At 46.2% G+C, this 43,376-nt stretch carries 49 protein-coding genes, 2 tRNA genes and 1 rRNA gene; 30 read left to right on the top strand and 22 right to left on the bottom strand.

Annotated features, from left to right (window positions below):
- Positions 1-127: 127 nt before the first annotated feature.
- Positions 128-598, top strand: coding sequence for a hypothetical protein (locus H0Z19_RS06215; RefSeq protein WP_290724893.1), 471 nt, complete (start codon positions 128-130; stop codon positions 596-598).
- Between the two features lie 24 nt (positions 599-622).
- Positions 623-743, top strand: a 5S ribosomal RNA gene (gene rrf, locus H0Z19_RS06210).
- 292 nt (positions 744-1,035) lie between these two features.
- On the opposite strand, the gene H0Z19_RS06205 is transcribed toward rrf, so the two are convergent.
- Together H0Z19_RS06205 and H0Z19_RS06200 are read right to left on the bottom strand one after the other, a co-directional pair.
- Complete coding sequence (locus H0Z19_RS06205; protein WP_290724891.1) at positions 1,036-2,175, bottom strand: aspartate aminotransferase family protein; 1,140 nt, start codon at positions 2,173-2,175, stop codon at positions 1,036-1,038.
- Positions 2,176-2,201: 26 nt separating this feature from the next.
- Complete coding sequence (locus tag H0Z19_RS06200) at positions 2,202-3,497, bottom strand: DUF22 domain-containing protein (protein WP_290724889.1); 1,296 nt, start codon at positions 3,495-3,497, stop codon at positions 2,202-2,204.
- A 69-nt stretch (positions 3,498-3,566) separates the two neighbouring features.
- Between H0Z19_RS06200 and H0Z19_RS06195 the strand changes: the two genes are divergently transcribed.
- Positions 3,567-4,313, top strand: a complete 747-nt coding sequence (locus H0Z19_RS06195) for a transglutaminase domain-containing protein (RefSeq protein ID WP_290724887.1) — start codon at positions 3,567-3,569, stop codon at positions 4,311-4,313.
- Here the strand turns inward: H0Z19_RS06195 and H0Z19_RS06190 are convergent.
- From H0Z19_RS06190 to H0Z19_RS06175, 4 genes are read right to left on the bottom strand one after another with little or no spacing between them, the layout of a single operon-like run.
- Entirely contained in the window at positions 4,310-6,046 is a 1,737-nt protein-coding gene (locus H0Z19_RS06190) for an aldehyde ferredoxin oxidoreductase family protein (protein ID WP_290724885.1), read from the bottom strand. The genes H0Z19_RS06195 and H0Z19_RS06190 overlap by 4 nt on opposite strands.
- Entirely contained in the window at positions 6,043-6,453 is a 411-nt protein-coding gene (locus H0Z19_RS06185) for a 4Fe-4S binding protein (protein WP_290724883.1), read from the bottom strand. Before H0Z19_RS06185 ends, H0Z19_RS06190 begins: the two co-directional genes overlap by 4 nt.
- The gene (locus H0Z19_RS06180) at positions 6,434-7,666 is read right to left on the bottom strand and encodes a DHH family phosphoesterase (protein ID WP_290724881.1); all 1,233 of its coding nucleotides are present in this window, start codon (positions 7,664-7,666) and stop codon (positions 6,434-6,436) included. Before H0Z19_RS06180 ends, H0Z19_RS06185 begins: the two co-directional genes overlap by 20 nt.
- Before the next feature lie 36 nt (positions 7,667-7,702).
- Positions 7,703-8,602, bottom strand: coding sequence for a biotin--[acetyl-CoA-carboxylase] ligase (locus H0Z19_RS06175; protein ID WP_290724879.1), 900 nt, complete (start codon positions 8,600-8,602; stop codon positions 7,703-7,705).
- 52 nt (positions 8,603-8,654) lie between these two features.
- On the opposite strand from H0Z19_RS06175, the gene H0Z19_RS06170 reads away from it, so the two are divergent.
- A tRNA-Ile gene (locus H0Z19_RS06170) sits at positions 8,655-8,729 on the top strand.
- A 334-nt stretch (positions 8,730-9,063) separates the two neighbouring features.
- Here H0Z19_RS06170 and H0Z19_RS06165 read toward each other — a convergent pair.
- The 3 genes from H0Z19_RS06165 to H0Z19_RS06155 form a co-directional block, all read right to left on the bottom strand.
- Positions 9,064-9,136, bottom strand: a tRNA-Val gene (locus H0Z19_RS06165).
- Between the two features lie 369 nt (positions 9,137-9,505).
- The gene (locus tag H0Z19_RS06160) at positions 9,506-11,182 is read right to left on the bottom strand and encodes an AMP-binding protein (protein ID WP_290724878.1); all 1,677 of its coding nucleotides are present in this window, start codon (positions 11,180-11,182) and stop codon (positions 9,506-9,508) included.
- Positions 11,166-11,300 carry a hypothetical protein gene (locus H0Z19_RS06155; RefSeq protein ID WP_290724875.1) on the bottom strand — a complete coding sequence of 45 codons (135 nt, stop codon included), beginning with the start codon at positions 11,298-11,300 and terminating at the stop codon, positions 11,166-11,168. Before H0Z19_RS06155 ends, H0Z19_RS06160 begins: the two co-directional genes overlap by 17 nt.
- Positions 11,301-11,509: 209 nt before the next feature.
- Here H0Z19_RS06155 and H0Z19_RS06150 point away from each other — a divergent pair, with 209 nt between their 5' ends.
- The 4 genes from H0Z19_RS06150 to H0Z19_RS06135 are packed head-to-tail and all read left to right on the top strand — an operon-like array spanning position 11,510 to position 14,751.
- Positions 11,510-12,199 (top strand): helix-turn-helix domain-containing protein, encoded by a 690-nt coding sequence (locus H0Z19_RS06150; RefSeq protein WP_290724873.1) that lies wholly within the window; start codon positions 11,510-11,512, stop codon positions 12,197-12,199.
- Positions 12,196-13,227 carry a hydroxymethylglutaryl-CoA synthase gene (locus tag H0Z19_RS06145; protein WP_290724872.1) on the top strand — a complete coding sequence of 344 codons (1,032 nt, stop codon included), beginning with the start codon at positions 12,196-12,198 and terminating at the stop codon, positions 13,225-13,227. Before H0Z19_RS06150 ends, H0Z19_RS06145 begins: the two co-directional genes overlap by 4 nt.
- Positions 13,224-14,378: a thiolase domain-containing protein gene (locus tag H0Z19_RS06140; protein WP_290724871.1), complete on the top strand. Its 1,155-nt coding sequence runs from the start codon at positions 13,224-13,226 to the stop codon at positions 14,376-14,378. Before H0Z19_RS06145 ends, H0Z19_RS06140 begins: the two co-directional genes overlap by 4 nt.
- Positions 14,379-14,382: 4 nt before the next feature.
- A complete protein-coding gene (locus tag H0Z19_RS06135; protein WP_290724870.1) occupies positions 14,383-14,751 on the top strand; it encodes a Zn-ribbon domain-containing OB-fold protein in 369 nt (122 codons plus the stop codon).
- On the opposite strand, the gene H0Z19_RS06130 is transcribed toward H0Z19_RS06135, so the two are convergent.
- From H0Z19_RS06130 to H0Z19_RS06095, 8 genes are all read right to left on the bottom strand, one after another.
- On the bottom strand, positions 14,748-15,374 hold the full coding sequence (locus tag H0Z19_RS06130) for an ERCC4 domain-containing protein (RefSeq protein WP_290724868.1): 627 nt from the start codon (positions 15,372-15,374) through the stop codon (positions 14,748-14,750). The two genes, H0Z19_RS06135 and H0Z19_RS06130, sit on opposite strands and share 4 nt — an antisense overlap.
- Complete coding sequence (locus tag H0Z19_RS06125; protein WP_290724867.1) at positions 15,371-15,715, bottom strand: response regulator; 345 nt, start codon at positions 15,713-15,715, stop codon at positions 15,371-15,373. Before H0Z19_RS06125 ends, H0Z19_RS06130 begins: the two co-directional genes overlap by 4 nt.
- Positions 15,687-17,339, bottom strand: a complete 1,653-nt coding sequence (locus tag H0Z19_RS06120) for a PAS domain S-box protein (protein WP_290724865.1) — start codon at positions 17,337-17,339, stop codon at positions 15,687-15,689. The genes H0Z19_RS06125 and H0Z19_RS06120 overlap by 29 nt, the downstream gene beginning before the upstream one ends.
- Positions 17,340-17,378: 39 nt before the next feature.
- Entirely contained in the window at positions 17,379-20,177 is a 2,799-nt protein-coding gene (leuS, locus tag H0Z19_RS06115) for a leucine--tRNA ligase (RefSeq protein ID WP_290724863.1), read from the bottom strand.
- Positions 20,178-20,241: 64 nt separating this feature from the next.
- Positions 20,242-20,733 (bottom strand): adenosine-specific kinase, encoded by a 492-nt coding sequence (locus H0Z19_RS06110; protein WP_365892468.1) that lies wholly within the window; start codon positions 20,731-20,733, stop codon positions 20,242-20,244.
- A 5-nt stretch (positions 20,734-20,738) separates the two neighbouring features.
- Positions 20,739-21,368: a hypothetical protein gene (locus tag H0Z19_RS06105; protein WP_290724859.1), complete on the bottom strand. Its 630-nt coding sequence runs from the start codon at positions 21,366-21,368 to the stop codon at positions 20,739-20,741.
- Positions 21,365-22,582, bottom strand: a complete 1,218-nt coding sequence (locus H0Z19_RS06100) for a DUF58 domain-containing protein (protein ID WP_290724857.1) — start codon at positions 22,580-22,582, stop codon at positions 21,365-21,367. Before H0Z19_RS06100 ends, H0Z19_RS06105 begins: the two co-directional genes overlap by 4 nt.
- Positions 22,563-23,522, bottom strand: coding sequence for a MoxR family ATPase (locus H0Z19_RS06095; protein WP_290724855.1), 960 nt, complete (start codon positions 23,520-23,522; stop codon positions 22,563-22,565). The genes H0Z19_RS06100 and H0Z19_RS06095 overlap by 20 nt, the downstream gene beginning before the upstream one ends.
- A 78-nt stretch (positions 23,523-23,600) precedes the next feature.
- Here H0Z19_RS06095 and H0Z19_RS06090 point away from each other — a divergent pair, with 78 nt between their 5' ends.
- The 5 genes from H0Z19_RS06090 (at position 23,601) to H0Z19_RS06070 (ending at position 29,091) form a co-directional block, all read left to right on the top strand.
- Positions 23,601-24,449 carry a serine/threonine-protein kinase RIO2 gene (locus H0Z19_RS06090; RefSeq protein ID WP_290724853.1) on the top strand — a complete coding sequence of 283 codons (849 nt, stop codon included), beginning with the start codon at positions 23,601-23,603 and terminating at the stop codon, positions 24,447-24,449.
- On the top strand, positions 24,446-26,329 hold the full coding sequence (locus H0Z19_RS06085; protein WP_290724851.1) for a DUF460 domain-containing protein: 1,884 nt from the start codon (positions 24,446-24,448) through the stop codon (positions 26,327-26,329). The genes H0Z19_RS06090 and H0Z19_RS06085 overlap by 4 nt, the downstream gene beginning before the upstream one ends.
- Positions 26,329-27,117: a sugar phosphate isomerase/epimerase gene (locus H0Z19_RS06080; RefSeq protein ID WP_290724849.1), complete on the top strand. Its 789-nt coding sequence runs from the start codon at positions 26,329-26,331 to the stop codon at positions 27,115-27,117. The genes H0Z19_RS06085 and H0Z19_RS06080 overlap by 1 nt, the downstream gene beginning before the upstream one ends.
- A gap of 30 nt (positions 27,118-27,147) precedes the next feature.
- Entirely contained in the window at positions 27,148-27,876 is a 729-nt protein-coding gene (locus tag H0Z19_RS06075) for an enoyl-CoA hydratase/isomerase family protein (protein WP_290724847.1), read from the top strand.
- Positions 27,877-27,972: 96 nt separating this feature from the next.
- On the top strand, positions 27,973-29,091 hold the full coding sequence (locus tag H0Z19_RS06070) for a metallophosphoesterase (RefSeq protein WP_290724845.1): 1,119 nt from the start codon (positions 27,973-27,975) through the stop codon (positions 29,089-29,091).
- On the opposite strand, the gene H0Z19_RS06065 is transcribed toward H0Z19_RS06070, so the two are convergent.
- A complete protein-coding gene (locus H0Z19_RS06065) occupies positions 29,088-29,561 on the bottom strand; it encodes an arginine decarboxylase, pyruvoyl-dependent (RefSeq protein WP_290724842.1) in 474 nt (157 codons plus the stop codon). The two genes, H0Z19_RS06070 and H0Z19_RS06065, sit on opposite strands and share 4 nt — an antisense overlap.
- Before the next feature lie 82 nt (positions 29,562-29,643).
- On the opposite strand from H0Z19_RS06065, the gene H0Z19_RS06060 reads away from it, so the two are divergent.
- Positions 29,644-30,483, top strand: coding sequence for a CBS domain-containing protein (locus H0Z19_RS06060; protein ID WP_290724840.1), 840 nt, complete (start codon positions 29,644-29,646; stop codon positions 30,481-30,483).
- Here the strand turns inward: H0Z19_RS06060 and tmk are convergent.
- Both tmk and H0Z19_RS06050 read right to left on the bottom strand, forming a co-directional pair.
- Entirely contained in the window at positions 30,457-31,041 is a 585-nt protein-coding gene (gene tmk, locus H0Z19_RS06055; protein ID WP_290724838.1) for a dTMP kinase, read from the bottom strand. The two genes, H0Z19_RS06060 and tmk, sit on opposite strands and share 27 nt — an antisense overlap.
- 30 nt (positions 31,042-31,071) lie before the next feature.
- Positions 31,072-31,329 (bottom strand): MazG nucleotide pyrophosphohydrolase domain-containing protein, encoded by a 258-nt coding sequence (locus tag H0Z19_RS06050; protein ID WP_290724835.1) that lies wholly within the window; start codon positions 31,327-31,329, stop codon positions 31,072-31,074.
- A gap of 97 nt (positions 31,330-31,426) precedes the next feature.
- Here H0Z19_RS06050 and H0Z19_RS06045 point away from each other — a divergent pair, with 97 nt between their 5' ends.
- The 6 genes from H0Z19_RS06045 to H0Z19_RS06020 are packed head-to-tail and all read left to right on the top strand — an operon-like array spanning position 31,427 to position 34,192.
- The gene (locus tag H0Z19_RS06045; RefSeq protein ID WP_290724832.1) at positions 31,427-31,831 is read left to right on the top strand and encodes a hypothetical protein; all 405 of its coding nucleotides are present in this window, start codon (positions 31,427-31,429) and stop codon (positions 31,829-31,831) included.
- On the top strand, positions 31,798-32,322 hold the full coding sequence (locus H0Z19_RS06040; RefSeq protein WP_290724829.1) for an NIP7 N-terminal domain-related protein: 525 nt from the start codon (positions 31,798-31,800) through the stop codon (positions 32,320-32,322). Before H0Z19_RS06045 ends, H0Z19_RS06040 begins: the two co-directional genes overlap by 34 nt.
- Before the next feature lie 39 nt (positions 32,323-32,361).
- A complete protein-coding gene (gene rpl37A / locus H0Z19_RS06035) occupies positions 32,362-32,613 on the top strand; it encodes a 50S ribosomal protein L37Ae (RefSeq protein WP_290724826.1) in 252 nt (83 codons plus the stop codon).
- A 3-nt stretch (positions 32,614-32,616) separates the two neighbouring features.
- Positions 32,617-32,757, top strand: a complete 141-nt coding sequence (locus H0Z19_RS06030; protein ID WP_290724824.1) for a DNA-directed RNA polymerase subunit P — start codon at positions 32,617-32,619, stop codon at positions 32,755-32,757.
- An 11-nt stretch (positions 32,758-32,768) separates the two neighbouring features.
- The gene (locus tag H0Z19_RS06025) at positions 32,769-33,176 is read left to right on the top strand and encodes a DUF126 domain-containing protein (RefSeq protein WP_365892467.1); all 408 of its coding nucleotides are present in this window, start codon (positions 32,769-32,771) and stop codon (positions 33,174-33,176) included.
- Positions 33,173-34,192, top strand: coding sequence for a site-2 protease family protein (locus H0Z19_RS06020; protein WP_290724820.1), 1,020 nt, complete (start codon positions 33,173-33,175; stop codon positions 34,190-34,192). Before H0Z19_RS06025 ends, H0Z19_RS06020 begins: the two co-directional genes overlap by 4 nt.
- On the opposite strand, the gene H0Z19_RS06015 is transcribed toward H0Z19_RS06020, so the two are convergent.
- Complete coding sequence (locus tag H0Z19_RS06015) at positions 34,185-34,661, bottom strand: hypothetical protein (protein WP_290724817.1); 477 nt, start codon at positions 34,659-34,661, stop codon at positions 34,185-34,187. The two genes, H0Z19_RS06020 and H0Z19_RS06015, sit on opposite strands and share 8 nt — an antisense overlap.
- 122 nt (positions 34,662-34,783) lie before the next feature.
- On the opposite strand from H0Z19_RS06015, the gene H0Z19_RS06010 reads away from it, so the two are divergent.
- Complete coding sequence (locus tag H0Z19_RS06010) at positions 34,784-35,893, top strand: M20 family metallopeptidase (protein WP_290724815.1); 1,110 nt, start codon at positions 34,784-34,786, stop codon at positions 35,891-35,893.
- On the opposite strand, the gene H0Z19_RS06005 is transcribed toward H0Z19_RS06010, so the two are convergent.
- Positions 35,880-37,079 carry a methionine adenosyltransferase gene (locus H0Z19_RS06005; protein ID WP_290724813.1) on the bottom strand — a complete coding sequence of 400 codons (1,200 nt, stop codon included), beginning with the start codon at positions 37,077-37,079 and terminating at the stop codon, positions 35,880-35,882. The two genes, H0Z19_RS06010 and H0Z19_RS06005, sit on opposite strands and share 14 nt — an antisense overlap.
- A 256-nt stretch (positions 37,080-37,335) precedes the next feature.
- On the opposite strand from H0Z19_RS06005, the gene H0Z19_RS12025 reads away from it, so the two are divergent.
- The 9 genes from H0Z19_RS12025 (at position 37,336) to H0Z19_RS05965 (ending at position 43,318) form a co-directional block, all read left to right on the top strand.
- Positions 37,336-37,503, top strand: a complete 168-nt coding sequence (locus H0Z19_RS12025) for a helix-turn-helix domain-containing protein (RefSeq protein ID WP_365892456.1) — start codon at positions 37,336-37,338, stop codon at positions 37,501-37,503.
- A 382-nt stretch (positions 37,504-37,885) separates the two neighbouring features.
- Positions 37,886-38,404 (top strand): hypothetical protein, encoded by a 519-nt coding sequence (locus H0Z19_RS06000; protein ID WP_290724812.1) that lies wholly within the window; start codon positions 37,886-37,888, stop codon positions 38,402-38,404.
- Between the two features lie 28 nt (positions 38,405-38,432).
- Positions 38,433-39,284, top strand: coding sequence for a CARDB domain-containing protein (locus tag H0Z19_RS05995; RefSeq protein WP_290724811.1), 852 nt, complete (start codon positions 38,433-38,435; stop codon positions 39,282-39,284).
- Positions 39,281-39,796: an ATP-binding cassette domain-containing protein gene (locus tag H0Z19_RS05990; protein WP_290724810.1), complete on the top strand. Its 516-nt coding sequence runs from the start codon at positions 39,281-39,283 to the stop codon at positions 39,794-39,796. Before H0Z19_RS05995 ends, H0Z19_RS05990 begins: the two co-directional genes overlap by 4 nt.
- Positions 39,797-39,812: 16 nt before the next feature.
- Entirely contained in the window at positions 39,813-40,058 is a 246-nt protein-coding gene (locus H0Z19_RS05985; protein ID WP_290724808.1) for a hypothetical protein, read from the top strand.
- A gap of 187 nt (positions 40,059-40,245) precedes the next feature.
- Entirely contained in the window at positions 40,246-40,659 is a 414-nt protein-coding gene (locus H0Z19_RS05980) for a hypothetical protein (RefSeq protein ID WP_290724806.1), read from the top strand.
- Positions 40,617-41,285, top strand: a complete 669-nt coding sequence (locus tag H0Z19_RS05975) for a transposase (protein ID WP_290724804.1) — start codon at positions 40,617-40,619, stop codon at positions 41,283-41,285. The genes H0Z19_RS05980 and H0Z19_RS05975 overlap by 43 nt, the downstream gene beginning before the upstream one ends.
- Positions 41,286-41,426: 141 nt before the next feature.
- Complete coding sequence (locus tag H0Z19_RS05970; protein WP_290724802.1) at positions 41,427-41,951, top strand: FtsX-like permease family protein; 525 nt, start codon at positions 41,427-41,429, stop codon at positions 41,949-41,951.
- 128 nt (positions 41,952-42,079) lie between these two features.
- Positions 42,080-43,318 carry a nickel-dependent lactate racemase gene (locus H0Z19_RS05965; protein ID WP_290724800.1) on the top strand — a complete coding sequence of 413 codons (1,239 nt, stop codon included), beginning with the start codon at positions 42,080-42,082 and terminating at the stop codon, positions 43,316-43,318.
- The last annotated feature ends 58 nt before the right edge of the window (positions 43,319-43,376 follow it).

The following is a 43,376-nucleotide window of genomic DNA, read 5'->3' as shown; positions in this document are numbered from 1 at the left end:
TGGGAAGTTGGTTGGTAAGGGTTAAATGGTGGAGGTGAAATTCCAAGTATGATGAGACAGGACCAAAATTTTGGTTCTTGGATTTGTGAACAGCAAACGATATATATTTTTACCATTTAAAAGCTACATGCGTCCCCTTGGCGTCACAATACTCTCGATCGCCCTTCTTGCCATCGGCTCTCTTGCCCTTGTTACGGGTGTTGTACTCATTTCCACAAAAGAGGAGTCTTATCCAGTTTTCGTTGAAGAATATGGAAAGCTGGTAAACCAATCCTTTGGCAACATTACAATCAGCGAGGAAGACCTGAAAACGATTTATGAAATGGCGTCATACATAGCAGCATTGTTTGGCTTTGTTTACTTAATAACAGGTTTTGGCCTTTTTACGCTTAAGGAATGGGGAAGAATCCTCGCAGTACTTGTAGCAGGATTCAACGTAATTTACAGCATATTTCTATTCTTTGTCCAGCCTTTGGCTGCTGTTGAGATTGCGGTCAATCTTCTCATCATATGGTACCTCATGAAACCAGATGTAAGAGAGAAATTCTCCCGAAAAATTACAATAGAGGAGCGCATTCTCGGCGACCAAAATCCTTAAATAACTCAGAGCTTAACAATTGATGCCGACGGTCATAGGACGGGGGAAACACCCGGACTCATTCCGAACCCGGAAGTTAAGCCCCGTTCCGTTCCGCGTAGTACTGTGTTCCGAGAGGGCACGGGAATCGCGGAAACCGTCGGCATTTTTATATACCTCCAGCAAAGGTTAGATCATCTTAATGGAAGTAAGGATAATTATTATGTCGATCGGCCTTCCAAGAGTGGGTTGAAACAGACAGCTTTACGTTCTCGAAAATGGTTGTAAGCAGTACTATGCCAGCTTAGCACGACTTGTCCATAAAATCTATTGGATTGCACTTCTCTACTGGTTGTAATTCCCCTCCTCTATAGCTACTGCAAGCCCAGCCTAAAAATTATTCAAGAGGGAGATGATGGCCCCCATTTTCTTTCTTTTTCCATCCCTCTTTTTGCTCTTTATTTCGCAGAGGTTGACTTCATGAGCTCCACAGCTTTCTCGACCTCTTCCTTTGTAATTATCAGCGGGGGAACGAGTCTGATTGTTTTCTCTGAAGTGTTGTTCACTATAACACCTCTTTCGAGACAATTTTGAACAAATGCGGGAGCATCATCAACATCGAAGCCTATCATCAGGCCAAATCCCCTGACATTTTCAAAGTGTTCATCAAGAAGCTTTTTGAAATGCCTTCCAACTTTGGCTGAATTTTCCACTAAGTTTTCCTTCTCAATAACCTCAATCGTGGCAAGTGCAGCGGTGCAGGCAAGAGGATTTCCACCGAACGTTGAACCGTGGTCTCCAGCCTGTATTTTTTCTGCGACCTCCTCCCTCAGAGCGCAGCACCCTATTGGCACTCCTGAACCCATTGCCTTGGCCATGGTCATCATATCCGGCTCAAGCTCGTAGATTTCCTTTGCGAACCACTTACCAGTTCTGCCGAATCCTGTCTGGACTTCATCGACGATAAGCAGGAACCCATGCTCCTCTCTCAGGTCATTTAAAGCTCTCACAAACTCTTTTTCAGCAGGATAGACACCTGCCTCACCCTGTATTAGTTCAACAATAACTGCTGCGGTCTCGTCATCGACCTTCTTCTCCAAATCTTCAATGCTGTTGAACTCAGCAAACTCAACCGGACTTATTAGCGGTTCAAACGGTTTTCTGAACTTCTCTTTGTGTGTAACAGACAGAGACCCCATCGTTCTGCCGTGAAAGTCACCGGTGAAGGACACGAACTTCTTTCTTCCAGTAGCTCTCCTTGCGAACTTTAGGGCAGCCTCTACAGCCTCAGTTCCGCTGTTGCAGAAAAAGAACTTGTCCATTCCCGTGATTTCATGCAGCCTCTCTGCAAGCTCTATCTGAGGGGTGGTGTAGTAGAGATTAGAAACGTGTATGAGTTTTTCAAGCTGTTCCTTCAACCTGTTAACAAGCTGGCGGTTGCAGTGACCTATGCTTACGCTCGCAATCCCTGACACTAAGTCGAGGTACCTCTTTCCATTTACGTCGTAAACGTAACACCCCTCACCTCTTTCAATAACCAGTTTCTGCCTGCTGTATGTTTGCAGGATACGCTTTTTCTCTCTCTCCACCCAGTCCATGAAAAAAATTTTGCTGAGTAATTAAGTTATTGCTCTGCCCTTATCATCAACTCCCTGTACTTTGAAATAAGGAACTCCGGCTCTCTGAGAACGGAGATGTTGTAAACCGCTATGGCCCCAAGCAGGTCCCCTTTCTCAATTCTTCCACCTTTTGGAGATATTACCACTGCGTGTGTTACCACCCTGTCTTCTTCCACCATTTTTGGTGGAGAGAAGGCTGCAAGATCAACAACGCTTCCGAAAGCGTGATTGAATGATGTTAATGGCTGAGTTATTGTTCCTGATGGGAATTCGAGGTCTCTGACTTTTACAACCCCCACATCTCCTTCATCCAGCTCAACGCTCTCCTCAGCAATTACCGGCTCGAACTTTCCTATACTGCTCCTCTTGAAGCTGAAGGGTGTAACGACGATTCTCCTTCTCATGAGCTTTCCGTTCTTCCAGTAAACGTGGTTGGCTTCAGCCCTTCCTGTCAGATGCTGGAAAATTCTTGCTGCCCTCTCTCCAGCGGAGATGTAGTAAACGTTCAGGATCCCTATAAGGTCTCCTCTCTCAATTTTACCGTCAAAAGCCGGAGTAAACAAAGCATGGGTTATCAGCTTCCTCTCCTCAACGGCCCTCGGCCTCCCCATGTGAGCAATGTCAATTACTGTCCCCAGGGCATGGGTCATAATGGCCATCGGAACTGGAATTGTATTCTCTGGCAGCTCGAGGTTCTCAATTCTCACCTTTGTAACTTCTCCTTTCCTCACCTCTACGTTTTCCCTTGCTATCACCGGATACCACTCACCAATGTGCCACCTGCGGTACCAGTACTCTTTCAGCTTCCTTCTCTCTCTTGCAACTTCTTCGTCTCTTTTAAAAACGAGATTTGCTTCCTGCTCTTTGAGTGAAATCGCTACTTCAGGGGCCGTTATAACTCCTACATTCTCCGCAGGAGCCACATTCATTGGATAGACCTTAACCACACCAAGGAGATCGTCTATCTCAACTGTACCATCTTCAACTGGTAGGAAGACCACGGAGGAAATGTTCTTCTGCTCCTCCACTTTGAAAAGCCTGTCTCCGTATACATCAACAACCGTTCCCAGTGCATGTCTTTGAATCGAAAGCGGGGAAACTGCCGTCTCGGGAGGTAATTGTATCTTCCTGACTTTTATTATAGCTGGTTTTCTCTTTTTAACTTCAACTTCCTGTTTGGATACAAGCAGCTTCCAGTAAGCGGTGCTTGCAGTTTTGAAGTATGCAGATGATATCTCAGCGAACCTCTCTTCAGGTCCGGAATCTCCATCAAACTTCCAGTAAACTGTCCTGACTTTCATAATAATTAATTAACTTAAACCTTAAAATTTTTTACGGTAACTTTTTTGACAGCCAGCCCTACTAAGCTCATGCAAAAGAGCTTGTCGATAGCCTTAATCCTATTGGTTGTCGCATCAACAGCCTCCATGTATCTCTACGATAAGTGGATTCAGGCTGAAACAAAGTACAGTCTTTTGAGAGTGGAGTATCTGAGCCTGCTGGAAGAAAGAGGAAAGTATGTTGAGGAACAGAGAGGTCTTGCTGAAGAGCTTGAAAATTGCACAAACATGCTGGAAAAAACGATTGAAAAAAACAGGAATGCAGAGAGAGACGTGGAGGAGCTTAAAGAGCTGTTATCAGTAAATCCTGAAAGATGGATCATCAAGCTTGAAGGTTCCACTGAGGAGAAGCTCGAAAAAGCAAAGCAGGCTGTTTTGGATTCTCTGAATTCACAAATCATATCCCGCTATGCAGAGATGATTGTCGTATCGGATGCTGTTTATCTGAATGGAAAAAAGTTCTCATTCGACTATGTTGAGGATGAAAACATGTTTGAGGAGAGGGATGCGGTTGTCAATCCTGAGTGGTTCCTTTTGCATAGAGTGGGTGATTGCGATGACGTGGCTGCTGCCATGGCGGCTGTGATGAAGGTCAAGGGTTATGACGTGAAGTTCTGTGTAGGGCAGAGGGAAGGTGAAGAAACCGAGGGGTCCAAGCATGCCTGGGTGAGGTTGGAAAATGGAGAGGACATTGACTACCGGTACTGCTACAACAAAGTCTGCGAAATCGAAGTCGGGTATTTCGGCAATGTTGCAGAAAAATGTGTAGGTATCTAAAGCATTTCCATCAATTTCTTTCTGTAGTACTCCAGCGCTTTATTCACGAAATTCTCGCTGAGCTTTCCGTGGAGTGATGGCGTCTCGAATATCCGCTTCGGAATGGAAAGCTCATCCAGACTGAATCCCAAATCCACCTTCAGCCTCGCCTTCTCCCTGTAAATCTCTCTGCCGAGTTTTTTGAGCTCATCAGGCGAGATGGAGTAGCCGAGCGGCTCAAAGGCTTTGGAAATAACCTCCGGTGTGTAAATTCCCCTTGCAAAGAAGCACACGACAAGGCTGGAAAGTGTCTGCCTCCAGCTTTCCTCCTCAATCAGCCTGTCAATTGTTTCTTCAGGCGACAAATCCTTTGCTTTCTGGTCGAGGCTGTAGCCCGCTGAATCGAGATGTGAGTGCCTCATTCCGGTCAGGTAGTTAAGGACTGCTGCATATCCTGTGTGGTAGCCGGGCATCTCGTTGCCGCCAAATGCAAGAGCGAACTCCTTTCCACCGTAAACCTCCGCTGCATGGCTGACACCCATTGCGAGGTGTCTGTAGAAGTCGGTTGGCTGCTCGTAAATGAAGTCTATCGCCTTCAAATAGCATTCAACATCCCCGAAAGCCAGCTTCACGAGAGTGTCCTTCTCGCTAACAATTCCCCTCTCAAGCGCCTCAGTCGCCCATGCAAGGCAGACACCGGTGCTCATCGCATCCAATCCGTAGGTTTCAACTCTGTGAATGAGCCTGAGCAAATCGTCCCTGTTTCCGATTCCGAGCATCGAGCCGAGGGAGTAAATCAGCTCATAGTCGTAGGAAATCATTATGGTTCTGAAGAAGTACGGCTCGTTCTCGTAAGGAAGCCTTAAGGCCGCAAGATGAATGCACGCCACCGGACAGTGGCTGCAGGCTATTCTTCTTCCGAGGTTGTACTCTGCAAGAGCTTCCCCGCTTATCTCCTCCGCCCTCTCAAACCTTGCAACTTTAAGGTTTCTTGTGGGAAGGGCTTTTAACTCGTTAAGGGGTATCACGTTGGCCGCTGTGCCCAGAAGGTGATACTTCTTCATTGCATCCGATTCAATGGCCATCCTGTATATTTCATCGTAAACCTCCCTGTATTTTTTGGCGTCGGCCGGCAGATACTTCTTCCTCCCCCTGACAATCAGAGCCTTGAGCTTCTTGCTGCCGAAAACAGCCCCAAGCCCAAGCCTTCCGTAATGTCTGTAGGTCTCGGTTGTCACACAGGAGTATCTGACAAGCTTCTCTCCCGCTCCTCCAATGCGCATCATTGTTCTCGTTCCCCTGCCCGGCTCATTTTCAGCGATGATTCTCCCAACAATTAGCGAATCTGGAATTCCCCACAGAACTCTGCCGTCCCTGAAGTATACCTTATCATTCTCGACAACGAGGTAAACTGGCTTTTTGCTGGCTCCCTTTATCACTATAGCCCCATAGCCAGCAGCGGCTATTGAGGTGGCTGTTCTACCTCCAGCATGGCTCTCTCCCAGATTGCCTGTAAGGGGGCTTTTGAACATCGCAACGGTCTTTGATGCAAGCGGATATGCGGGCGTTAGAGGACCGGTAGCAAAGACGATAACATTTTCAGGGGAGAGTGGGTCGGCCTTCGGGTTCATGTGCTCTCTCATCAACTGAACAGCCACACCTGTTCCACCGAGCCATTTCTCGAAAAGGTCTGGACGATGCTCGACCTCGTACGTGTAGTTGTCGAGGTCTATGATTAGGACTGCATCCCTCACGCTTCCACCTCCTTATAAGCTATCACTCCATGCGGGCAGTAGTCGGCACAGTAACCGCAGTGTATGCAAACCGCTATCTTTCCATCCTCCCTGACAAAAATGGCGTTGAGAGTACAGGCTTCAACGCAGTAATGGCATCCGAGGCAGAGGCTTTCCACATAAACAACTCCACCGCCCTTCTTTGGTTTTAACGCACCGCTTGGGCAAACCTGTGCACACGGCGGCTCTTCACATGCTCTGCAGAATATGACTGTTGCTCCTCTCTCAAAACCGCTTAAACTTACGGGAAGAATTGCAGAACTGCTGTTGCCGATTTCAGGTCTTTTTGCAAACTTTCTTGAGCATGCGAACATGCACAACCCGCATCCAACGCACTTCTCAATGTCCTCAACCACAAGACGCTTCATAATTCCTCACCTCTTTTTCAAAGGCTTCAATGAACTCCTCCTCCTTGCCCCTGTCTATGACGGTGGCAGCAGCAACTCTGTGGGTTGCATCTGCAAAACCTCCTACAGCCTCACTGGCCTTGGGTATTAAGTAATCGAGACCAGGCATTTTTCCTCTCAGAATGAGCCTTTCGAGTGGTGTTGGTGTTCTCGAGCTTACTTTTACAGCATCCCACTCAATCTCACCAAGGTCCGGAATGAACTTTGGTTGGTTCTGAAAACCTACGAGGTAGAGGTTATCTTTCAAAAAGGTCATGTCTTTTATGAGCTGACAGAACTCTCCAACCATTTTTACGCCCATTGGATAGAAGAAGTCTCTGACGTGGAACCACTGTGTGTACTCTCCGATTTTAAGCTCTCCATTCCTGAGCCTTTCCATCATCTGGTTGAATTTTTCATCCTTAAGCTTCTCAAGCCGCTCGACTTTTTTTAGGGTCTCCTCATCGAATCCTTCGAAACATGCTTTGATTCCAACTCTGTATGCTCTCTCCTCATATCCCACAGCTCCCAATGTTGTGAGGCGTGGGGCAATGACGTCAGCATATTCCCCAAATTTGGTGATGAGGTATCTCTCCCTTGCCCCCTCAAATCTCACCCTCACTTGTCCAGCATCAATGGCCTCTTCGAGGGCAAATCTGTCAAATCCCAGCACACCTCCACTCCTGTCGTGGTAGTCACCAACACTCCCCAAAACAGCGATGTAGGCATGATTTATGGCTTCCTCTTTTGCAATGGCCCTGAAAAATATGTAGTTCAGGCTTGATGCAGAAACGAAGACGTCTCCAGAAATTCCTGCGAGTTCTGGATCGAGGACGTGAACGTAATCACTGTCTATGTCCTTAGCAGGGTGGTGGTCTATTATTAGAACCATATTCCTTCCAGCGTTGATCTTGTCTATCATGTCTGCTGCAAGTCCGCCAAGATCCGTATAGATGACCATTCCATCTCTCGAAGAGTGTATCTTTTCAACGACTGCGGGGTAGACCTTCTCAATGCAAATCAGCTCTGCTTCAAAACCGCAGTATTCACAGAGTTTTTTCAAGAGTGCGGCAGAGCAAAGTCCATCAGCATCGTTGTGGTGGACAACGGTAACTCCATCACCGCCATAGCCTCTGATACAATCAGCCGCTATCTCAACCCAATCAAAAAACTCCTGATGAAGAAATTCTTCCATGTTAGATATTGTTATAAGGCTACAATAAAAAATTTTTCATCTGAGATGGATGCAGTCTCCCGCGTAGATTTTTCTACCATTGACTACAAGAGAACCATCTTCAGATAATGATTCTGCAACACCTTCAACCACTCCTGAAGAGGTGACTACCCTCACTTTTTTCCCGATGGTTGAACACATCTGTTCAATCCCAGTCCTGAGTTCATCCCACGAACCGCTCAGAAGCATTCGATAGTTCTTCGAGAAATTTTTAAGGACCAGCTCAAAAACCTCTTTTCGGGACATATCGAACAGCTCAGAAACGGAAATCCCGTTTTCAGGAGCGGAATTTTCCACATTGATTCCGATACCTATTATGACAAGAGGTCTTTCAACTTCACCGTGCAGCTCGGAAAGAATTCCGCACACCTTTCTGCCATGAATCAAAACGTCATTCGGCCACTTTACCTCTGCATCGGGAATTGATTCCGCAACGCTCAATCCTGCGATGAGTGTAAGCTTGGGCAAATCGGAGTAATCGAGAGGTGGTGAGAGTGTCATTGAGAAATAAAGCCCACCTTCCTCGCTTAACCACCTTCTCCCGTACCTCCCCCTGCCCGCTGTTTGCTTGTTTGCGAAGAAGAGAACGTTCGGTTTTCCATACTCCCTTGCCCTCGTGTTCGTGGAGTCTGTCTCGTTATAGAAGTGAACTTCTTTGAAGCCATTTTCAAAAGCTATCCTTGCAATCTTGTATGGGTTAAGCTCTATTTCCCCGATTATTCTGTAGCCGCTTGCTCCGGATTCAAGATGGACACCGCTCTCCTTTAACTTCTGTACAGCCTTCCAAACAGCAGTCCTTGTAATCCCTAGCTCATTCGCAAGCTTTTCTCCAGAGACTGGCTTGTCAGATAAAATTCTGTAAATTCTGTAATCTGTTGATTCACTTGAAATTCGCATGTAATGACGACACCATAATCTTAATAAACCCTTTTCTCCCTTAGCTCACTGGGGGCCCGTGGCTCAGCCTGGTTAGAGCGCTCGCCTGATAAGCGAGAGGTCCGGGGTTCGAACCCCCGCGGGCCCATTCTTGTGAGGGGCTATACTTTGGAACAAAGTAATAGGAGTTGCTTTTGTTGAAGAACCGAAGAATGATGACTAAACTCGTGGTTATTCCTATGGTTATACATACCTCTATGTTCCATGTGGAACAATCTGGAACATATTTTGAATCAACCTTAAAAGAACGCCAAATGCCAAAAAACAGCCAGGAAAGGGTTGATTTGCACATCAGAATTTCAAAAGAGAACTATATATCTCTCATAGAAAACTTCAGAAATCGTTTTTCAGAGACCATAAACAAACTATTAGACTTTCTGAGGACTGAACAACCCTTTGAAATCTTAGTTTTTGGAAAAAAGTGGGCTCGGGGGGAGTCGAACCCCCGACCTCCTGCGTGTGAGGCAGGCGTCATAACCACTAGACCACGAGCCCTTGTAAGCTTAGAGTGAAGAATGTTTATAATATTTATCGTGTTTCCCCGACGGCCTATCATTGCGTGCAACTGCACCCTCCGGCCGCAACGGCGGGTGTATAAATATTGGTTTTTGTGGATTTAAAACTACCGGTTTCATCCATTAATGGGAGAAGGACTCAGAAGGAAAGATTCAAACCAAATAATTGAAAATGAAAAAATTTGAATACGTTAACAACAACTGGCTACTCTCACTTTCCCTCCAGCCCATCCCTTTTCCTGCAAAACTCTCCACAGAATCTTACCCGCCCCACTTTTTGGCATCTCATCCACAAATTCGACTTTTCTCGGCTATTTGTATTTTTTAGGAGGATGTGTTGACTTAGGGCTCAACTTGTGCTCATGCGTTCGTATTCTTTAATTAGCTCTTCTCGTATAACCTTGCCTGTAGCCGTGAGTGGAAGCTCCTTTTTGATTATTATCCTCTTAGGAACGTTGTAAGGCGCCATGTTTTTCCTGCACCACTCAAGGAGATCATCCTCTGTTACTTCCCCCTCATACTCATCTTTTAATTTAACGAAAGCTATCGGTACCTGCCCTTTTTCCGGATCGCTAGCGCCAATTACGCCAACCATCTCTATTGCGGGATGCCTAAGCATGAAGAACTCTATCTGGGTTGGATAGACGCTAACTCCTGAGACCTTCAGCATGTACTTCTTCCGGGATATGTAGTAGAAGAATCCATCTTCATCGTACATTCCAATGTCTCCCGTAAGCAGCCAATCATCCTTGAACGCTTTTGCTGTTTCTTCGGGTCTACCCACATATCCACTAACCACAGAGGGAGATTTTATAGCAGCCTCTCCATGCTCACCCAGCGGGGCTAAGTTGCCATTTTCGTCGATGATCTTTATTAAAGTGCCCGGACACGGAATGCCGCAAAATGTTCCGCCATACTTCTCTGCTCTCTCTATATCCATATCATTCCTATGAAAACCAGCTGTGAATGTGTCGAAAGTATGAGTCTCCGTTAGTCCGTATGCAGCTTCTCTAAGGATTGTTCCGGTAAGCTCTCTCCACTTCTTCCTGAGCTCCTTCGTTAGGCCTTTGATGAAGCTAGAGCCCGTACAAGTCCTTAAAGAGGTTAAATCATAGTTCCCAACTTCAGGATGAATTAAAATTTCCCAGTAAAGGTCAAACGGAGCATACGTCGTTGTCACTTTGTACTTGTGAATCGCTTCCATTGCTGCTTTAGCATCCCATCTGGTGAATAACACTACAGTATAGCCAGAGACGGTTGGGCCTACAACACCCATGTCGTTGCCTGCAACCCAGAATATCGGCATAGCTGCCAGCCCAACTTCAGTCTGTGCAAGCTCTGCCGCAAATTTTTCGAAGTCAACTTCCTGCTCCGGATACCTTTCCACTAAAAGATGTGCGTTATTATAGGTGTACGTGCAAGCACCGGTATACACGATGTTCTGATGCCTGTGGTACACCCCTTTCGGCAAACCGGTGGTGCCACCGGTAAAGTTCATTGTCGCGTTATCGTCAATTGCGGCTCTCATATTAGGTTTCTTTGAAGAAGCGTTTTCTAATATGTCAGTGAGATACAGATTTTCTTCCATTTTCTGAGTAAACGCATTCATCGAGGGGTGGATTGGAATTTCAGGACTTTCTGGCAGAAAATCTTTGAAAGACGTTGCTATAATGTTGATACCATCTGAAACTTTTTTAGCTGCTTTTTCGACCGCGGGATAAATTAGGTCCAAGGTCAGTACAAATTTTGGCTTGGATTCCTGGAAGAAGTATTCCAACTCCATCTCCCTGAGCATTGGATTTAGCAAAACACAAATCCCACCAGCCTTTAAAGTGCCAAAGTATCCAATGTAGAACTCCGGAACATTGGGAAGAACCAGTGCCAGTCGATCGTCTTTTTCAAAACCGTTTTCGATGAGGTAATTCGCAAATTTGGTGCTCAATTCATCCATTTCTTTGTATGATATTCTTTTTCCGTAGTAAATTATGTAATCCTTTGACGGCTGCTTTTCAGCATACCTCTCCAAGTATTCCTGTATCGGGAATCTTTCCGAGCGGATATACAGGCTCTTTTGGCAGTGACGGATGTGGCCAGATATTAGACCACCTGTTTTCTAACATCTTGAAGTACTTTTCTTCCCTCATAAGTTACACCTTTCAAAGCGAATATGAATTTTTTACACAATAATCCATTTAAAAATTTTTTGATTATGGATGTGGCATAATACAAGCGTTCAAACAATGTACGGGGCTTGTTTGCTAGCATTTTTACACCATTCAATCTAATTAAACAAATGTCGAATGAACTTTCGACTATCCGTTAACTTTATAAATGATAGGCTAACTTATTATTTGTGGAGTTTCGAAGCGTTGCGGAGAGGATATGTGGAGATATAGTTCTTTCGGAAGATACGGGTGAAGCTCTGAGAAAGTGGAGGGGCATATTCAACGCAACACAGAGTGAACTGGCAAAAAAGATCGGGATATCACCTTCCGTGATAAGCGACTACGAGTCGGGTAGAAGGAGGCCAGGCACAGTGTTTCTGAAAAAATTCATAACTGCCTTAATTGAGCTTGATGGTGAGAGGGGGTATCAGGTTCTTTCGAAGTATCGCTACTTCATTGAGAGCGACCAGAGCGCAATCCTTGACATTGCAGAATATCAGAAAAGTGCCGAAGTACGGGAGTTCTGCGAAGTTGTAGAAGGAAAAATGCTTACAGATTTCGAAAGAGTCATACATGGTCATACGGCGATAGACAGCATAAACGCAATCCTGTCTTTAAATGCCTTCGACTTTTACCGGCTTTACGGACTCACGAGCGAGAGGGCTCTGATATTCACAAGAGTCTCAACCGGCAGATCACCCATGGTTGCTGTGAGAGTTTCAAATCTCAAGCCTTCTGCAATAGTGCTTCACGGTCTGGATGCGAATGATGTTGACGGGATGGCCGTTAAAATTGCTGAGATTGAGAGAATTCCTCTCATCGTTACTGGAATGGAGGTTAAGGAGATGATAAAAAGGTTGAGGAGGAAGTTTGCATGATAGGTATCGTATCGTACGGCAGTTACATTCCCAAGTTCAGGATAAAGGTTGAGGAGATCGCAAGAGTCTGGGGGGAGGATGCCAAGAAGATAAAAGGTGGACTCGGAGTTCACGAAAAGTCCGTTCCTGATGTGGATGAAGACACGGCAACCATTGGTGTTGAAGCTGCTAGGGAAGCCGTCAAGAGAGCAGGGATAGATCCTGAAGAAATAGGCGCAGTTTTTGTTGGGTCTGAAAGCCATCCATACGCGGTAAAGCCCACGGCAACGATAGTTGGAGAGGCTCTGGGTGTTGGCAACGACTACTACGCCGCAGACCTTGAATTTGCATGCAAGGCCGGCACTGCAGGAATGCAAATCTGCTTTTCAATGGTCAAAGCGGGAATGATAAAGTACGGTCTGGCCATAGGTGCAGACACAAGTCAGGCAAGACCGGGAGATGCACTTGAGTATGCTGCAGCAGCCGGAGGCGCGGCGTTCATCATCGGAAAAGACCCAATTGCTGAAATTGAGGCCACATACTCGTTCACCTCCGACACTCCAGATTTCTGGAGGAGAGATCTGCAGCCCTATCCCAGTCACGGTGGGAGGTTTACCGGACAGCCTGCATATTTCAGGCACGTCATTTCGGCAGCGAGAGGCCTGATGGAGAGGTACAGCTACAAAACCGAAGACTTCGACTATGCGGTTTTCCACATGCCCAACGCTAAGTTCCCTGTCAGAGCTGCAAGAATGCTTGGTTTTAGTGATGAGCACATAGGTCAGGGGCTGGTTGTGAGGGCTATAGGTAATGCCTACTCAGGTTCATCCCTGCTGGGCCTAGCAGCAACCCTCGACGTAGCGGAGCCGGATGAGAGGGTTCTTCTGGTTTCCTTCGGTTCAGGTGCTGGAAGCGATGCCTTTGCCTTGAGAGTCACAGATAAGATAAAAGAGTTTGAGAGAGAGCCAAAGGTCTGGGATAAGATTGAGAGGAAAGTGTATGTGGATTATGCGATTTATCTGAAACACAGGAGGAAGATAAAGGCATGAGGAGAGTTGCGGTTGTTGGTGTGGGGCAGAGCAAATTCGGCGAACTCTGGGATAAGGGGTTCAGGGATATTGTACTTGAGGCAGGAAGGGAGGCTTTGGAGGACGCTGACCTTGAGGGCAAGGAGATAGAGGCTATCTTCGTCGGAAACATGAGTGGTGGGAGATATTTGGGGCAAGAACACATCGCTGCACTTATCGCTGACTACGCAGGGCTTGCTGAGTTTGGAATTCCAGCAACGAGGGTTGAGGCTGCAGATGCGAGTGGTGGACTGGCAGTGAGGCAGGCTTACATGGCCGTAGCTTCTGGCATGCACGATATCGTAATTGCAGCGGGGGCGGAGAAGGTTACTGACGTCGGAGATCCAATGGAGATACTTTCTGCCTCTGTCGACATTGAGTGGGAGAGGTTCGTTGGCGGGAATTTACCAGCTCTTTACGCGATCATTGCCAGACTGCACATGGAAACCTTTGGAACCACAGAGGAAGACCTAGCCCTCGTTAGCGTTAAGAACCACAGAAATGGAGCTTTAAATCCCAAAGCTCAGTTCCGGAGGGAGATAAGAGTGGAAGACATCCTCAACTCCCCGTACGTTGCTGAGCCTCTAAAGCTTCTCGACTGTGCCTCTGTCAGTGATGGTGCCGCTGCCGTGATTCTTGCCAGCGAGGATGTTGCGAAGAAAATCACCGACACCCCTGTTTTCATTGAAGCCTGCACGCAGTCAAGTGATTATTTGGCTTTACAGAGCAGAAAAGATATTCTATCAATGAAGTCGGTTGTTAAGGCTGCGAGAGATGCATACAGGCTTGCAGATGTTGGGCCAGAGGATATCCAGGTTGCAGAGGTTCACGACTCCTTCACCATAGCAGAAATCCTCGCATACGAGGATCTGGGATTTGCTGAGAAGGGAAAGGGTGTGGAGTTGATAAGAGAAGGAGTGACGGAAATTGGTGGCAAAATTCCGGTGAATCCCTCTGGAGGGCTTAAAGCTTGCGGTCATGCAGTTGGAGCAACGGGTGTGAGGCAGATAGTTGAGCTAACACTTCAGCTCCGCGGCGAAGCAGGGAATAGGCAGGTGGATGCTGAAAAAGGACTTGCCTTGAACATTGGAGGGACGGGAGCTACAGCGGTTGTATCAGTTCTGGGGAGGTGATAAAATGGTTCCGAGGTCCTGGAGGAAGATTAGATATAGATACGACGTCAGGGGAAGCTACTGCGAGAACTGCGGGAATTATCACTACCCGCCAAGAAACTTCTGCCCGACATGCAGAAGGAAGGGAAAGCTTGTTGAAACTCTTTTCCCGGAAGAGGGTAGGGTTGTTAGCTACACGGTGGTGAGGGAAAAGGAACCGTACATCATTGCACTGATTGAACTCGATAACGGTGCAAGAGTCCTTTCTCAGCTTTCCTGTGAGCCTGGCGAGGTGAAAATCGGAATGAGAGTGAAAAAGGCCTTCAGAAGATACGGAGAGGATGGAGAGGACGGGATAATCCACTATGGAACGAAGTTTGTTCCGGTGGATTAGCGAAAGAACCTGTATATTTCCCTTGCTTTTTTCTCACCAATCCCCTCAACCCTCTTCAGCTCGCTAATGCTGGCGTTTGCTATTCTCTGAATGCTTCCAAAGTGTTCGAGGAGCTTTTCGGCCTTTTTCTCCCCAATTCCCGGAATAGCTGTCAGCATGGCAACTTTTGGATTCTCATGGCTTTTCAGCCTCGGAAGAATTTTCAGGTCGCCCTCAGAAACTCTCGCGTCGATGGACTTTAAAGCCAGGCAAAAGTCCTCCTCATTTTTGAATATGAGCGGCACAACCTGACCCTGTACGTTTTTAATCGCTATGCTCACCATTGCCCCTATAACGGCACTTCTGCTGATATCTCTGTTTTCGAGAGCTTCGTCAAGGTCACCGACAACAGCCAGAATCGATAGAGGATATCTGGCTGAGAGGAAGTGACACTGACGAAAAAGCCTCCCGTCAACTATCGAGCTAATGAAGTCGTTGGCGTCTTTCCTCTCAACAAGAACTTCATAAAGCGAATGTTTTACCAGATAATCTCCCAATTCCAGATGCTTAACGTAAACGTCAAGGCCAAAAGACTTTAGCTTTTGTACAATTCTTTCCGGCTCTCTGAAGTCGACAAAAATCATAAATACTTCTTGATTGTTTCGAGTAGTTTCTGCATTCTGAAGGGCTTTTTCAGCACCTCCACCGCTCCAGCCTCGAGCATCTCCTTCCCTCTCCTGCTGGCGAAGGCTGTGATGGCAATTACTTTTGTGTCGGGCTTGTACTCAAGAATTCTTCTCGTCGCCTCCACACCGTCAATGCCAGGAAGCTCAACATCCATTAACACTATATCTGGCATGTGCTCTTTGAAAAGCTCAATAGCGTCTTTCCCGTCGCTGGCCTTAATTACCTCATAATCTGAAAGCATATATCCAAAAATTTCAAGCAAGTCCGGCTCATCTTCCACTAACAATATCTTCTTCATAATCTCTAAACCCCCTCAAAAGCCTTCTAACATCCTCAGACTCGAGCCAACCAACCTCAAGCTGCTCTATTATTTCTTCAATTTTTCTAACCTGTTCAAGGATTTTATCCTTTTCCCTGCTTGCGAAAAGGTCAGCGTAGCCAGTTATAACGGCAAGAGGATTCCTTATTTTGTCAATAAGTATGGCAAACTGCTCTATGTTCTTTTCAATTTGCCTTAGAGATTCTTCTCTTGCCCTCTCAAGCCTTATGGCATCAATAGCAAAGGCGACATCATCTGCGAGCATCTGCAGAAGTCTAACCTCCTCCTCAGAAATTTTGAAATCCGAATATATCACGAGAACCCCGAGAACTCTGTTTAAGTGTGTTAATGGAAAAACGTAGGCGTTCAGATTTTTGTGCCCAGAAAAGTTGACACAGCCTTCTGGATGCTCCCCGCTCAATTTTATGACCGTCCTCTTATCTCTAATCGCTTCAGCCACGCATAAACCTTCCAAAAGCTTCTCGTCAAAGCTTTCCATCCCGTAGCTCTTCACTATTCTCCCCTTTTCCTCGTCAATAAGTGCAATCCACGCAAACTTGCAGTAGGATGAAACCTCCTTGATTACAGTTGTCAGCAGCTCATCCATGCTTTTCTCTCTTACTATAACTTCATTAATCGTGTTAATGGTTTTCAGGAGCCTGTTTGTTCGCAGCAACTCATCCTCAAGTCTTTTTCTCTCAGTAACATCTTTGAAGTTGGCGATAAATCCTGTTACTTTTCCATCTTCAATCAACGGCCTGACATTACCTTCAACCAGCTTTTCAACACCATACTTGGTTTTAAACCTGAACTCAAGCCCGTATAGGGGTCTTCTTTCTCTGAAGGCTTTGTTATACATTCTGAATACATGTTCAGCTTCATCTTCAGAAAAGAACTCCCTGAAATTTCTTCCAATTACCTCCTCCTTTCTGTACCCACTGACCTTCTCAAACTCCCTGTTCACCTCAAAAAAGTTTCCTTCCAAGTCAGTTACGATTATTATGTCAAGTGTGTTTTCAAAGAACTCCTTGTATCTTTTTTCCATTTCTATTTTTTCCGTTACGTCTCTGATAATTAGAAGAATAGCCGGTTTGTTTTTGAAGACGATATGGCTTGCGCTTACCTCAACATAAATTTCTCTACCATCTAGCAAAACAAACTTCTCAAGAGCTGGAGGAACCGGCTTCTTTTCACGGAGCATTTTCTTCATTCTATCTATAACAAAATCCACGTATTCTGGATGAATGAAATCCAAAACTGGCATTCCTATGAGTTTTTCAAGCGGTATTCCCGTCACTTCTGCAGCCCTCCTGTTGGCAAATAGGATTTTTTGCCCGTCGTGAACGATAATTGAGTCCGGGAGCAGCTCGATTAATGTTCTGTAAAAATCACTCTCCTTCACGTTTATCAGCACTGCAATCTTCCCATCATTCAGCTCATTGAATCTAACACTGTAAACTTCTCCACAAATTACAATCTCGTTAGAAACTTCAAAATCCATTCCCAATTCAAAACCGAGTTCTCTTGCTTTGTTATTCATCCCAATAATTTTATTATCTTGATTTATTATTATAACGGGATCAGGTAGTTTGTTGATGTCCATTATAACTATAAGGAAATTCAAAAATAAAAAACTTTTTGATTAAGCAACATAAATTGCAGGCTTGCCCGGAATTGCCTGCTTTCTCTTGTCTTCAGGAACTTTCTGCGTGTCGAGAATAACTTTAAGGCCGGTCTCGTTCTCAATGAATTTCAGATTATCTCTGATTACATCCCACTCGTCGATTACTGCAAGCTTCTTTCTGTCTTTAAAGACCCTCTTCGCGAAATTGGACACCTCTTTACCCATCTTTCTAAGCTCCTCATCCTGCATCAGAATCTTCATCGCCTGACCTACATCTTTACTCTCCGCTATTACTTTCGCAGCCTTGACCTTCCACTCCTCTGCTGGAGCGATGTAAATCTCCTTTGCATCGCTCACGAACTTCTTGATTTCGTGAATGTCCTCCACAAGGTTTCTCAGGTATTCTTCAATCATCTCTGCCTCCTCGTCAACCTTGCTTTCGTCGTATTCGGGGTATCTCTCAAGGCTGACGTAGCTGTCGTGCTTGAGGTGCCACAACTCCTCGCAAATGTGCGGGGCGAAGGGTGCGAGAAGCTTAATCCAGTCGTCAAGGATAATAACGAGGTTCTCTCCACCCCTCCTCAGATACCACCTCACGTCGTTCATCAGCTCGAAGAAAGCTGCGTTGACAGCTCTTCTCGTCTGCAGGTTGTCCATAGCTTCTCTGACGTTCTTAATCGCCCTCTGCATCCTGCTGATGAGCCAGCGGTCGAGAGTTGTCAGCTCCTTCTCCTTTTTCAGGTAGCTCTCCCTAACAAGGTTGTAGAACCTTCTGAGGTGGCCGGCAAGCCCCTCAACCTCCCTGCTCTTCCAGTCCGCATCGCTGTCGTACTCTGCAGCATGCAGGATGTAGAGCCTTGTGACGTCAGCACCGTACTGCTTTACCGCCCTTTTCATTGTTAAAAGCGGCCCCTTGCTCTTGCTCATCTTTTTGCCCTCAAGACTTACGTATCCGTTTACGGCAATTGCTCTCGGCCATTTGTCGGGAGGGAAAATGGCAACGTGGTGGAAGAGGAAGAAGAGGAGGTGGTTTGCCACTAAGTCCTTGCCGCTGCTTCGCAGGTCAACGGGATACCAGTACTCGAACTCATACCTTATCTTTTCAATCAGCTCTGCCTCGAGCTTCGATGATTCAGCAATTTTCCCCAATTCTCCCTTTCCGAGAAGGACGTAATCGAGGAACTCCTGCGTCATGTTCTCGGCCTTCAGCAAACCGGCGTTGATGTATTTGGCGAGGATGTAGTACGCCATGTATATTGTCGAGTCTGAGAGGCTCTCAATGAGCCACTCCTTATCCCAGGGAATTCTTGTCCCCAGCCCCTTTCTTCTGGCGCATGCCTTGTCTTTCAACCACTCAATCTTGTTCCTGAACTCCTCTTTGTAGTAGTCCGGGATTATCCGCATGTTTTCAAGGTGTCTCAGCACCTTATCCTTCCACTCTCTGTTTGAGTAGTTCAAAAACCACTGATCCCTGACGACCTTAACGACGCATTTCGTCCCGCACCTGCAGATTACTGGCTTCTCGCTGAACTCGTAAAAAACATCCCCAAGCCCAAGTTTTATCAGATCCTCGTGAATCCTGTCCTTAGCCTCTGCGACCTTCATTCCTGCATAATCCATCGTGTTGTCCAGCATGACTCCCATGTGGTACTCTTTCTTGTAGAGTGTCTTGGTGGCCTTCTCCAGCAACTCCTCGTCCTTCTGGCTTGTCACTCCAAGCTCCTCTATCAGCTTCTCAGCCGGTACTCCATCGATGTCAGTTTTTATCAGTACGATTGGCTTTATGTTCTCGACAATGCTTTTATCGATTCCATACTTCGCTAAGGTTGCATCATCTTTCTTAAGGTCTTCAATTGCAGCAAGGTCGTAGGGAGCGTGGGCAGGAACGCTCATCACAACTCCCGTTGCGTTATCAGTATCGACAAACTCTGCCGGCAGAATCGGAACTTTTCTGTTGACGAGTGGAACAATGACGTATTTTCCAAAGTAATCAGATGCGTCAACCTCCTCAAGCAGTCTGACCTTTTTCTCGGTATAGGTTAGCTTCTCGTACGCTTCTCTGCTCACAAACCACTTCTCCCCATCAACCTCTGCGATGACGTAGGTTGTGGGCTTCAACCAGATGTTCGTAACTCCAAATACAGTTTCAGGTCTGAGAGTGGCACATGGGAAGATTATGTCTCCATCTTCAAGCTTGAATTTAATAACCGTGAATTCGACAATCGTCGCCTCCTCTCCAGCAAGAAGGTCGTGATCCTCAACGGGATTCTGGTCGTTGGGGCAGTACCTCACCGGATGCGTCCCCTTCACCACCAGTCCCATGTCCTTGAGCTTCCAGTACTGCCACTCGATGAACTTCTGGTATTCTTCGTCAGTGGTCGTGAAAACTCTTCTCCAGTCTATTGAATAGCCAATGCTCTTCAAAGCCTGCAGCGCCTCCTTTGAGAAGTATTCCACGATTTTTTCGGGAGTAGTTAGCTGAAGAAGGTCTTCGAGGGGCACATCGTGGTACTTCGTGTAAACTTCGATCGTTCTCTCGTCCCTCTTTGCTATAAGCTCCGCCAGCCCTATGATGGGTGTGCCTGTAACGTGAAAGCCAAGAGGGAAAAGCACGTTGTAGCCCTTCATTCGCATATATCTGGCGAACGCATCCCCAATTGTGAAGGTTCTCGTATGTCCGGCATGGAGATTTCCATTAAGGTAAGGATAGGGAATTGTGAGGAAAAACTTCTCCCTGCTGTCGGGGTCAGACTCAAATATTCTGTCCTTCTCCCAGGCCTTTTGCCACTTTTCCTCAATTTCCCTGAAATCGCTCATGGGAAGTAGCTAATAAATGGGATTAAAAATTTTGGTGTTCCGATAGGTTTTGAGAATCGAACAGTCAATCCAGTTTGTAACCAAGCTTCTCGCAGAGCTCCCTTCTCTGCTTTTTCTCCTCTTCGTTTTCAATTCTTGTGACCGCTGTTCCATCAACTGCTCCCAAAACTGCCCTTCCCAGATCCGTCTCAGCCACAATGATCTCTATGGGGTTTGCTGATGCAACAAAAACGTTGCATACTGCTGGATGCAGCTTGATAGTGTTTAGGATATTTATCGGGAAGGCGTTTGATGTTACAACGACAAAAACGTGGCTCGCAGCAATCCTCAGCGCATTCTCAGCGGCAATCTTTTTAAGTTCTTCATCGTTGCCGGTAACTCTCACGAGCTTCGGTGCTGCCTCGTTCATCGCCACCGCAACCTTTATTCCCGGCACCGCTGTAAGCAGAGCCCTGTAAAGGTCATCCACGGTAAAAACTGAAAAGTTCGCCTGGCCAACCACAACCTGATATTTCAGATCGGGATTCAGAATTTCGACCTTTTCCAGCTTCATGATTGAAGTTACTTTTCTGGATTTATATCTTCCTCCTCAACACCTTTTGAAAGCAAATATATGCCAGCAAAGAAGGCTGCAATGCCAAGAGTCGCTGCAACAACTCTGTCAAGTCCGAGCTCAAATCCGCTCACCACAAACGGGTAGATTAGATAGACAAGGAGAGCAAAGAATAATGCGGGAACGAGGACGAAGTAAGCTCCTTTAATCTTAACCCCCATATCCATTGCCCTTCTCATCGACTCCCAGTTTCCCTGAAAAATCTCTGCAACAACGTAGAGCCACGTGACAGCTAAAAGCCCGTCTATGCCGCCTGCTTGGCCAATAAAGGCGGCCTTCAGACTTTCCGCTATGACAGCAGTTCCAGTACCAAACTGAACGTCGAGTGCGTTGAGGGAGTCTATGATCCCCTCAAAGGTCTCGGAGTGAGAGAGGATGGGGGAGATGTTGAAGAAAATGAGAACTGCATAGTAGTAAAAGCTGAAAGGCCTTCTGACGACAAGTCCTACAACGGGTATGGCGAAGAGCAACAGCTCTGCTGGGTAGGGGATAAAGTAGCGAAGAGGTGAAGTTATGAAGTGCTGGTAGGTTATTATTCCGGCTATTTCGGCAAGTATTAGGTTTAGAATGTAGATCATTTCACAACACCTGCCAGCACTTCTACAGCTTTCCCCGCCTCAACTTCAGTAACAGCAACTCCAGCAGCCCTCAGCTTTCTGATCGTGTTCTCCCTCACCGCATCCTCCACACTGCCACCTATGCTGTCATCACCCTTGAATGCAATTGCGATAACCGATACCGGAAGGTTTTTCCTTCCCATGGCCTTCATCACGGCTTTCAGCGGGTTACTTAGCTCCACCCTCGTTACGAAAATCGATGCAGGCTTCACAGCTTCAATGTACTTTCTCGTCTTCTCCACTGATGACAGTAAGCTCTCTTCCTTGTCCGAAACGTCGAGCTTGACGAGGGTTGAGTAAATTTTGCTGAACTGCCTCCTGCCCGATTCTGGATAGATCAGCAGCTCATGACCTACTGTGTAAAAACCAACCTTGTGCCCCCTGACTGCAAAGTAGTAGGCGAGCGAAGCTGCAACCTCCACAGCAGTTTCGAAGCAGTTCTTCCTTAAATCACCGTGAAGCATATAGGGATTCGCATCAAGAAATATCCAGACCGTCTTTTTACCCTCTCTCTCGAACTCGTTGACCATCAGCTCTCCAATTTTTGCAGTAGCTTTCCAGTTTATGAACTTAACCGGGTCACCGTAGGAGTACTTTCTGATTTCCCTGAAGTCCGTTCCCGGAACTCCGACTTTTGACACATCAATCTCAGGCACAGGTTTTCTCGCTATCCCCCTTCTCTGCTCGACTCTCCTTACTCTGTAAACTCTGCTTTTGACCTCTTTTTCAGCCTCAAACTCGATTTTCGCCCTCACCCTTCTGGTTGCGAAAATGTTCTCAGCTTCAACAAACAAAATGCCCAGATTGTAAACGCCTCTTTTCAGGGGCACGCATTTGTAGCTGAGCCTTATGACTCCTCTACCTGCTATGAACCTCCCTCCCGCGTTGCTCCCCTCTACAAGCTCGAATGTGTCGGGCAGGAAATGCATGGCTTTAATCAGGCCAAATCCAGCAATCCTGAGTTCAATGTTAACCTCAAGAGTTTCACCTACTCTGTCTCCTCCCTCAAACCTAACCGCACCCAGCTCAGCCTTGAATGGAAGATTGGGGAACACCAGCAGGAGTAATGGTAAGACGGAGAGTTCCAGAAGCTCGACTGAGTTCAGAATTACTGCGAGTTCTACGAGGAAAATGGATGTGAAGAGTAAGGATTTGCTAACCCTCCTGAGTTTCATACTTTGGAACCCTCACGTTTCCGAGAATTTCCTCTACCACCTCTTCTGCTCTCAACCCCTCAACGGCATACTCAAACTTGAGGATTATTCTGTGTGCTAAAGCCTCTACAGCCACCCTTTTGACGTCATCCGGAATTACGAAGTCCCTTCCGTCCATAACCGCCAAAGCTCTTGAGAGCTTCAGCAAAGCAAGCCCACCTCTCGGACTTGACCCAAGCTCTACGAGTTCGTGCTCTCTCGTCGCCCTTACAAGCTCGGAGATGTACTTTAAAATAGACTTATCAACGTAAATGGTTTCCACAACCTCCTGAATCCTTCTGAAAGTATCGAGGTTCACAACAGGCTCGACATCCTCTGTCGGGTCATCTTTCTTCCACGATATCCTTCTTCTGAGTATCTCCATCTCCTCTTCAATACTTTCTGGATATCCAGGTCTCATCCTGAGCATGAACCTGTCCATCTGAGCTTCGGGGAGTGGATATGTACCTTCTTGCTCGATCGGATTCTGGGTTGCGAGGACGAAGAAGGGCAGGCTGAGCGGAAAAGTCTCACCCTCAACCGTAACCTGCCTCTCCTCCATGGCCTCAAGCAGTGCCGCCTGAGTTTTCGGTGGACTGCGGTTAATCTCATCCGCCAGCAGGACGTTGGTGAATATTGGCCCCTTGACAAACTCAAACCTGTCCCCACGCCAGATTTTAACCCCTATTATGTCAGAAGGGAGCAGATCAGGTGTGAACTGAACTCTTCTGTAATCCGCACCGATAACTTTCGCAAAAACCTTTGCAAGCAAGGTTTTCCCCAGACCGGGATAATCTTCAAAGAGGATGTTGCCGTTGGTCAGTGCTGCAGCGAGCATCTTCTCAACGAGGTCTTTATCGCCAACGTAAACATCGCAAACAGCATTTACGATGCTGGAGCAAATGCCTGAAATTTCTCTCATACACAATCTGACACACACCAATATATCTGCGTTTTGATTAATGAGAAACGTCAAATAGCAGATTGCCTAAATAATGCCGTGAACCTTGCTGAGCTTTACAAAGAAATGGGAAAGCACTCGTGGAGAATTCTTGATGCAATCTTCAGGAACCTGTGGGATTATGAGTACGTCCCAATTCAAATTATCTCCTCTCAGGCCCGAATTGGAGAGGAGAAGGCGAGAAACATTCTCAGATATTTATCCGATTTAAGGATAGTTCAGAACAGGCAGAAGGATTATGAGGGTTCAACTTTCACGTTTCTCGGGCTGAGCCTCTACTCGCTCCACCGTCTGGTTAGAAGTGGAAAGGTCAACGCGATTGGAAAGCTGATGGGGGAAGGAAAGGAGAGTGCGGTTTTCAACTGCTACTCAGAGAAGTACGGAGAGTGCGTGGTGAAATTCCACAAGGTGGGACACACGAGCTTCAAGAAGGTTAAGGAAAAGAGAGATTACGGGGACCTTCACTTCTCCGTTCTTGCGATCAGATCTGCGAGAAATGAGTTTAAGGCTTTGCAGAAGCTTCAGGGACTCGCCGTGCCTAAAGCTTACGCTTGGGAAGGAAATGCAGTTCTGATGGAGCTCATAGACGCAAAGGAGCTTTACAGAGTTAGGGTAGAGAACCCTGAAGACGTTCTTGAGATGATTCTTGAGGAGGTTGCCAAATTTTACCGCAGGGGAATTGTCCACGGTGACCTCAGCCAGTACAACGTTCTCGTCAGTGAAGAGGGAATCTGGATCATCGACTTTCCGCAAAGCGTGGAGGTTGGAGAGGAGGGGTGGAGGGAGATTCTTGAGAGGGATGTTAAGAACATAATTACATACTTCAACAGAGCCTACCGCATAGAAAAGGATATTAATTCTGCAATCGATAGAATTCTGCAAGAATGAGTGTGGTGTTTGGAGTCGATATAGTAGGTGGTTCCGTCCACGGGAAGATCAAGCCGAAATATGCGGTCGTTGTTCTTGAAAACGGCAACGAGTTTGAAAAGATTGTTTCGAGGAGCAAGCTCTTCAGAATGATTAAAAAGGAGAAGCCGGACATAATAGCGGTTGACAACATTTACGAGGTCTTTAAGGACAAGAAAGACCTGATATTCTTCCTCAAAAACGCCCCGTCCAAAACCAAGCTCGTGCAGGTGACGGACAGGGAAAACTCCCTCCCAAGCCTCTCAAAGAGGTTCGGACTGAAAATAAACATCAGAAATCCGGTGGATGAGGCTAAGGCTTGTGCATACCTTGCGAGCTTTGGGATGGGGAGCGAAATTTCGGTCTTTACAGACAAAACGAGGATAACGGTTTCCAGAAACAGAAGCCTCGGAAAGGGTGGCTGGAGGCAGAAGAAGTATGGGAGGAAGATACACAACGCCGTAAGGGAGGTTTACAGAGAAATCCGGGACAGGATTGCCGAAGCAGGATTTGAATTCGTGGAGGAGGTAAAAAAGGGGTACGGCGGGATTTCGAGAGGGGTTATGATCGTCAACGCCCGAAGAGATAAAGTGCCAATCAACTCATTCAAAACGAGGGATGTGCAGGTTGTTGTTGAAGCCATTGAGAAGGAAAAAATAGAGTTCATACCGCTCAGAAAGACTCTCAAATACCTCATAGTTGGGATTGACCCGGGCTCAACGACAGCGGTAGCGGCACTCGACTTGAGAGGAGAGGTTGTAGACATAAAGAGCAAGAAGGGCTGGAGTCCGGGGGAGGTTGTGGAGTTCATATCCTCACTCGGAAAGCCGGTTGTGATTTCCACAGATAAAAGCTCCCCACCTGAATTCGTTTCGAAGATAAGGGCCTCGTTCAACGCTGTTCTTTACACTCCAAGAGAGGACATGAGTGTGGAAAAGAAAAGAATCTTGACATCTAAGTACGCAACTTCCAACGACCACGAGAGGGATGCGTTGGCCGCTGCAATAGATGCATTCAACAGCTACAAGAACAAGCTGATAAACGTCGAGAAGCGCCTTCCTGCAGGACTGGATTCTGATAGAATAAAGGCAGAGGTCATCAAGGGAACACCTCTGAAAGAGATACTTTCTGTAACCAAGGAAGAAAGCAAGACCGAGAAGCTTCAGACGGACACGGTAAGCAGGGATGAAGTAATCAGGAGAGACAAAGTTATAGAGAGACTGAAGGAGGAGAACAGAATTCTTTCGAGGAAGATAAAGGAGCTTAAGGACGAAATAGAAAATCTGCGGGCGAGGATTGCCTCGATTTCGAGGGAGGAGCATGAGAAGATAAGAAAGGACACCTATGTGAAAAATCTTGAAAGGGAAATCCTTGACCTCAGGAAGAGGCTGAAGGAGAAGGATGAGGAGATTGAGCAGCTGAAGGAGAGAATTGCCGTGCTGAGAAAAATGAAAATGCTTGAGTTCCAGGGGTGGAAAGAGGCGAAGGTTCTCAGAAAGTTCACCAGGGAGGAGATTGAGAGGGCTGAGAGGGAAATGGGTATTTCAGAGGGTGATATTGTCATCATCATGGATTCGAGCGGTGGAAGCGCCTCTCTGGCTGAGATGCTCTGCAAAAAGGGAATCAAGGCAATAATATGCAGCAGTGAAATGTCTCATCTTGCTGCTGAGACCTTCGAGAAATACAACATTCCGAGAATTTCTTTCGATGAGGTTGAGTTTATGATGGGCGACGATGTTGCAGTTGTTAATGCCGAAAAGTTCGAGAAGGTTTATGGTGAGAGGCTTGAGGAAACAAAAAGGAGAAAAATCGACCAGCTTGAGAAGCTTGTTGAGGACTACAGAAAGAGAAGGGTGGTTTAATGAGACTTCTTTTTTCTTCAATGTTTCTCTACGAGTACTCGACAGATATCATTGCCAAAGCTGTTAGGCTTGCGGAGTATGACGGTGTGGAGTTCTGGCCGGAGACTCCTTACTTCTGGGTTGACAGGGCCATGGACAAGCTTGAATGCTTCAAGGACTTCGATAACGCCATCCATGCTCCGGTGCTGGATTTAAACCCAGTCTCCGTGAATCAAGATTTGTGCGACCTCACCCTGAAAGAGACTCTGTACTCCATTGCTCTCGCAGCGAAAATCGGTGCTCAGCCAGTGACGGTGCATGCAGGGAAGAGGAGCGCAGCAAGAGAACCTGTGTGGGCGGATTACCTCTCACTAAATCGCTATCTGAGGATTTCAAGCAGATTTGCGAAAATCAAGGGGGTTACGGTAGGTCTTGAGAACTCCGAAAACAGAATAAACAACCTCTGCAAGACTGCTGAGGAAATTAAGGAGTTTGTGGAGGCTCATGACATAATGTTCACCTTCGACATCAAGCACGCAATGCTTAACGGTGGAGTTGAGGAGTTTTTCGAGCTTTTTAGCAAGATATGCAACGTTCACGTGAGCTATTACGATGAGAAAGGGAGACACATTCAGCCGAGTAAAGGGAGGGAGGTTGAAAATGTGCTGAAAGAGCTTTCAGAACTTGAGTATGACGGTCCTATAACCGTTGAACTCGATGACCTCGGGATTGGCAACATGGATTTTGCCAAGAAGGTTGAAATTTTGAAAAAGGAAGGCAGGTTTGTGGAGAAATTCTTCAAGCGGTAAAAGTTTATATCCTTCTTGACTATTCTGTCCATGAGCAAGGTAAAGCTGGAAATTGGAGAGATAGCAAGAATCAGGCTCAACAGACCTGAAAAGAAGAACGCTCTTGACCTTGAGCTCCTGACGGAGTTGAGAGAGGCTGTAAAGGAAGTGGCAAATTCTGAGGCGAAGGTTACGGTTCTCAGTGGGGAAGGAGACACTTTTTGTGCCGGTCTCGATAGAAATCTGCTATTTGCTCTGACTCAGCAGGATACAGGAAATCTCCCTGAAGCAATTGACTTTGTTCAGGATTTGATTTATAGCATCAGAACGCTAAAAATGCCGGTTATTGCTGCGGTGCAGAGATATGCTATTGGAGGGGGTTTGCAGCTTGCTCTCGCTGCAGACATTCGCATAGCCACTCCGGGAACGGTTTTCAGTGTCAGAGAGCCGGATTACGCGATAATTCCGGACATGGGTGCTCTTTCACTCCTTCCGAGGCTTGTTGGAGATGGCGTGGCGAGAGAGATGGTTTTCATGAGGAAAGACATGACGGCTGAAGAGGGGAGGACTCTCGGTCTCGTGAATGAAATCTACGAAGACCTCGAAAAAGGTATTGAGGAGTACACGCAGAAGATTCTTTCAGTACCTCCGCACGTGTTTACACTTGCTAAGGAAGTTCTGGAGAGAAGCTGGACAGAAAGCTTCGCGGAAAATCTGAAATCGGCGAAAGAAGCTCAGATAAAGTGCGTTGAGCAGACGATAAAGCTTTTCCGGAAATAATTTTTTATTTTAGCTTCCACATTATCGTTTTTGGCAACTTTCCTAAGTGACAGCATCAACCTTAAATTTAAATCCAGAGAATATAACCAGAATAACATGAAAATCGTTCACATCTCAGACCTTCATTTTGGTGAGGAGCTGATAAGGGAAAAGGTCGAAAAGGCCGTGAGGCAGATTAACGAGATTGAACCTGATATCGTCATAATCACCGGTGACCTCTCCTGCTGGGGAATCCATTCCGAGATGAGGGATGCCTACGAAACACTGCTTGACCTGAAGCCTGATTTTATCGCAGTTCCTGGAAACCACGATGCCAGGAACATAGGTTACGAGTTCTTCCAGCTTTACTTTGGAGAGACCAAAAAGTACTGGAAGAACGACGTCGTGGCGTTAATAGCTGCCGATAGCACCCAGCCCGATCTGGATGACGGATACATCGGAAAGGAGCAGAGGGACTGGATTGTGAGCAAGGTCAAAAGGGACAGGTTCAACATTCTTGCTTTGCACCACCACATAGTTCCAATCCCGAAGACGGGCAGGGAGAGAAACGTCCTCATCGATGCGGGAGAGATGGTCGAGCTTTTAATTGCGAATGGCATCAGTGCTGTGCTTGCAGGTCACAGGCACATGCCCTACTCCATCAGGCTTATGAGGACGCACATACTCCATGCAGGCACTCTCGGCTCTTTCAAGGTTCTCGGCATGCCGGATCAAAACTACAACGTCATAGAACTCAAGGACAACACGCTAACCCTTAAGCTGAGGTTCGTAGATTACGGAGAAGTGGAGATTGGAAGATACACAATCAACCCCGAAACGCCGGAGTCTGTCGACATTTACCACAGAATAGCTAAGCCAAAGAAGGTGCTGTTCCTTTCCAGAAACAACGACTGCAGAACGAAAATGGCTGAAGCGATATTCAACTACCTCTCCCCGAACAACATGCTTGCAGTCAGTGCTGGAATCGAGCCTGCTGAGGACTTAGACTTGAGAGCGGTTGCGGCAATGAGGGAGCTTGGACTCAAAATCAATGGTAAGCCGAGAATGTTCAGCAAGGAAATGGCTGACGACTTTGATGTTATCATAGAATTTGACGAGCTTGGAATTGGAGAGTACTGGGATGTCAGGAAACCCTCAACTACGGAAGACTACAAGGAGGTCAGGAGCGAAATATGGAGAAGAGTTGAGGAGCTTGTGAGGAGACTTCTGGCTTAAATAACAAAAACAGCAGCAGCAACGGCTGTTGTAAATTTTTCAACCCTTCCTCTTGCAGTTATTCCGAATGTTCTTGCCACCTTGCCTCCCTGTGTTTTCAGCATCTCCTCAGCAAGCTTTTTGGCATGCTTCTCTGCCCCCTCATACCACACTCCGCTGTGCTCCGCTATGTATCCGTTTAAATTATCGTCTTCAGGAAATGCCGCTCCGACGCTGGCAAAAATCTCAGCTCCCTCATCATTGCTTGTGTGCCTCGCCATAACGCAAAAGACGATCTCTCCGGGGCTCAGCTTCTTCAGTCCCTCTTCCTTGCTGACAACTCTGCAGTTTGGTGGGACGATGCTGCTCACTGGAACGAGGTTGAATCTCTCTATTCCAGCATCCCTCAATGCCAGTTCGAAGCTAACTAATGCGTCCTCATGCCTGCCTATCCCTGAAACGAAGAAGACCTCTTTTGGAATCAGTGCCATACCGCCATGCCTAAGGGAGCGGAATTTAACTTTACCCTCGCTGATGAAAAACTATTTATCTCAAATGAATTATCGAGATGCAATGAAAGCTGCGGAGATTATGAACTCGAATGTAATTTACGCAACTCTTCCAAGTACAAGAGACAAGGTACTTGAATTATTCAAAAAATATGAAATATCAGCCGTTCCTGTTCTAAAAAACTCAGAGCTGGTTGGAATAGTAACAAGGAAGGACATTTTGAGAAAAATTGAGGAGAACCAGCTTGCCCTCCTGATGACTCCAAATCCCACCACGGTTGATGCTGATGCAGATGTAAAGGAGGTTGTGAAGATTCTCACCTCAACACCGTTCAGGAGGCTTCCGGTGGTCAAGAATGGAAAGCTGGTTGGGATAATAACAGTCAGAGATATAGTGAAGAAGATAGCTGAAATGAACGTGGAGAAGCCAGTCAGAGATTACATAACACCCCATATCGTGTGTGTATGGGAGGAGACACCTCTGAACGTGGTCGGAGAGATTATGAGGCTCTCCAACTCAGAGTTTGTTGGCATACTCAACGAGAACGATGAGCTTGTCGGAGTGATTGACGAGAAAATCATGCTCACCGAAACACTCATCGAGGACTTCATAGAACAGACCGCATACTCTTCCTCAAGCGACACTGATGATAACTGGAGCTGGGATTCGGTGAGAGATTATACGGTGAAGTATTTCGAGGTGAGTGTTGTAAAGCTGCCAAAAGAGCCGGTTAAGAACTTCATGAAGAAGCCGGAATTCGTGTACCCACAAACCAGCGTTTCCAAATGTGCAAGAAGGATGGTCAGGAGCGATCTCGACTACATCCCCGTGCTTGACTCGGAGAACAGGCTCGTGGGGACTGTGAGGGACAAAGACCTAATCAAGGTTCTGCTTGAGCTTTGAGTCAATAATTTTCTTCACATCTTCCTTAACTTTTTCAAGCGGTTTTGAAGCATCAACCACAACCGTTGTTTCATCCATATTTTCCAGAAAGCACTTCCTTACTTTTCTCAGGTAGTCTAGCCTCTCAAACGGTGAGAGTTTGCCCCTCCTCTTCACCCTCTCTAAGGCTATTTTGGGCTCTACATCAAGCAGTATCGTTAAGTCCGGTTTTGGAGCAATTTTTTCGTTCATCTCCCTGATTAGTTTGGCATCGATGCCCCTTGCCGACTGGTAGGCTATGTTTGATAGATAATATCTGTCCATAACAACAACATATCCCTTCTGCAGAGCGGGGAGTATGTTGTTCTTCACATCAATCTCTCTATCTTTCAAAAAAAGCTCCAGTTCTTCTTCCGGCGATAACCTATCTTCTGAATTCTTTATTTTCTTTCCGTACTCGCTCTCGCCCGGCTCCTTGAACACCTTTACCTTACACCCTCTCTGCCTGAGCAGTTCTGCAATGTATGAAGAAATCGTTGTTTTTCCAGCACCATCAATGCCCTCAACAGCGATGAGCATTAATGGTAATTCCTATCATCGTATATATTCTTAACCGAGATAGGTCAGCTTACCCCAGAGATACATGCAGAAGTTCGCCACATCTAAAAGCTCATCCTTGAGATTCTCGTCATCTCCCTTATCAACCGCTCCCCTTAGCTCCTCTATTTCCTCAAACAGCCTACTCAATAGCTGCTCTCTGGGAAAATCATACCACGGCTGCGGGGTGTTGCCGGGTTTGTTTACCCTCTTCATGTACTTTGCGTACATCTCTTTAATAAATTTCTCCGCAAGCTGAGAGTAGTCCATGAAAAAGCTATGCGGCAAGGATTAAAGTATATTGTAAATGATTAATTGCTAAATTGACCGAAAGTTATAAATGGGGATTGATTACAGAATATGGACGATGTACAGGTACCCGGTGGAGGTTATAGCGGACACATATCTTAGCAGGGTTGGGGGGTATAGCTACGAGCTTGACAGAAATGAGATTGGAATAAACGCCAGGGCTCTTGAGATGAACACCTCTATTATTGCGAACGAGACCCTTGCTACCCTGAAGAGGTTTGAGGAGATTCGCCCATACTTCTTGAGAAGAAAATTTGTTGTGGTTGGTATAGAGGAAAACATGGACTGCTACGAGATGACCCCAAATGGGGAGGTCGTGTTGCCTGAAGAGATAGAAGGAAGCATGGAAGTTGGAGAGAGTGTGATTGTCAACACGGTTGAGGCTTTCAGGATAGATGGGGATTACAGCAAGGTTGTAAGGGCGATTAAATGGCGTTTAGACAGCCAAATAACAAGGAACTGAAAGTAATAAAAAAAGCCATTAACTACTTCGGTTCAATCGATTTTTTGGATAAATACTCCATTCTTATCAGAGGAAGTGAAAAAAAGGAGGTCTATGCGGTTTCAAAGGAGCTTTGCGGGATGATTGCGGAACTGAATCCTTATTATGTAGGGGTTAAAATAGGGGAAGTGGGACGGAGGTTTAGATTCTCCCTTGAAGGAACTTTCTGGCTGCTGAAAAACAACAGGAACAGGTTATGGGTGAATGAGAGAGGAGAGATGCTTTTTCTCTACGGCAGAGACATCTTTGCGGGCTCGGTTGAGAAGACTACAGAGTTCGGCGAAAATTCAATAGTTTTTGTTTGCAACAAACACAACGACGTTCTCGGAATAGGGAGAAGCAGGTACTCATCAGATAAACTAGATAGCCTTCCTGAAGACAGAGTGTTTGTCGAAAACTTGGTTGACAGAGGTGAGTACCTGAGACATCAGAAGACCTATCTGTCCTTTTAGTGGAAAACGTTTAAATGCAATGCATGCCATGCAGTCTGTATGAGCAGAACGAAGAAAGTGAAGTCAGCAGGCAAGTTCGGACCAAGATACGGCCTCAGAGTCAGAAGGACATGGCTGGAGATTGAGGCTGTTCAGAGGCAAAAGTATGTCTGCAAGAGATGCGGTAAAAAAGCGGTGAAAAGGGCAGGAACCGGAATATGGGAATGCAAGCACTGCGGATATAAGTTTGCCGGAGGTTGCTACCAGCCTGTAACGCCGGGAGGAAAGCTCGTTGAAAAGTCGGTGGGGTAACGGATGTCCTACATCTGTCTGATTTGCGGGGCTGAGGTGGATATTGACACTGAAAAAAGCCTCGTGCAGTGCACGAACTGCGGAGGAAGGATACTCATCAAGCCCCGCCCCCTTGCTAAAAAGAAGAGGGTAAAAGCCATATAACATAACAACTCATTTTATTTGTGAAGTTCGCCTGCAGAGCAATAACCAGAGGTAGAGCAGAGGGTGAAGCTTTAGTAACAAAAGAATACATCTCTTTTCTCGGTGGGATTGATAAAGAGACTGGTGTTGTCAACGAAGACTGTGAGATAAAGGGAAAAAGCGTAGCAGGGAAGGTTCTGATTTTTCCGGGAGGTAAGGGCTCAACTGTCGGCACCTACGTTTTGCTCAACCTCAAAAAGAAAGGAATTGCTCCAAAGGCAATCATAAACAAAAAAACTGAAACGATAATCGCCGTGGGTGCTGCAATGGCCGAAATACCTCTTGTGGAGGTAAGAGACGAGAGCTTTTTTGAAATTGTAAAAACGGGAGACCGTGTGATTGTTAACGCTGATGAGGGGTATATAGAGCTGGTACAATGAACCTGAAAGACGAGATAGAGAAACACTTCCGGATTTACGGCGAGGAAATAATTGGGAAAACAATCAGGTTTTACGTTGTACCAATCTCACCTGAGAGCGAAATCAGAAAGCTGTTACATCTCCTCTCGCAAAACTACGAAGTGGGTTTGAGGTATCACTACGGTGAGCTAGTCTTAGAGGTTAAAGAGGTTGAAAGGAAGGAAAACTACACCATTAACATCATCCTCTTCATCGCGACATTGATAACTACCACCGCTGTTGGGTCAACGTTCTATGGTGAGGAAATAAACATTGCAGGAGGTCTGATGTTCTCCCTCGCCATCATGTTCGTCCTCGGCAGCCATGAAATGGGGCACTACTTCGCTGCGAAAAGATGGAATATGAAAACATCCCTACCGTACTTCATCCCTTTCCCCACCATCATAGGAACGCTTGGGGCGGTAATCAGACACAGGGGAATAATCCCTAACAGAAGAGCTCTATTTGACGTTGGTGTGAGCGGGCCGATAACAGGTATTGCTGCATCGATAATAGTCGTTTTGATTGGTCTCCAGCTTCCCTACGAGCTTACATCACCTCCTACGATTTACATCGGCACTCCACCTATCTTCGACGCAATCCTTTACATTACGAACTACCAGAAAGAGGCTATCCACCCGGTTGCGTTTGCCGGCTGGGTTGGTTTCTTCGTTACGTTCTTGAACATGATACCCGTTGGCCAGCTTGATGGAGGGCATGTGCTGAGAGCAATGCTGGGAGAGAGGAGCGAAGTAATCTCAAAAGCAGTTCCTTTTCTGCTCTTTGCCTACGGGTTTGCCATTATGGCACAGCTAAATCAGCCAAACTCAGTCTGGTTTTTCTGGGGTTTCATATCTTTCTTCTTCTCCATGCAGAGACATCCCAAACCGGCTGATGATGAAACTCCGCTGGATTTGAGAAGGTATGTTCTTGGCATCATCGCTTTCATACTGGCTTTTCTCTGCTTCACTCCTGTACCGTTTTACTCAATTAAGTGAACGTCGTGTTTACGGACTCCATGAGCTTTATTAGGAACTCCACCTGTGCTTTAAACATGCCTGCAAGGCTGTCTGCCAATTTTTCAGTCTCCTGTGGATTGTTCTTTAGATAGTCGTAAACTCCTTTCTGAAGGTATGTTAAACCCTTCGTGCCGTCTGGGTCTCCGAAAACCGTGGTGGCGTTGCTGCCTAAGTAGTTGATGGCGATTGAGAAGTTTTTCATCGCCGAGACGTTGTGCTGCGTTGCATTCAGGACTTCCTGAATTGCAAAGCTGTTCCAGTAGTTTGAGACTAGACCACCATATATTAATCCCCAAACGTTCGAGAAGTTAAGGTTCGCTCCCTCAGACACAAGAGAGGTGTTGGTTGATGAAACAACCAGAAGGGTGAAGAAGTTCTTGAGTATTTCAAAATTTAGATCCAAGGTTGCAATGATTATGCGCGAGAACTCCTCAATGGACACTGCCATTGTAAATGTTTGAAAACGTAGATTTAATAAATTTTACGGATAAATCATGTAATTCACTATTATAATGATAAGTTGCAAAAGGTTAGGGTAACAGCTATTAATGACGCTCATCTGCTAATCACATGGATCCACTTCAGATAACGAAGGATCTTGTCAAAATCGACACCCGCAACCCACCCGGTAAAACAGCTGAGGCAGTGGAGTATCTCTCAGAGCTTTTTTCGTCCTTTGAGCAGAAAGTTTATGCAAAAGAGGAAGGGAAAGAGAATCTTGTCGTTTACATCCGCAAGGGAAAGCCTGAACTCATGCTCACTTCTCACCTCGACACCGTTCCTGCTGGAGATGAGCTGCTAAATCCGGTGATAGTTGATGGGAAGCTTTACGGAAGGGGTAGCTGTGACGCCAAGGGGTGTGTAGCGGCAATCTGTTCGGCAGCGCAAATAGAGCCTGAATGTGGTCTCAAGCTCGCTTTTACATCTGATGAAGAGGTTGGCGGTGTAAACGGCCTCGGATATGTTTTTGAGAGAGAGAAAGCAGATGCGGTTGTTGTTGGAGAGCCGACCGGGAGCGACAAAATTGGAGTTTTGCAAGCTGCAGTTCTGGCCATTGACATCGAGTTTAAGGGAAATTCCGGTCATACAGCCTCACATGATGCGATAGAGGGTGCGATTTACAGAGCCTCACAGTACATAGTTGAGAAGGTTGAGTCGTTCAGAAGGCTTGAAGGGGCGTATGAGGCATACAGAGAATTTTTCGAAGGTCTTGGAATGGAGTTTCTGATTAAAAGTTGGCATGCGGTCTTCAATCCCTCTATGATCAGAGGTGGTGTGAAGAGGAACGTTGTTGCACCTAAGTGCACGGTTTATGCCGACGTAAGATTTGCCCCATGGATCAGTATCGAGGATGTGAGGAGAGAACTCTATGCTGACGACGTGGAATTCAGAGTGGAGGGCTTTTTACAACCTTATGGTGTCAAAAGTGATAGAGTTAGGCTGGAGGATGACGTCAGGCTCCTGAAAATTATGGTTGAAGCAATAGTTGAAGAGGGGCTGAAGCCGAAGGCTGTGTTCTCCTTAGGAGTTGGGGACACGAGGCACGTCAGAAAGCACGGAATACCTGCTTTTTACCTCGGCCCTGGTGGGGGAAATTTACATGGAGAGAACGAATTCGTCTACGTGGATGAGCTTTACAGGACGGCTAAAATTTATCAAAATATAATTAGAAGGTTCTGACTCTCCCCTCAATTACCATGTCTGTTATTTTGCCAACGTTGGCAATCATTTCCTCTGCTATTTCTCTTGCTGGCTTCTCAATCTTAGATATGTCGTATCCGCTCTTCGGAATTACCTGAACGCTCAGAGCCTTTGGCTCGTTTATCGGCTTCCCTATCTGGCTGAGGATCCTCACGTAAACTTCTTCAACTCCTTCTACCTCTTCAGCAATTCTCGACGCTATCTGGTTTGCCAGCAGGTTGTAAATCTTCCCGACGTGGTTGATTGGATTTTTACCGCTGCTTGCCTCCATGCTCATCGGTCTTCCTGGAGTGATGAGACCGTTGCACCTGTTGCCTCTCCCAACACTTCCATCATCACCATTCTCCGCTGATGTTCCTGTCACAGTCAGATAGACGCAGCCAGTCTCGTAATCATCAGCAGTGTTGACGAAAACTTCCACATCCCTTTCAGTGTACTCGTTCGAGATATCTTTAACGAAGTTCTCAAGCTCCTCTTTGATTGCATCGTATTCTTTGATGTTTGCGACGTATCTGTCAACGAATGCTGCGGCGATTGTCAAGGAGATTTTGTCCTTCTCCCTCAACCCCATGACCTTTACGTCTTCCCCTATTGCCGGGTTCGCCTTTCTGAACTCCTCATAAATCCTCCTTTCCACATTTAGAACAAGTTGCTCAGTTTCAGAAAGAGGAGCAAAACCTATGCCGAACGACGTGTCGTTGGCAAGAGCAACGTTCCCGCTTTTTCTCCTGAAAACATCCTGCAAATCCGTACTGCCTTCGCCCAGCCTGACGTTGAATACAACATCAAGCTCGGGGTCAAGGTTCTGCATGTGCTGCTTGATGTAGTCTCTTGCAGCTTTTAGAGCGATTTTGTCTGTAGGTATATACTCTCCATTAAAGAACTTCGTCGCTCTGCCGACTAGCAGGACATATATTGGCTCGATAACCTCCCCACCACCAAACTGTGGATTAGATCTACCAGCCACAATCTGCGTTTCGTCCGTGTTGTGGTGCAGAACCGCTCCGAACCTTCTGATGTACTCTTTGCTCAACTCTCTGCTCATCGCCTCTGCCATGCCATCGGCAAGGCTGTCTGGATGACCGATACCTTTTCTCTCCACTATTTCGATGACCTGCTTTTCCACAGGAGTGTGAACCAGTTCCTCAACGAACACGTTCGGCATAGACTCACCTGAACTCGGCTTGTGGAAGGAAATATAAAATTTGCACTTAATGGATTTAGTAAGGATTTGGGTCAAAGACACTCATCTCCAAGAAGTTGACCGGGTTGAAGGTTGTTAATTTCGAAGCTCCATGTAAGCTTCCGAAAGGATTTTAAAGAATCCAAGCAAAGCAGCCGATAAGAGAAAGTTTTGGCTGGGTGTTAAAGTAAAAAGAATGTTGCTGGAACAACGTACTTAGAGAAAAATTTTATATTTTTTGACCACTAGGTCAACATATACTGACCAGACAGTCAATATTCTTAACGCCGCTCTCAAACTCTACACGGCCAAACCACCTTATGAGGTGAGCCTCAGTGATGTTGCAAGAGAAGCTGGAGTCTCCAAGAGCCTTGTGTTATATCACTTCGGAGCAAGCAGAATTTGATTAGAGCAACCCTCCTGCAAATCATCAGAAGTCTGCTGGACGAGTTGAGTTTTGAAAGCGTCGAAGAACTCGTGGATTTTTGGATTAAATACATGAGGGAGAGAAGAAAACTGACAGAATTCATGCTCTACGCTTTAAACTTCCAGTCTGAGGACTTAAAAAAAGATATTAATAAGATGTTCGTAGAGAGCTTAGGCAGGATTTTGCCCTATTCAAGGAATGCAAATATCCCAAGGAAACTGCTCTCGCGCTTTCAGCAATGCTCGACGGGCTCACAATATACTCGGTCTACTCAGACATAGGGTCGTTGGAAAGATATAGAGAAATGGCTTTAAAATTTTTTTGAGAGGTGTGGGGAATGAGGTTGTTTTTGGTTTAGTTGTTGATGCTGTCCTTAATTGCCGTAACCTCTGCTCAGCCAGTGGTTACACTGAATTACCACACCAATCCATCCCAACCCTCTCCCGGTTACTTCGTGATCTCCATAGACATCACACATTCTGGAGATGTGGCGAAAGGACTTGAACTCACCGTTTGCGAAGAGGAGGACGGTTTCTACCTGATAGATCCCCGTTATGCGAAATCTTCAAGCATCCACCTGAGAATTGGTGACTTGACAACTGGAAGCACCTCTGCTCAGCTAAAGGCTTTTGCCGAAAAATCCGGGGTTTACTCCTTACACGTAACTCTCTCATACGTTAATGAGACAGGAGAAAGCTTTGGAATGAGTTCAGTTTTAACCCTTTTCGTCCATGAATCCCTCTTCCTGTTTACGGGAGAGAAAATAACCTTAAATCCGGGTGAAACAGTTGAAAAAAGCATCGAAATCAGGAATATGGGTGGGAAAATAGAGACTGCAACAGTCACGTTAGAATCATCCATGCACAACGTATCTTGTTGAGTCGTGGGAGAACGGAGAAGCGAAGAATGTGAGTCTGCAAATATCAGTGGATGATAACGCTGTTAAGGGCACATACACTGCCGATCTGGTTGTGAAATACAAAACGGAGTTCGGATACCAAGGAGAGGCAAGAATTCCAGTTATGGTTGAAGTACTCGCCGAGCCCCAGCTTGATCTGGAGGTAAAAACCATACCCGATAAAATTTACGCGAATTCTGACTTCACAATGAATGTTGCTGTGACAGCAAAAAACTCAGACCTGAAAGATGCTGTTGTCCAGCTTCAACTTCCAGATGGTTTTGAAGGAAAAAACAAAGAGATTCTGGGAGACTTGGAGGCAGGAGAGACAGCTTCTATAAACTTCTCCCTGAAGTCTCCGAAGGAGAGCGGGAGCTACGAATTAGTCTTGAGCTTCACTGGCAGTGGCTTCAGCCGTGATTACAGCATTCCAGTTTACGTTTCAGACTATGGGACGATATCAATTGACTTGGCCGGAGTTTACACATCTCCCCAGCGTATAGTTGATGGAAATGCGTTCAAGCTCTCCCTTCAAATAGAGAACAGCGGGGAGCAGGATGTGAAAGGTGTGGCGGTAAAGCTAAAGCTTCCGGAAGGTTTAGAGGGGGATAGTTACTTCATAGGCTCTCTTGAGAGCGGAGATTCCGCAACAGCTACCTTCGAGCTTAAGGCAAGTAAAGCGGGAAATCACGAAATTACGGCAGAGATCTCTTACCTTGACATGAGATTTGAAAAGCACACGGTTGAGAGGGAGTTTACCATTTACGTGTTTTCCGGTGAGTTTGAATGGGCCGCTTTTGCGGTTATTGTGCTGGTAATCTTAGGGATGACAATCTGGATCTATCGGAGGAGTAAAAGGTGATCGAACTCAGGGGAGTCTGGAAAACCTATGTCATGGGAAAGGTTGAGGTGAATGCGCTACGAGGTGTCGATCTGCAGGTCGAGAGGGGGGAGTTTGTTGTCGTGCTTAGCCCCTCAGGCTGCGGGAAGACAACGATGCTCAACATCATCAGTGGCATTGATCGTCCAACGAAGGGCAGAGTTATTTTTGATAGCAGAGACATTACGGACTACGACGATGATGCCCTGACAATGCACAGAAGAAGGAACGTTGGGTTTATTTTCCAGTTCTTCAACCTATTTCAGGCTTCAAGAGTTGACATAGTTAAGGCTCTGAGGGGCTATGTCGAAGAAACTTTTTCTGAAGGTCTGGCAGTCAAATTTGATGCAATCATCAACAGAATTTTGCGGACAAGGCTGATTTTCAGGATGGCTGTAAGAAATCTGGTCAGGAACCGGAAGAGAACGGCTATTTCTCTCTTCAGTCATTGTTGCCTGCACGTCCCTCATCCTGAACTCAATGGTTTTCGTTGATTCCTTTGATTACGTGATGCAGCTTCAGTTTGGGAAAGTTTACGCCTACGACATCAAAGTAAACCTGGATAGCTACGACGAAAAGCAAGTGCTTGAGGAGATAAGAAGGATGGATGGTGTTTTGCTCGCAGAGCCGCTTGTTGAGACGAGTATAGCTGTTGAGAAAGGTGGAAGCGTTGCATCAACCTTGCTTATCGCATCCAACTACCAGAAATCTATACAACGTTTACAATGCCGATGGGGAGAAGGTAATTCCGGATAAGGGTATATAGGGTGCTTACACAACCTTTAACCCAATCTCTTCCCTAACCTATCTAATCCACAAACAACAAGCAATCCAACCTTTCCACGCAAAGAGACATAACCAAACCTCTTTTCACAGGAAATAAACCGATTTAAAACCGAAAAAGTTATGTAGAAGGAGGCATAAGCCTCCTCCAGGTGAGAAAATGCAGATCCCGCTTGCAGTCGACCCAAACGACTACAGATGGCAATTGCTGAAAGAAATACTTAAGATTTTCGAAATGCGGAAGACAAAAAAGATCATAGCTAAATTCACCTCGCCAATAAAAACCGCGATCAACTGCCTGAAAGTTGTAATCACCTCAATGTTCTTCTCAACCAGAATCTCCCACGTGGTTGATGAATTGGAGAGAAGGAGCGAGTTAAGGGAGTTTCTCGGAGTGGAAGAGGTTCCAAAAACTGCTTGCATCTTCTCCTTCCTCTCCAGATTCAACTTAAACAGCTTTACAGCGATGATTCTCAGAATCCTGAACTCCGTCACAAGGAGAAGGCAGAGAAACACTCGTCTAATCGTTGATTGTATACTAGTGTTGACATCAACTGGTTCAGGAAACCTGTAAAGCAAAAAGATCTCGAAGGAAAGGATTACAGGTGGGGATATTCTGCAAAGGGGTTGTTTATTGGAATGAAACTCACTCTGGTTCTGGAGTATCCCACTCTAAAACCTCTGCTTTTCCTGCTGCATCCTGCAAACAGGCATGAAGCCAAGATTTTTCAGGAGGTGATGGATGAGCTGAAGAGGAGGAGAATAGTCAGGAACGGAGATATCGTAATTATGGATAAGGGGTTCTACGCGTACAGAAACTATTTAATGGGAGTAAACGAGTACAGGATTGTTCCTCTGATTTTTCCCAGAAGTAACTTCAATATAGGCAGGTTGGATGGAATTCTGAGCTATCCCTTAAGTATTTTCAGTTCTAAGATGTTAGAGAAGGAAATAAGGAGATTTAAGGCTCTAAAGGCTAAGCTGATGAATTTACTGCGAAGATGGGAGCATTTCAAGGCTGTGAGATCAGTCATTGAGGATGTGTTCAAACTCGCAAAATCATTCGGATTGAGGAGGTTGCATAGATATACGGGGAGATCTGTGTATAAGTTCGCTGCTTTGAATGTCCTTTTGGTGGGGGTGGTTGTTGCTCTGGGTTTCAGGGAAAAGAGGGTGTTGCAGAGGTTGGCTGAGATGTGATCTGGTAAGGACCCTAACGGAATTTGGTAAACTAAAGGCTGAAGTTGGAGGATTGGAGTTAATACCGCTCCTTTCCGTTGCAACTGCAAGCCTTGACTATTTTAATGAAATTTCAGGCGTGGATGGGTTCAATACAATTTCGTGGATGCTGAGGATGGCAGAATCAACGAAGTGGCGGAGAAAATCAGAGAAATGGATGGGGTTAGGAAAGTTAGCACAATTCAGGAGGCAGAGAAATCCATCGGAGAGCTAATGGGCTTCTTCTACGCCTTCATCACCTTCTCGCTCATGTTTGGCGCCTCGCTGGGCTTTGCGTCAATCTTCAACACGACAAGTATAAATGTTATAGAGAGAAGCAGGGAGTTCGCGACACTCAGAATGCTCGGATACACTCCGAGAGAAATCACGCTTTCGCTGGTATTTGAAAGCGCGTTTATCGGGATTTTGGGACTTGCAATAGGACTTCCTGTAGCCTATGCGACGGCATACGTCTTATTTACGTCTTTCGAAAGTGAACTCTACTACCTTCCGATGTTGATCTTTCCCAGAACTTACGCTTTCACGGTTGTTGCTGTTTATTTGGTAGTCTTACCCGCTTTGTTCCCATCAGCCAAACACATTTCAAAAATGGACATTGCAAAGGTGACGAAGGAAGTGGTGAGCTGATTATTCAACCACTTTCTCAGTTCAGACAGAATATCGAGGAGAGAATTTGAAATCCCAAGAGTAGAACACTATTTGGAATCCAGATTAAAAAGCAACAACCGTTTTATACTAAAAATTAACTTTAAAACATGATTGAATTTCCGAGCAACATATGGTATGGGGATGAGCCCCTTATTTTCGAGCCGCCAGAAAGCTGGGATGTTAGCGTTTTCATGATGGCTGGAGACTCTGCCAGTGAGGTTGGGGATGAAGGAGTATTAAGGGCTTTAAGGGAGCCAATCGGGCAGAAAGCGCTCTCAAAGCTTGCTGAAGAGAGGAGAGAGGCAGTTATAATCTTCGACGATATGACGAGGCCGACGAAACTTGAAAGAATTTCCAAGGCTGTTATAGAGGAGCTAAGGAGAGGAGGAGTTTCCGATGAGAACATCACGTTCGTCTGCGCTAACGGTGCACACGGCACCTACGACAGAGATGACTTTGCCAAGAAGCTGGGCGAGGAGGTGGTTGAAAACTATCCCGTCTTCAACCACAATCCCCTCGCCAATCTTGACTATCTGGGCGAAACCTCTGCCGGCACACCTGTTGAGATCAACTCGGAAGTTATGAGCTACTCTCTCAAAATAGGCCTTGGATGCATTCTTCCGCATCCTCAGTTCGGATACAGCGGTGGAGCGAAGATCGTTCTGCCGGGAGTGGCGGGGATTAGGAGCATAGCGTACAACCATGGAGTTATAGGGGGGTGGAGCGCTGCAACTGCTGTTAGAGAGCTTCATCCCACATGCCAGATGGCCTATGGGAGAGTGAATGAAGAGAATGTAATGCGTAAGGATGCCGAGGAGGCTGCGAGGATGGCAAAGTTTGACTTTGTAGTTAATACGCTCGTAAACACGAGGAGGGAGAACACCCACATCTTTGCCGGAGATATCATTGAGGCTCAGAGGAAGGGTGTTGAGGAGGCTAGGAAGCACTACGCCACACAGGTGGGATTTGAGTTTGATGTTGTTATTTCCAATGCATATAGCAAGGCAAGCGAGGCGGCAATAGCTACATGGCCGACTCTCTGCTTAAAGCAAGGCGGAACTCTTGTTATAGTCTGCAACTCGAAGACAGGGCAGATCAGCCACTACATTCATGGAAGGTGGGGTATTAGGAGGAAAGGTGGATTTCTTTACCTCCCACCTCCTGAGACCCTAAAGAGGGCTGGAAAGGTTATATTCGTCTCGCAATACCAGGAGAAACAGCCCTGGCTTGAGGTTTACGAGGAGGTTGTGAGAGTAAAAACTTTGGAAGAGATGGTGGAGGAAGTTGGGAAAGATAAGAAAAAGGTGGCCGTTTTCCCTGACTCGACGATTCAGAAGCCTTTTTAATTTTTGTCTTTTCCCGAAATTATTTCCCACTCTAACAAACCTCGATGTGAAACTTGAC

This window comes from Archaeoglobus sp. (assembly GCF_017656475.1).
Classification (GTDB): Archaea; Halobacteriota; Archaeoglobi; order Archaeoglobales; family Archaeoglobaceae; genus Archaeoglobus.
This window is presented reverse-complemented; position numbering and strand designations above follow the sequence as displayed.

Bases quoted from the DNA above. Each gene is read 5' to 3' on its own strand.
- H0Z19_RS06075 (WP_290724847.1), top strand. From the start codon at position 27,148: ATGAGCAAGGTAAAGCTGGAAATTGGAGAGATAGCAAGAATCAGGCTC.
- H0Z19_RS06145 (WP_290724872.1), top strand. From the start codon at position 12,196: ATGATAGGTATCGTATCGTACGGCAGTTACATTCCCAAGTTCAGGATA.
- H0Z19_RS06045 (WP_290724832.1), top strand. From the start codon at position 31,427: ATGTACAGGTACCCGGTGGAGGTTATAGCGGACACATATCTTAGCAGG.
- H0Z19_RS06100 (WP_290724857.1), bottom strand. From the start codon at position 22,582: ATGAAACTCAGGAGGGTTAGCAAATCCTTACTCTTCACATCCATTTTC.
- H0Z19_RS06125 (WP_290724867.1), bottom strand. From the start codon at position 15,715: ATGAAGAAGATATTGTTAGTGGAAGATGAGCCGGACTTGCTTGAAATT.
- H0Z19_RS06200 (WP_290724889.1), bottom strand. From the start codon at position 3,497: ATGAAAGTCAGGACAGTTTACTGGAAGTTTGATGGAGATTCCGGACCT.
- H0Z19_RS06155 (WP_290724875.1), bottom strand. From the start codon at position 11,300: ATGAGGGAAGAAAAGTACTTCAAGATGTTAGAAAACAGGTGGTCTAAT.
- H0Z19_RS06180 (WP_290724881.1), bottom strand. From the start codon at position 7,666: ATGGAAGAATTTCTTCATCAGGAGTTTTTTGATTGGGTTGAGATAGCG.
- H0Z19_RS06070 (WP_290724845.1), top strand. From the start codon at position 27,973: ATGAAAATCGTTCACATCTCAGACCTTCATTTTGGTGAGGAGCTGATA.
- rpl37A (WP_290724826.1), top strand. From the start codon at position 32,362: ATGAGCAGAACGAAGAAAGTGAAGTCAGCAGGCAAGTTCGGACCAAGA.
- H0Z19_RS05965 (WP_290724800.1), top strand. From the start codon at position 42,080: ATGATTGAATTTCCGAGCAACATATGGTATGGGGATGAGCCCCTTATT.
- H0Z19_RS06050 (WP_290724835.1), bottom strand. From the start codon at position 31,329: ATGGACTACTCTCAGCTTGCGGAGAAATTTATTAAAGAGATGTACGCA.
- H0Z19_RS06085 (WP_290724851.1), top strand. From the start codon at position 24,446: ATGAGTGTGGTGTTTGGAGTCGATATAGTAGGTGGTTCCGTCCACGGG.
- H0Z19_RS06060 (WP_290724840.1), top strand. From the start codon at position 29,644: ATGAAAGCTGCGGAGATTATGAACTCGAATGTAATTTACGCAACTCTT.
- H0Z19_RS06020 (WP_290724820.1), top strand. From the start codon at position 33,173: ATGAACCTGAAAGACGAGATAGAGAAACACTTCCGGATTTACGGCGAG.
- H0Z19_RS06195 (WP_290724887.1), top strand. From the start codon at position 3,567: ATGCAAAAGAGCTTGTCGATAGCCTTAATCCTATTGGTTGTCGCATCA.
- H0Z19_RS06065 (WP_290724842.1), bottom strand. From the start codon at position 29,561: ATGGCACTGATTCCAAAAGAGGTCTTCTTCGTTTCAGGGATAGGCAGG.
- H0Z19_RS06095 (WP_290724855.1), bottom strand. From the start codon at position 23,522: ATGAGAGAAATTTCAGGCATTTGCTCCAGCATCGTAAATGCTGTTTGC.
- H0Z19_RS06005 (WP_290724813.1), bottom strand. From the start codon at position 37,079: ATGCCGAACGTGTTCGTTGAGGAACTGGTTCACACTCCTGTGGAAAAG.
- H0Z19_RS06135 (WP_290724870.1), top strand. From the start codon at position 14,383: ATGGTTCCGAGGTCCTGGAGGAAGATTAGATATAGATACGACGTCAGG.
- H0Z19_RS06080 (WP_290724849.1), top strand. From the start codon at position 26,329: ATGAGACTTCTTTTTTCTTCAATGTTTCTCTACGAGTACTCGACAGAT.
- tmk (WP_290724838.1), bottom strand. From the start codon at position 31,041: ATGCTCATCGCTGTTGAGGGCATTGATGGTGCTGGAAAAACAACGATT.
- H0Z19_RS06215 (WP_290724893.1), top strand. From the start codon at position 128: ATGCGTCCCCTTGGCGTCACAATACTCTCGATCGCCCTTCTTGCCATC.
- H0Z19_RS06140 (WP_290724871.1), top strand. From the start codon at position 13,224: ATGAGGAGAGTTGCGGTTGTTGGTGTGGGGCAGAGCAAATTCGGCGAA.
- H0Z19_RS06015 (WP_290724817.1), bottom strand. From the start codon at position 34,661: ATGGCAGTGTCCATTGAGGAGTTCTCGCGCATAATCATTGCAACCTTG.
- H0Z19_RS06030 (WP_290724824.1), top strand. From the start codon at position 32,617: ATGTCCTACATCTGTCTGATTTGCGGGGCTGAGGTGGATATTGACACT.
- H0Z19_RS06105 (WP_290724859.1), bottom strand. From the start codon at position 21,368: ATGATCTACATTCTAAACCTAATACTTGCCGAAATAGCCGGAATAATA.
- H0Z19_RS06010 (WP_290724815.1), top strand. From the start codon at position 34,784: ATGGATCCACTTCAGATAACGAAGGATCTTGTCAAAATCGACACCCGC.
- H0Z19_RS05980 (WP_290724806.1), top strand. From the start codon at position 40,246: ATGCAGATCCCGCTTGCAGTCGACCCAAACGACTACAGATGGCAATTG.
- leuS (WP_290724863.1), bottom strand. From the start codon at position 20,177: ATGAGCGATTTCAGGGAAATTGAGGAAAAGTGGCAAAAGGCCTGGGAG.
- H0Z19_RS06040 (WP_290724829.1), top strand. From the start codon at position 31,798: ATGGCGTTTAGACAGCCAAATAACAAGGAACTGAAAGTAATAAAAAAA.
- H0Z19_RS06120 (WP_290724865.1), bottom strand. From the start codon at position 17,339: ATGGACATCAACAAACTACCTGATCCCGTTATAATAATAAATCAAGAT.
- H0Z19_RS06175 (WP_290724879.1), bottom strand. From the start codon at position 8,602: ATGCGAATTTCAAGTGAATCAACAGATTACAGAATTTACAGAATTTTA.
- H0Z19_RS06130 (WP_290724868.1), bottom strand. From the start codon at position 15,374: ATGATTTTTGTCGACTTCAGAGAGCCGGAAAGAATTGTACAAAAGCTA.
- H0Z19_RS06205 (WP_290724891.1), bottom strand. From the start codon at position 2,175: ATGGACTGGGTGGAGAGAGAGAAAAAGCGTATCCTGCAAACATACAGC.
- H0Z19_RS05985 (WP_290724808.1), top strand. From the start codon at position 39,813: ATGCAGCTTCAGTTTGGGAAAGTTTACGCCTACGACATCAAAGTAAAC.
- H0Z19_RS06185 (WP_290724883.1), bottom strand. From the start codon at position 6,453: ATGAAGCGTCTTGTGGTTGAGGACATTGAGAAGTGCGTTGGATGCGGG.